This window comes from Rhodobacter sp. P1_C2, assembly GCF_056406375.1.
Map to the genome: position 1 here is coordinate 171,118 of NZ_JBFUAG010000008.1, position 55,541 is coordinate 226,658.

At 65.4% G+C, this 55,541-nt stretch carries 53 protein-coding genes, 1 tRNA gene, 1 pseudogene and 1 riboswitch (2 of these 56 only partly in view); of the genes and pseudogenes, 43 read left to right on the plus strand and 12 right to left on the minus strand.

All coding sequences use genetic code 11. The features are described 5' to 3' along the window. Window positions 1–1,634 carry the beginning of a calcium-binding protein gene (locus tag AC1DZT_RS15540; protein ID WP_478007555.1) on the minus strand. 4,603 nt of this gene lie to the left of the window's left edge, so the window shows 1,634 of its 6,237 coding nt (coding positions 1–1,634); the start codon lies at window positions 1,632–1,634; the stop codon falls past the left edge of the window. Between the two features lie 290 nt (window positions 1,635–1,924). On the opposite strand from AC1DZT_RS15540, the gene AC1DZT_RS15545 reads away from it, so the two are divergent. Next, a complete protein-coding gene (locus AC1DZT_RS15545) occupies window positions 1,925–2,377 on the plus strand; it encodes an RrF2 family transcriptional regulator (RefSeq protein WP_478007556.1) in 453 nt (150 codons plus the stop codon). Between the two features lie 45 nt (window positions 2,378–2,422). Here the strand turns inward: AC1DZT_RS15545 and AC1DZT_RS15550 are convergent, their stop codons facing one another. Both AC1DZT_RS15550 and AC1DZT_RS15555 read right to left on the minus strand, forming a co-directional pair. Then, window positions 2,423–3,799, minus strand: a complete 1,377-nt coding sequence (locus AC1DZT_RS15550) for an NAD(P)/FAD-dependent oxidoreductase (protein WP_478007557.1) — start codon at window positions 3,797–3,799, stop codon at window positions 2,423–2,425. A gap of 122 nt (window positions 3,800–3,921) precedes the next feature. Further along, entirely contained in the window at window positions 3,922–4,794 is an 873-nt protein-coding gene (locus AC1DZT_RS15555; protein WP_478007558.1) for a LysR family transcriptional regulator, read from the minus strand. Window positions 4,795–4,896: 102 nt separating this feature from the next. Here AC1DZT_RS15555 and AC1DZT_RS15560 point away from each other — a divergent pair, with 102 nt between their 5' ends. Next, window positions 4,897–6,117 (plus strand): acyl-CoA dehydrogenase, encoded by a 1,221-nt coding sequence (locus AC1DZT_RS15560; RefSeq protein ID WP_478007559.1) that lies wholly within the window; start codon window positions 4,897–4,899, stop codon window positions 6,115–6,117. A gap of 314 nt (window positions 6,118–6,431) precedes the next feature. Here the strand turns inward: AC1DZT_RS15560 and AC1DZT_RS15565 are convergent, their stop codons facing one another. From AC1DZT_RS15565 to AC1DZT_RS15585, 5 genes are all read right to left on the minus strand, one after another. Then, window positions 6,432–7,211, minus strand: coding sequence for an inositol monophosphatase family protein (locus AC1DZT_RS15565; RefSeq protein WP_478007560.1), 780 nt, complete (start codon window positions 7,209–7,211; stop codon window positions 6,432–6,434). Continuing rightward, on the minus strand, window positions 7,211–8,107 hold the full coding sequence (locus AC1DZT_RS15570) for an ROK family protein (protein ID WP_478007561.1): 897 nt from the start codon (window positions 8,105–8,107) through the stop codon (window positions 7,211–7,213). Before AC1DZT_RS15570 ends, AC1DZT_RS15565 begins: the two co-directional genes overlap by 1 nt. A 1-nt stretch (window position 8,108) precedes the next feature. Beyond that, entirely contained in the window at window positions 8,109–9,212 is a 1,104-nt protein-coding gene (locus AC1DZT_RS15575; protein WP_478007562.1) for a ligand-gated ion channel, read from the minus strand. 130 nt (window positions 9,213–9,342) lie between these two features. After that, entirely contained in the window at window positions 9,343–10,857 is a 1,515-nt protein-coding gene (locus AC1DZT_RS15580) for a caspase family protein (protein ID WP_478007563.1), read from the minus strand. 52 nt (window positions 10,858–10,909) lie between these two features. After that, complete coding sequence (locus AC1DZT_RS15585) at window positions 10,910–11,977, minus strand: OmpA family protein (protein ID WP_478007564.1); 1,068 nt, start codon at window positions 11,975–11,977, stop codon at window positions 10,910–10,912. A gap of 247 nt (window positions 11,978–12,224) precedes the next feature. On the opposite strand from AC1DZT_RS15585, the gene AC1DZT_RS15590 reads away from it, so the two are divergent. The 13 genes from AC1DZT_RS15590 (at window position 12,225) to AC1DZT_RS15650 (ending at window position 29,787) form a co-directional block, all read left to right on the plus strand. Next, on the plus strand, window positions 12,225–13,691 hold the full coding sequence (locus AC1DZT_RS15590; RefSeq protein ID WP_478007565.1) for a caspase family protein: 1,467 nt from the start codon (window positions 12,225–12,227) through the stop codon (window positions 13,689–13,691). Between the two features lie 165 nt (window positions 13,692–13,856). Beyond that, a riboswitch (guanidine-I (ykkC/yxkD leader) is annotated at window positions 13,857–13,965 on the plus strand. Between the two features lie 66 nt (window positions 13,966–14,031). Beyond that, on the plus strand, window positions 14,032–15,105 hold the full coding sequence (locus tag AC1DZT_RS15595; protein WP_478007566.1) for a putative urea ABC transporter substrate-binding protein: 1,074 nt from the start codon (window positions 14,032–14,034) through the stop codon (window positions 15,103–15,105). 9 nt (window positions 15,106–15,114) lie between these two features. Next, a complete protein-coding gene (locus tag AC1DZT_RS15600; protein ID WP_478007567.1) occupies window positions 15,115–15,933 on the plus strand; it encodes an ABC transporter permease in 819 nt (272 codons plus the stop codon). After that, window positions 15,930–16,751 carry an ABC transporter ATP-binding protein gene (locus AC1DZT_RS15605; RefSeq protein WP_478007568.1) on the plus strand — a complete coding sequence of 274 codons (822 nt, stop codon included), beginning with the start codon at window positions 15,930–15,932 and terminating at the stop codon, window positions 16,749–16,751. The genes AC1DZT_RS15600 and AC1DZT_RS15605 overlap by 4 nt, the downstream gene beginning before the upstream one ends. Before the next feature lie 9 nt (window positions 16,752–16,760). After that, window positions 16,761–17,540, plus strand: a complete 780-nt coding sequence (locus AC1DZT_RS15610) for an urea amidolyase associated protein UAAP1 (protein WP_478007569.1) — start codon at window positions 16,761–16,763, stop codon at window positions 17,538–17,540. A gap of 20 nt (window positions 17,541–17,560) precedes the next feature. Further along, window positions 17,561–18,154 carry an urea amidolyase associated protein UAAP2 gene (locus tag AC1DZT_RS15615; protein WP_478007570.1) on the plus strand — a complete coding sequence of 198 codons (594 nt, stop codon included), beginning with the start codon at window positions 17,561–17,563 and terminating at the stop codon, window positions 18,152–18,154. A 5-nt stretch (window positions 18,155–18,159) separates the two neighbouring features. Continuing rightward, a complete protein-coding gene (locus tag AC1DZT_RS15620; RefSeq protein ID WP_478007571.1) occupies window positions 18,160–21,660 on the plus strand; it encodes a 5-oxoprolinase/urea amidolyase family protein in 3,501 nt (1,166 codons plus the stop codon). Between the two features lie 117 nt (window positions 21,661–21,777). After that, window positions 21,778–21,853: transfer RNA gene (locus AC1DZT_RS15625), tRNA-Val, on the plus strand. 410 nt (window positions 21,854–22,263) lie between these two features. Beyond that, on the plus strand, window positions 22,264–23,268 hold the full coding sequence (locus AC1DZT_RS15630; protein ID WP_478007572.1) for a response regulator: 1,005 nt from the start codon (window positions 22,264–22,266) through the stop codon (window positions 23,266–23,268). 28 nt (window positions 23,269–23,296) lie between these two features. Next, window positions 23,297–23,626, plus strand: coding sequence for an Hpt domain-containing protein (locus AC1DZT_RS15635; protein ID WP_478007573.1), 330 nt, complete (start codon window positions 23,297–23,299; stop codon window positions 23,624–23,626). 268 nt (window positions 23,627–23,894) lie between these two features. Next, a complete protein-coding gene (locus tag AC1DZT_RS15640) occupies window positions 23,895–27,431 on the plus strand; it encodes a CHASE domain-containing protein (protein ID WP_478007574.1) in 3,537 nt (1,178 codons plus the stop codon). A 371-nt stretch (window positions 27,432–27,802) separates the two neighbouring features. Then, entirely contained in the window at window positions 27,803–29,266 is a 1,464-nt protein-coding gene (locus AC1DZT_RS15645) for an ATP-binding protein (RefSeq protein WP_478007575.1), read from the plus strand. A 107-nt stretch (window positions 29,267–29,373) separates the two neighbouring features. Continuing rightward, window positions 29,374–29,787, plus strand: a complete 414-nt coding sequence (locus AC1DZT_RS15650; RefSeq protein WP_478007576.1) for a response regulator — start codon at window positions 29,374–29,376, stop codon at window positions 29,785–29,787. A 55-nt stretch (window positions 29,788–29,842) separates the two neighbouring features. Here AC1DZT_RS15650 and AC1DZT_RS15655 read toward each other — a convergent pair whose 3' ends face one another. Together AC1DZT_RS15655 and AC1DZT_RS15660 are read right to left on the minus strand one after the other, a co-directional pair. Beyond that, a complete protein-coding gene (locus AC1DZT_RS15655; protein WP_478007577.1) occupies window positions 29,843–30,853 on the minus strand; it encodes a response regulator in 1,011 nt (336 codons plus the stop codon). A gap of 240 nt (window positions 30,854–31,093) precedes the next feature. Further along, a complete protein-coding gene (locus AC1DZT_RS15660) occupies window positions 31,094–32,035 on the minus strand; it encodes a response regulator (protein ID WP_478007578.1) in 942 nt (313 codons plus the stop codon). Window positions 32,036–32,794: 759 nt separating this feature from the next. Between AC1DZT_RS15660 and AC1DZT_RS15665 the strand changes: the two genes are divergently transcribed. Next, window positions 32,795–34,576 carry a sensor histidine kinase gene (locus AC1DZT_RS15665; RefSeq protein WP_478007579.1) on the plus strand — a complete coding sequence of 594 codons (1,782 nt, stop codon included), beginning with the start codon at window positions 32,795–32,797 and terminating at the stop codon, window positions 34,574–34,576. Between the two features lie 48 nt (window positions 34,577–34,624). On the opposite strand, the gene AC1DZT_RS15670 is transcribed toward AC1DZT_RS15665, so the two are convergent. Then, window positions 34,625–35,596 carry a response regulator gene (locus AC1DZT_RS15670; protein WP_478007580.1) on the minus strand — a complete coding sequence of 324 codons (972 nt, stop codon included), beginning with the start codon at window positions 35,594–35,596 and terminating at the stop codon, window positions 34,625–34,627. A 399-nt stretch (window positions 35,597–35,995) separates the two neighbouring features. Between AC1DZT_RS15670 and argC the strand changes: the two genes are divergently transcribed. From argC to AC1DZT_RS15720, 10 genes are all read left to right on the plus strand, one after another. Then, entirely contained in the window at window positions 35,996–37,024 is a 1,029-nt protein-coding gene (argC, locus tag AC1DZT_RS15675) for an N-acetyl-gamma-glutamyl-phosphate reductase (protein ID WP_478007581.1), read from the plus strand. A 20-nt stretch (window positions 37,025–37,044) separates the two neighbouring features. Further along, complete coding sequence (gene ccmE / locus AC1DZT_RS15680) at window positions 37,045–37,509, plus strand: cytochrome c maturation protein CcmE (protein WP_478007582.1); 465 nt, start codon at window positions 37,045–37,047, stop codon at window positions 37,507–37,509. Window positions 37,510–37,581: 72 nt separating this feature from the next. After that, the gene (locus tag AC1DZT_RS15685; RefSeq protein ID WP_478007583.1) at window positions 37,582–38,196 is read left to right on the plus strand and encodes a holin-associated N-acetylmuramidase; all 615 of its coding nucleotides are present in this window, start codon (window positions 37,582–37,584) and stop codon (window positions 38,194–38,196) included. 25 nt (window positions 38,197–38,221) lie between these two features. Beyond that, window positions 38,222–38,566 carry a 3TM-type holin gene (locus tag AC1DZT_RS15690; protein ID WP_478007584.1) on the plus strand — a complete coding sequence of 115 codons (345 nt, stop codon included), beginning with the start codon at window positions 38,222–38,224 and terminating at the stop codon, window positions 38,564–38,566. Between the two features lie 138 nt (window positions 38,567–38,704). Beyond that, window positions 38,705–40,450 (plus strand): arginine--tRNA ligase, encoded by a 1,746-nt coding sequence (gene argS, locus AC1DZT_RS15695; RefSeq protein WP_478007585.1) that lies wholly within the window; start codon window positions 38,705–38,707, stop codon window positions 40,448–40,450. Between the two features lie 67 nt (window positions 40,451–40,517). Then, the gene (locus AC1DZT_RS15700) at window positions 40,518–41,426 is read left to right on the plus strand and encodes an SPOR domain-containing protein (RefSeq protein WP_478007586.1); all 909 of its coding nucleotides are present in this window, start codon (window positions 40,518–40,520) and stop codon (window positions 41,424–41,426) included. Continuing rightward, window positions 41,423–42,442 (plus strand): beta-N-acetylhexosaminidase, encoded by a 1,020-nt coding sequence (gene nagZ, locus AC1DZT_RS15705; protein WP_478007587.1) that lies wholly within the window; start codon window positions 41,423–41,425, stop codon window positions 42,440–42,442. The genes AC1DZT_RS15700 and nagZ overlap by 4 nt, the downstream gene beginning before the upstream one ends. Then, window positions 42,429–43,238: a segregation and condensation protein A gene (locus AC1DZT_RS15710; protein WP_478007588.1), complete on the plus strand. Its 810-nt coding sequence runs from the start codon at window positions 42,429–42,431 to the stop codon at window positions 43,236–43,238. The genes nagZ and AC1DZT_RS15710 overlap by 14 nt, the downstream gene beginning before the upstream one ends. After that, window positions 43,235–43,900, plus strand: a complete 666-nt coding sequence (gene scpB, locus AC1DZT_RS15715; RefSeq protein ID WP_478007589.1) for an SMC-Scp complex subunit ScpB — start codon at window positions 43,235–43,237, stop codon at window positions 43,898–43,900. The genes AC1DZT_RS15710 and scpB overlap by 4 nt, the downstream gene beginning before the upstream one ends. Before the next feature lie 3 nt (window positions 43,901–43,903). Further along, window positions 43,904–44,110, plus strand: a complete 207-nt coding sequence (locus AC1DZT_RS15720; protein WP_478007590.1) for a hypothetical protein — start codon at window positions 43,904–43,906, stop codon at window positions 44,108–44,110. An 88-nt stretch (window positions 44,111–44,198) separates the two neighbouring features. On the opposite strand, the gene AC1DZT_RS15725 is transcribed toward AC1DZT_RS15720, so the two are convergent. Then, the gene (locus AC1DZT_RS15725; RefSeq protein WP_478007591.1) at window positions 44,199–44,666 is read right to left on the minus strand and encodes a CreA family protein; all 468 of its coding nucleotides are present in this window, start codon (window positions 44,664–44,666) and stop codon (window positions 44,199–44,201) included. A gap of 243 nt (window positions 44,667–44,909) precedes the next feature. On the opposite strand from AC1DZT_RS15725, the gene AC1DZT_RS15730 reads away from it, so the two are divergent. The 17 genes and pseudogenes from AC1DZT_RS15730 to nuoH all read left to right on the plus strand — a co-directional run. Then, a complete protein-coding gene (locus AC1DZT_RS15730; protein ID WP_478007592.1) occupies window positions 44,910–45,275 on the plus strand; it encodes an NADH-quinone oxidoreductase subunit A in 366 nt (121 codons plus the stop codon). Next, window positions 45,266–45,799, plus strand: a complete 534-nt coding sequence (locus AC1DZT_RS15735) for a NuoB/complex I 20 kDa subunit family protein (protein ID WP_478007593.1) — start codon at window positions 45,266–45,268, stop codon at window positions 45,797–45,799. Before AC1DZT_RS15730 ends, AC1DZT_RS15735 begins: the two co-directional genes overlap by 10 nt. A 9-nt stretch (window positions 45,800–45,808) precedes the next feature. Further along, on the plus strand, window positions 45,809–46,402 hold the full coding sequence (locus AC1DZT_RS15740; protein ID WP_478007594.1) for an NADH-quinone oxidoreductase subunit C: 594 nt from the start codon (window positions 45,809–45,811) through the stop codon (window positions 46,400–46,402). 15 nt (window positions 46,403–46,417) lie between these two features. Beyond that, the gene (locus tag AC1DZT_RS15745; protein WP_478007595.1) at window positions 46,418–46,789 is read left to right on the plus strand and encodes a nuclear transport factor 2 family protein; all 372 of its coding nucleotides are present in this window, start codon (window positions 46,418–46,420) and stop codon (window positions 46,787–46,789) included. Beyond that, window positions 46,789–48,033, plus strand: coding sequence for an NADH-quinone oxidoreductase subunit D (locus AC1DZT_RS15750; RefSeq protein ID WP_478007596.1), 1,245 nt, complete (start codon window positions 46,789–46,791; stop codon window positions 48,031–48,033). Before AC1DZT_RS15745 ends, AC1DZT_RS15750 begins: the two co-directional genes overlap by 1 nt. Further along, window positions 48,033–48,734: pseudogene (gene nuoE, locus AC1DZT_RS15755) on the plus strand (NADH-quinone oxidoreductase subunit NuoE); the annotation flags it as partial. The gene AC1DZT_RS15750 and the pseudogene nuoE, both read left to right, overlap by 1 nt. Before the next feature lie 31 nt (window positions 48,735–48,765). Next, window positions 48,766–49,023 carry a hypothetical protein gene (locus AC1DZT_RS15760; RefSeq protein ID WP_478007597.1) on the plus strand — a complete coding sequence of 86 codons (258 nt, stop codon included), beginning with the start codon at window positions 48,766–48,768 and terminating at the stop codon, window positions 49,021–49,023. Window positions 49,024–49,029: 6 nt separating this feature from the next. Continuing rightward, the gene (locus AC1DZT_RS15765) at window positions 49,030–49,242 is read left to right on the plus strand and encodes a DUF5337 domain-containing protein (protein ID WP_478007598.1); all 213 of its coding nucleotides are present in this window, start codon (window positions 49,030–49,032) and stop codon (window positions 49,240–49,242) included. Between the two features lie 34 nt (window positions 49,243–49,276). Continuing rightward, complete coding sequence (gene nuoF, locus AC1DZT_RS15770) at window positions 49,277–50,572, plus strand: NADH-quinone oxidoreductase subunit NuoF (RefSeq protein ID WP_478007599.1); 1,296 nt, start codon at window positions 49,277–49,279, stop codon at window positions 50,570–50,572. Between the two features lie 83 nt (window positions 50,573–50,655). Continuing rightward, window positions 50,656–51,033 (plus strand): hypothetical protein, encoded by a 378-nt coding sequence (locus AC1DZT_RS15775; protein WP_478007600.1) that lies wholly within the window; start codon window positions 50,656–50,658, stop codon window positions 51,031–51,033. A gap of 125 nt (window positions 51,034–51,158) precedes the next feature. Next, entirely contained in the window at window positions 51,159–51,569 is a 411-nt protein-coding gene (locus AC1DZT_RS15780) for a DUF5333 domain-containing protein (protein WP_478007601.1), read from the plus strand. Then, entirely contained in the window at window positions 51,566–52,066 is a 501-nt protein-coding gene (locus AC1DZT_RS15785; RefSeq protein WP_478007602.1) for a DUF3291 domain-containing protein, read from the plus strand. The genes AC1DZT_RS15780 and AC1DZT_RS15785 overlap by 4 nt, the downstream gene beginning before the upstream one ends. Before the next feature lie 3 nt (window positions 52,067–52,069). Further along, on the plus strand, window positions 52,070–52,204 hold the full coding sequence (locus tag AC1DZT_RS15790) for a hypothetical protein (RefSeq protein WP_478007603.1): 135 nt from the start codon (window positions 52,070–52,072) through the stop codon (window positions 52,202–52,204). Window positions 52,205–52,250: 46 nt separating this feature from the next. Continuing rightward, window positions 52,251–52,703, plus strand: a complete 453-nt coding sequence (locus tag AC1DZT_RS15795; RefSeq protein WP_478007604.1) for a DUF5333 family protein — start codon at window positions 52,251–52,253, stop codon at window positions 52,701–52,703. 71 nt (window positions 52,704–52,774) lie between these two features. Continuing rightward, window positions 52,775–54,793, plus strand: coding sequence for an NADH-quinone oxidoreductase subunit NuoG (gene nuoG, locus AC1DZT_RS15800; RefSeq protein WP_478007605.1), 2,019 nt, complete (start codon window positions 52,775–52,777; stop codon window positions 54,791–54,793). Further along, window positions 54,793–55,209, plus strand: coding sequence for a hypothetical protein (locus AC1DZT_RS15805; RefSeq protein ID WP_478007620.1), 417 nt, complete (start codon window positions 54,793–54,795; stop codon window positions 55,207–55,209). Before nuoG ends, AC1DZT_RS15805 begins: the two co-directional genes overlap by 1 nt. Window positions 55,210–55,234: 25 nt before the next feature. After that, a protein-coding gene (gene nuoH, locus AC1DZT_RS15810; RefSeq protein WP_478007606.1) for an NADH-quinone oxidoreductase subunit NuoH crosses the window boundary here: on the plus strand, window positions 55,235–55,541 show its 5' portion. 731 nt of this gene lie beyond the right edge of the window; only the first 307 of its 1,038 coding nucleotides appear in the window; its start codon is at window positions 55,235–55,237; its stop codon lies beyond the right edge, outside the window.

Sequence of the window (55,541 nt, forward strand, 5' to 3'; positions counted from 1 at the left end):
GAACCGGTCAGGCCCTCGATGTTCAAAAGCACGTCGCCCGTCGCATCGCCGCCGGTGCCAAGGCCGCCGAGCGTCACATTGACCGCCGCCGAGGAGGTCGAATAATCCGCGATGTCGGTGCCCGTGCCGCCATCCAGCGTGTCGGCCCCGACGCCGCCCGCCAAGCTGTCGTTCAGCGCGCCGCCGTAAAGGGCGTTGTTGCCGGCATCGCCGACCAGCGTGTCGTTGAAGGCCGAACCGATCAGGTTCTCGATCCCGGTCAGCGTGTCGCCCGCCGCATCGCCGCCGGTGTTGGAAGAGCCGTTGACCGTGACGTTGACGCCCGAGGCCGAGGCGGAATAATCCACCGTGTCATTGCCGGTCCCGCCGTCGAGCACGTCATTGCCCGCGCCGCCGGTCAGGCTGTCGTCGCCGGTGCCACCATAGAGGCTGTCGTTGCCCGCGGCGCCCGACAGGCTGTCATTGCCGACCCCGCCATAAAGCGCGTTGTTCGACGCATCGCCGCCCAGCGTGTCGTTGAAGCCGGTGCCGATCACCGTCTCGATATTGGTGACGACATCGCCCGCCGCCTCGCCGCCGGTGCCGGCCCCGCCGCCGACCGTCAGGTTGACGCCGACGGAAGAGGCCGAATAGTCCAGCGTGTCGGTGCCGGTGCCGCCGTCGATCGTGTCGGACCCGAGGCCGCCGATGATGCTGTCATTGCCCGCAGCGCCCGAGATCACGTTGGCATTGCCATCGCCGATCAGCGTGTCGTTGAAGGCCGAGCCGGTCAGGTTCTCGATCGCGGTCAGCGTGTCGTTGCCCGCATCGCCGCCCGAGCCGAGCCCGGTGACAAGGCTGACCGAGACCGCCGCCGTCGAGGCGGTGTAATCGGCCGTATCGGTGCCCGCGCCGCCATCCAGCAGGTCATTGCCCGCGCCGCCCTGCAGCGTGTCGTTCTCGGTCCCGCCATAAAGGCTGTCGTTGCCGGCAGCGCCGCTCAGCGTATCGGCCAGCGCGCCGCCGTACAGCGCGTTGTTGCCGGCATCGCCGATCAGCGTATCGGCGAAGGCCGAACCGATCAGGTTCTCGACCGTGGTCAGGATATCGCCCGCCGCTTCGCCGCCGGTGTTGGTCGAACCGTTGACCGTAACGTTGACCCCGGCGGTCGAGGCGGAATAATCCACCGTGTCATTGCCGGCCCCGCCGTCGATCACATCGTTGCCGGTGCCGCCGGTCAGCGTGTCGTCGCCCGCCGCACCGTAAAGGCTGTCATTGCCCACGCCGCCCTTCAGCCAGTTGGCAAAGCCGTCGCCGGTCAGCGAATCGTTCAGGCCCGAACCAATGATCGCCTCGACCGTGCCCACGGTGATCGTGTCGTTGCCCGCATCGCCCCCGGTGCCAAGCCCGGTGGTGAGGCTGACCGTCACCGCCGCGGTGGAGGCCGAGTAATCCAGCCAGTCGAACCCCGCGCCGCCGTCGATCAGGTCGCTGCCCGCGCCGCCCGAAAGCGTGTCGTCGCCGTTGCCGCCGTAGAGCGAGTCGTTGCCGGCCGCGCCATAGAGAATGTCATTGCCATCGACGCCAGTCAGGGAATCGTTTCCGGTAGAGCCGGTCAGCGTGTCGTTTCCGGAAGTCCCTGCGTAGTTCGTCATTGTGGTTCTCCAAAATCGCTCGGCCCGCAGGCTAATGGCGCATAAACTTCCCTCGTCTCTAAGCGCGGGGTGGGGCGGAAGTTGGACGCGGATTTTGCGTAAAATGGAAAAATTCCGCCAAGATTAAGGCAGATCGGCTGGCCGCGCCGCAATGCGGGGGCCAGACCGCCGGTCGGGGGCCCCGGACCGGTCCGCCGGGGGCGGGGGCAAAACGACTTTCTGCGATAAACTTTGGCGTTTTTGACCTGCCGCGCGTTGATTCTGCGCCGCCTAACGTCTAGGTCTGGACGATGATCACGCAGAAGATGAAATACGCGCTCAAGGCGCTTCTGACCCTGTCGGACGAGGCCGCCAAGCCCGCGCCCGAGGCCCTGACGATCGAAGAGATCGCCAAGCGTTCCGGCGCGCCGAAACGCTTTCTGGAACATATCCTGCTGGAAATCCGCAATGCCGGGATCATCGCCTCGACCCGGGGCCGCTCGGGCGGGTATCAGCTGATCAAGGCGCCGGAAGCGGTCTCGATCTCGGAGCTGTTGCGGATGATCGACGGGCCGATCGCCCCCTTGCCCTGTCTCTCGCGCCGCGCCTATCAGCGCTGCGAGGATTGCAGCGATGAAGAGACCTGCCGGATCCGCAAGGTCTTTGCCGAGGTCTTCTGGTCCTACCTCGTGCTGATCGAAAGCCTGACGCTGGCCGATATCCAGAAATCGGCCGATGCGCAGCTGGCGGTTCTGGGCAGCTGAGGCGAGGCGGGGCAGGGCGGCCGGTACCGCCCCCTGAAGCCGCCCTTAATGGCGCCCGGTCAGCCAGTTGCCGAAGGCCGCGAATTTCGACGGACCGATGCCCAGCTTGTCTTCCCGCGTGTCGGCGATGCGCAAAAGCGCATACATCAGATGCACGCCAAGCCAGCGGAAGGGTTCAGGCTCCCATTTGCGGACCTTGCGGTTGACCCAAGGCAGGGCGGTGATCTCGGTCTGCCGCCCCAGCGCCAGGTCGGCCAGGGTGCGCCCGGCAAGGTTCGAGGTGGAAACCCCCACCCCCACATAGCCCCCCGCCCAGCCAAGGCCGGTGTCGCGGTCCAGCCCCACCGTGGCGCACCAGTCGCGCGGCACGCCGATGACGCCGCACCAGGCGTGCTCGACGCCATAGGGCGCGGCCTCGGGGAAGTGGCGGTGCAGGGTCTCGGTCAGGCGGCGGATGGTCTCGGCGTCGGGTTCGCCGTTCTTGTCCATCTTCGAGCCGAACTTGTAGGGCACGCCGCGCGCGCCCACCGTGATGCGGCCCTCGCGGGTGCGCTGGCAATAGCAGTAGGAATTGGCGGCATCCTCGATCAGCTCGCCATTCTCCCAGCCGATCTTGGCCCAGACCTCGGGCGGAAGGATCGGCGTGGCGATCTGGGCGGAGTTGAGCGGGATCCAGTCGCGCTGATGCCCGGGAAAGCCGGGGGTGAAGCCTTCGGTGCAGCGCAGGATGATCGGGGCTTTGACGCGGCCCTTTGAGGTGACGACCTCGCCCTTGTCATAAGAGGTGACGGCGGTGTCCTCGTAGATCGTTGCCCCGGCCCGCTCGACCGCTTCGGCCAGACCGCGGACCAGCTTGGCCGGCTGGATCCGCGCCACGCCCGAAAGCGCCATGCCGCCGAGCGCGCCGGGCAGCGCGATGCGCTGCGCCACCTGTTCCGGCGTCAGGGCCCGCACCCGATGCGCCTGGCCCCAATGCTGCTGATGGGCAACCTCGGCATTGAGGCGGGAGAGTTGCGCCTTGTTCTGCGCGAACATCAGGATATCGGTGCGCAGGATATCGGCGTCGATGCCCTGATCCGCGCAGACGCGGATGATCTCTTCGACGGTGCCTTCCAGATGGCGGGCCATCTCCAGCACGGCGGGGCGGCCATGGGTCTTGGCATAGCGTTCATGATCCCAGGACAGCGTGCCCATGCACCAGCCGCCATTGCGCCCCGAGGCGCCAAAGCCGGCAAATTCGCGCTCCAGCACCGCCACGCGCAGGCCGGGCTGGGCCTGCATCAGGTACCAGGCGGTCCAGAGCCCGGTGAAGCCCGCCCCGATGATCGCCACATCCGCCGAAATGTCGCCCGCAAGCGCCGGGCGCCGGGTCGTGGGAAGGCCGATATCGGCATACCAGAACGACACATCTCCGATTTTCATGGCTTTCTCCTGCGCGATTTCGGCGGCACGATGATCCGGCGTTTGATCAAAAGCAAGGGGGCGCTGCCCCCTCGCGCGTGGCCGCGCTCACCCCCGGGATATTTGCGCCAGTGTGAAAGGGGTCAGAGCGTGTTTTTCAGCCAGTCGCGGAACGAGGTCAGGGGGGCGCGCGGCGGGCGGTCCTTTGGCCAGACGAGGTAGTAGGCGCCGAGCGCGCGGATCGGCGGGCCGAAGAGCGGGATCAGGCGGCGCTCGGCCAGGTCGCGCTCGATCAGGAAAAGGGGGAGGAGGGCTGCGCCCATGCCGTGGATCGCCGCCTGCTGCATGGTGGCGAACTGGTCGAACAGCATGGCGGGCGGGCGCAGGTTGGGTTGGCCGTGATGGGCAAGCCAGCGGCCCCAGTCGCCGGGGCGGCTTTCGAGCTGCAGGAGGGGCAGGGAGAGCACCTCGGTCGCCGCGTTCAGGGCCGGGGTGGCGGGGCTCGCGACGGCAAGGATCTCCTCCTCGGTCAGTTTCAGCGCCTCGGTGCCGGGCCAGTCCTGGCGGCCGTAGTGGATGGCGGCGTCAAAGGCGCTGTCGGTGAAGTCGAAGGGTTTGAGGCGGGTCGAGAGGTTGACCGTGACCTCGGGGTGGAGGGTGGCGAATTTGGCCAGCCTTGGTGCCAGCCAATGCATCCCGAAGGCGGGCAGGATGGCGAGGTTGAGCGAGCCGCCCATCGGATTGGCGCGCAGTGCCAACGAGGCCTGCGACAGGCGCTGCAGCGCGCGGCGCGCCTCGGCCACGAAATCCAGCGCCGCCGGGGTCAGGCGCAGCCGATGCTTCTCGCGCAGGATCAGGGTGACGCCGAGCTGCCCCTCCAGAGCCTGCAACTGGCGGCTGATGGCGCCCTGGGTCAGGTTCAGCTCTGCCGCGGCGGCCGAGGCCGAGCCGAGCCGCTCCACCGCCTCCAGTGCCAGAAGCGAGGGGATCGAGGGCAGGTAGCGGCGCGCCAGCATATGAGTTTTCCTCATGGATTGGTGAGGTCGTTTCGATGGCATTGTGACGGGTTTTGTGGCAGATGTCAGGCCAGATATCTGGAAGGCATGATGGAGGCCAGGATGACCGATCGCCCGAAACTGAAAGCCAAGGATGCCCCGGATCTGGGCCGCTTCGACTGGCAGGACCCCTTCCGGCTCGCCGACCAGCTGACCGAAGAGGAACGGATGCTGGCCGAGGCCGCGCGGTCCTATGCGCAGGAAAAGCTGCAGCCCCGGGTGATTGCCGCCTTCCGCGAGGAATCCGCCGACCCCGAGATTTTCCGCGAGATGGGAGAGATGGGGCTGCTCGGCGCCACGATCCCCGAGGAATACGGCGGCCTCGGCGCCTCTTACGTCGCCTATGGCCTGATCGCGCGTGAGGTGGAGCGGGTGGATTCCGGCTACCGCTCGATGATGTCGGTGCAGTCCTCGCTGGTCATGTACCCGATCTATGCCTATGGCACCGAGGCGCAGCGCCAGAAGTATCTGCCGAAACTGTCCTCGGGCGAATGGATCGGCTGCTTCGGCCTGACCGAGCCGGATGCGGGCTCGGACCCGGCGGGGATGAAGACCGTGGCGAAGAAGACGGCGGGCGGCTATGTGCTGAACGGGTCGAAGATGTGGATCTCGAACGCGCCCTTTGCCGATGTCTTCGTGGTCTGGGCCAAGTCCGAGGCGCATGGCGGCAAGATACGCGGCTTTGTGCTCGACAAGGGCACCAAGGGTCTGAGCGCGCCGAAGATCGGCGGCAAGCTGAGCCTCAGGGCTTCGGTCACCGGCGAGATCGTGATGGACAATGTCGAGGTCGGCGAAGAGGCGCTGCTGCCTTATGTCGAGGGCCTGAAAGGCCCCTTCGGCTGCCTGAACCGGGCGCGCTATGGCATCGCCTGGGGGGTGATGGGGGCGGCGGAGTTCTGCATGGAAGCGGCCCGGCAATATGGCCTCGACCGCCGGCAATTCGGCAAGCCTCTGGCGCAGACCCAGCTGCACCAGCTGAAACTCGCTAACATGCTGACGGAGATCTCGCTGGGCCTGCAGGCCTGCCTGCGCGTCGGGCGGCTGATGGACGAAGCCAACGCGGCGCCGGAGATGATCTCGATCATCAAGCGCAACAACTGCGGCAAGGCGCTGGAGGCAGCGCGGCTGTCGCGCGACATGCATGGGGGCAACGGGATCCAGGAAGATTACCAAATCATGCGGCACATGGTGAACCTGGAAACCGTGAACACCTATGAGGGCACCCACGACGTCCATGCCCTGATCCTCGGCCGCGCCATCACCGGCCTGCAGGCGTTCTTCTGACCGAAGTCAAAGGCGCGCCTGCGGCGCCAGTCTGATCCTCGCCTCTGGCCTGCGGCCAACCGGCTCAGGCGAAGAGCCTCCGGCGGGAGTATTTGGGCAAAGAGCAAAGGGAAAGGCGCGGCTCTTGCTCCTTTCACATTGGTCCAAATATCCTCGGGGGGTGAGCGCGCCAGCGCGAGGGGGGCAGACAGCCCCCCTTCTGCGTTCAAGACCCAACCTGTCAGGACGATCGCCCCAGCCGCCGCGATTTATCGCGGCGGCCTCCGCTGCCCGGGGCGGCCGCGCTTGCGGCCGAAACCGGGTGGCCTATGCGGTCAGAGTTGAGAGAGGCGGACCAGGTCGTCATAGACTTCCGGCACGCCGGCGATGATCTTGTTGCCCTTGGTCAGCCCGTCATCGGCGAGGAAGTCGTTCACCCGCAGTCCAGCCGCCTCGATCACCGCGATGGCGCCGAGGCAGTCCCAGGAATTGATATGGGGCTCGTAATAGCCCAGAAGCCGCCCCGCCGCGACATAGGACAGGTTCAGGGCGCCCGAGCCGTCGCGGAAGAACATGCCGCCTTCGCGCAGGAAGGCCTCGAAGGGGCGCAGGAAGTCCTCGACCTTGATCCGGGTCGAATAGCCCATGCCGGTGATGCCCTCGCGCAGGCTCTTGCCCGGGTGGCGCGGCACCGGTTTGCCGTTCAGCGTGGCGGGGATGCCCTTGCCGCCGGCGAACAGCTCGTCGCGGACCGGGGCATAGACCATGCCGAACTGCAACGCGCCTTCGCAGACGAAGGCGATCGAGATGCACCAGTTGCCCATGCCCGAGACGAAAGGCTGCGTCCCGTCGATCGGGTCCACCACCCAGATGCCCTGGCCCGGCGCGAAAGCGGTCACACCGGTTTCCTCGCCAAAGAAAGCATCCTGCGGGAAAGCCTCGGCGATGCGCTGCTTGATCAGAAGCTCGGTGTTCACATCGGCTTCCGAGGCCATGTCCTGCAAGCCCTTCGACTTGATCGTCAGGGCGGAAATGTTCTGGAAATAGCCATGCGCCAGAGCCCCGGCATCGCGGATCAGGGTCAGGCAGAAGTCGTAACGCGGTTGCAGGTCCATCAGTCTTTCCATAACCAGGCGGCGCCGCGCACCCCCGAGGCGTCGCCGTGAATGTTGCGCAGGATCGGGGTGTGAAACACGGTCGAGAAGGTGCGTTTGGCCAGTTCGCGCGGCAGGTCCTCGTAAAGCTCGTCGACATTGGACATGCCGCCGCCCATCACGAAGACGTCGGGGTCAAGGCTGTTGACCACCGTCGCAAGGCCGCGCGCGACGCGGTTGATATACCGCTCCCACAGCATCCCGGCCAGGCGGTCGCCCTTGCGCTTGAGGTCGATGATCTCGCGCGCCTTCAGGCTTTGCCCGGTATGGGCCGCGAATTGTGCCTCGAAGGCGCGGCCGGAGACCCAGGTCTCCATGCAGCCATGCCGGCCGCAATAGCAGACCGGGCCGGGGATTTCGGTGATGTCGGGGAAGGGCAGGGGGTTGTGGCCCCATTCGCCCCCCGAATTGTTCGGCCCGTGATGGGCGCGGCCGCCGACGGCAATGCCCGCGCCTGCGCCTGACCCGAGGATCACCGCGAAGACCACGTTATAGCCGGCCCCCGCGCCATCGGTCGCCTCGGAGGCGGCGAGGCAGTCGGCGTCGTTTTCCACCCGGATCGGGCGGCGGATCGCGGCTTGCAGGTCGGCCTCCACCGGCTGGCCCAGCAGCCAGGTCGAGGAGGCGCCCTTGCCCAGGCGGCTCACCGGCTCCAGCGAGCCGGGGATGCCGATGCCGATCGAGCCGGTCTGGCCGGTTTCGGCCTCAAGCCGGTCGATCATGCCTTTCACCGCGGCGATGCAGCCGTGGTAATCGTGGCGCGGCGTGTCCTGCCGCAGGCGCAGAAGCTCGCGCCCGTCCTTCTCCATCGCGACGCCTTCGATCTTGGTGCCGCCCCAGTCAATTCCGATCAGCATTTCAGCCATTTCCGCCCGAGAAGTCGAAGGTCAGCGCCAGCACGTTCAGCAGGATATAGATCGCGCCCAGCGTCCACATGGCGGTCTTGTCGAGGCGCAGGCTGTCCTCCTCGCGGTCCTGATAGCGCAGGCGCAGCGACCAGATCGAGACGAAGACCGACACGAAGATGATCCCCACCGCGATCAGGTTGATCTGTTCGGCCAGCGTCACGGCGGTGGTCGGCGGCAGCTCTCCGGTGATGACGAAAGCATTGGCCGAGGCTGCGAAGATCGAGCCGACCCCCATGCCGAAGCGCGCATCGAGGTCGTCGGCCTTGATCAGGAAGGCGAGCAGCCCCAGAAGCACCGCCAGCGCCGAGATCCAGAAGCTTTTGAAGAGCGGCCCATAGCTCGTCCGGTCGAGCGAGACCGCGAAGGTCAGGCGCGAATAGTCGCTGGCATTGGCGCCCGCGCTGCGCAGGCCGTAGTCGGTGTCGTAGACATGGGTCTCCACCGTCGTCGGCTGCAGCGCCACTTTCCAGCCCGAGACCTTGACCGCCGGGTCAAGTGCAGTGCCGGTGTCGGGCGTATAGGTCAGCTGGGCATTGTTCAGCTCGGCGTCTTCCAGTTCCAGCGTGATCACATGGTTGTCGAGCGGGAAGCGGCGCACGTCGAAATCGTGGAACATAGTCGCCTGCACCCGGACGGTGGCATAGTTCATGCCCTCGTCCACCTCCACTTGCGCGTCTGACCGGCTGGAGATTACGCCATTCACGAATTCGAAGGTCTGGTCGGGGCGCACATCGGCGCCTTTCCAGCGGAACCACAGCCACATGTCGACATCGAAGGACCCGTTCTGCGGCGAGACATTGGAGAGCCGCATCACATAGCCGCCGACCTGCACCACGGTATGGCTGGTCACCGCCTCGGTCGCGGCTGCCACGATGCCATTGTCGGGGGCGGCACTCGTGTCGGCAGAGGGGGCGGCGGTGGCGGGGGCGGTCGTGGCAGGTGCGGTCGCAGCGGGCGCGGTCGTGTCGCTGGTCTGGGCCATCGTGCTTGCGGCGGCAAGGCCGAGGGCTGCCGCGAAACAGGCGGCCAGAAGGGTCCGTATCGGGTTTTGCATGGCGTGCTTCCGGTCTGAATGCTGCGGCTGATGCGGGACCGCCTGCCTGCAGTCTTGCGGGTCCCGGCCCTTGATTTCAACCGTTAATCACGCGGAACGGATGGATTTCACGCGAGGCCGGGCCCGGAGTTCAGCCCTTCAGACCATAGGCGACCCGGACCGCCGCGATCGAGCCTGCGCCGAACTTGCCATCGGTCTTGCCGGTGAAGAACTGATGCTCCTTCAGGATCTTCTGCAGGGCGGTCAGGGTCTTGGGCTTGAAGGAATTGGCGTTGGTCGTCAACTGGTTGAGCACCTGGCCATTGCCCGAGCGCAGCGCCTGGTAGAGGTACTTGGCGGCATCCTGCGGGGTCTTGCCCGGGACCAGACCCTCGTCGATCATCCCGGCATAGTTGAACATGGCCTCGGGATGGCGCAGGTCGGCGGCCTGGCCGAAGAGCTCGACGCCCTTGGCCTGGTCGGGGGCGAGGCCCAGCCCGCCCTGGAAGTAGAGAAAGCCCAGGTCGTTGATCGCATCGGCAAAGCCCTGCGCCGCCGATTGCTGGTAGAGCGCCAGCGCCTTGGCCGGGTCGGGCGGCACGCCCAGCCCTTGTTCGTAAAGCTTGGCCAGTTCATATTGCGCATCCGGCGCCCCGGCGGCGGCGGCGCGGGCGAAGTAATCGGCGGCCTCCTTGGGGTTGAAGCGCTTGTCCTGCGGGTTCTGCCGAATATAGGCCAGACCCATCATCGAGCGGGTATCGCCGTGATCGGCCAAAGCGCGCAGCTGTTCTTCCTGATCGGGTCGGCTATAGGCTTCGGACCAGGCGACCTTGGTATCGGCCACCTCGGCCACATCGGTGGCGCCATCGCTGGCCCCGGCCAGATAGAAGGGCGTGCCGGAGAGCGAGCCATAGGTATAGGGCTCCTGCAGGTTCTGGGTCTCTTTCAGCACGTCATCGCGGACCTTGCGGAACATCAGCGAGATTTCGAGGTCGGGCTGGCCCAGATGCTGCATCAGCGCCGTGGCATAGGGGCTGTCGGCGCCGGCGCCGTCCAGCGCCACCTGGCCCTCCTTGGCGGCAAAGGCCACGAGAGTGCCGAGATCGGGGTTGACCGGCGCCAGCCCCGCCACCCCGGCCGAGCGGCTGTCGTCGCTGCCCGCCTTGGCCGGGTCGGGCTTGGCCGTGGTGTCGATCAGGTCGCCGAAGGGATTGTTGCGGCAGGCGTCGAGGATCACCACCCGCATCTTGCGCGCCGATTCCACCACCTTGAGCATCTGCGCCAAGGACACGCCGACCCGCTGCACATCCTTGTTCGATTTCACATTGGCATCGACCGGGATCAGGTAGTTCTCGCCGCTCGCCTCGACCCCGTGGCCGGCATAGTAGATCAGGGCGATATCGGCGGTCTCGGCCTCGAAGGAAAAGGTCTGCATCGTGTCGAGCAATTCGTTCTGCGTCGCGTCGATCGCATAGGTGACCTTGAAGCCGACCTTTTCGAGCGCGGCGCCCACGTTGCGCGCATCGTTGATCGTGTTCTTCAGCTGGATGACATGTTCGTAAGCCCCCATGCCGATGACCAGCGCCACCTTTTCCGCCATGGCGGGCAGGGGCGCCAGAAGCAGGATCAGCAGGGCAAAGGGGGCAAGAAAGGCGTTCCGCAACATCACATCCTCAAAGTCCAAAACGGTTCATCATCCGGTGCCGCGGCCGCTCCGCCTATTCGATGACCTTGAATTCGATCCGGCGGTTGCGGCTGCGGTTCTCGGCGCTGTCATTGGCGACAAGGGGCATGGTCTCGCCATAGCCCTTGGCCTGGAGCCTTTCGGCGGCGACGCCCTTGCCGGTCAGATAGGCGAGGACCGCGGCGGCGCGGCGCTCGGACAGGCTCAGGTTCGCGTCATCGGGGCCGACGTCATCGGTATGACCGCCGATCTCGATCTTCAGCGCGGGGCAGCGTTGCACCACGTCCAGCAGCGTATCCAGCACGGCGGAATCCGCCACATCCAGACGGGCCGAGGCCGAGCTGAAGGTGATGTTGCCGGCATGGCTGAGCGTGTCGAAGCGGTCCTTGCACATGGCGGGGTCGAAATCGCCCTGCGTCTCCTTCGCCGTGACGGCGCCCACCACCGGCGCCACCGGTGCCGAGGCCGCGCCGGAGGTGCCCTTGCGCAGGAAGACCCAGTTGAACGAGACGGAACCGACCGGCACCACCTTGACCTTGGCCGCGTCATTGAGCTTGGCCACATTGTCCAGCATGTTGAAATCGGCCGCGTTGATCGGGATGGCCCCGACGCTCGCCACCGAAACCGCGTCATCCGACATCAGCGTGACGATGACATCCGCCGTCATCGCCTGCGTCACGCCATGCAGCGTCAGGGTGAAGGGCAGGTTGATGATGATCCGCCGCTTGGTCGCCAGATCGGCCAGCGCGGCCGGGTCGATATGGGCGGTCACCACGGCCTCGGGGAATTTGAAGGTCTCGAAGAACAGGAACCGCATCCGCACATTGCGCAGGTCGATATGGGTGTCGATGGAATCGAGCGCCACGTGCACCTCGGCATCGCCGGTCTCGGAGATCGTGCCGGTGAAGGTCGCGATGCTGTTCATCTCGGCCTTGACCTCGTTCTTGACCGAAAGGAAGCCGAGGACCGAGCCTTCCGGCTCCAGCACCCAGCCCTTGGCAAAGGCGGCGTCCTGCGCGCTGGCAGGGGCGGCGAGGGCGATCAGCAGAAGGGCGATCAGCGCACCCGTCGCAGAGCCAAGACGTCGCAGAAGCATCAGCATCAGGAACACTCCATCAGGCGGGCAAATCCGCAGGCCGGACGCTGGGCCAAAGCAAGGGGCCGGCGGCCGGGTCTGGCCGAATATGCGCTGTCTTTGCCGAAGAAAGCAACAGTGTCAGGCGATTGTGATCGGTGCGGGGCTTGCAGTTTAGGGGGGGAGATGCAGAGAACAGCCACAAGGAGAACACATGGCGGCCATTGTCAGGCCGGGCGGAATGGGTAAGGGTCGCCCCAGAGCATGCAGGAGGATGGGTGTGGTGCGTCTTTGGCTTTGGGTTGCCCTGATTTGGGCCAGTTGCGCCACTTTCGCCCTGGCCGAACCGCGCATCGCCCTGGTGATCGGCAATGGCGGTTACAAATCCGTCAATGCCCTGCCCAACCCGCCGCATGATGCCGAACTGATGGCCGAGGCCCTGAAGAAGGCCGGGTTCAGCGTGACCCTGATCACCGATGGCGACATGGCCGCGATGGGGGCCGCGGTGACCGAATTCGGCAAGGCCCTGCGCCAGGCCGGGGCGGATGCGACCGGGCTCTTCTACTATGCCGGGCATGGGGTGCAGAGCTTTGGCCAGAACTACCTCGTGCCGGTCGATGCCCAGCTGACCAATGCCGCCGATCTGTCGCTGGTGGCGCTGGATGCGCAGGCCGTGCTGCGGCAGATGTTCTCGGCCCATAACCGCACCAATATCGTCATCCTCGACGCCTGCCGCAACAACCCCTTCGCGCAGGTCCGCGATCTGACCGACAATGGCCTGGCCGAGATGTCGGCGCCGACCGGGACCTTCCTGGCCTATGCCACCGCGCCGGGGAACGTGGCCCTGGACGGGGCCGATGGCAACAGCCCCTTCACCAAGGCGCTGGCGGCAAAGATCACCACGCCGGGCCTCGCCATCGAACAGGCCTTCAAGGATGTGCGGGTCGAGGTCCTGGCCAAGACCGAGGGCAAGCAGACGCCCTGGGACACGTCCAGCCTGACCGGGGATTTCGTCTTTACCGCCGATGCCACCTCGGGCGACGAGGCGGCGCTCTGGGCCAATGTCAGCCAGTCGCGCGACCCGGTGCAGATCATGCTCTTCCTGCGCGCCTATCCGAAATCGGCGCATGAGAAAGAGGCCCGCGCCCTTCTGGCCGATGTGATGCAGGCCGAGGTCACCGGCCAGGGCAAGCCCACGCCCGCCCCGGTCACCGGCAGCCCCGCCGCCGGGGCCGACCCGGCCGAGGTGGCAGCTTTCGAGGCGGTGCAGAAACAGGCGACGCGCGAGGCCTTCGCAGGTTTCCTGGCGCAATACCCGAAGTCGGGCTTTGCCGAGGCGGTGCAGGCCGAACTGAACGCTCTGGACAAGCCGATCACCGCCACCGCGGTGCCGCCGGCCTCGGCCCCGGGCGAGGTGCCCGCCGACATGGCCGCGGCCATCGCCGCCGAGGCCATCACCTTCGCCGGCCCCCTGAAGCTGGGCGATGACGCGATCAAGGGCAAGTCGATCGAGGATCTGATCGGCTCGCAACCGCTTTTCGCGCCGATCGAGGGCCTGCCGAAAGAGGCCTGGGCCGGCCAGGCCTGCACGACCTGCCACAAATGGACCAAGCCCGCGCTCTGCGATCAGGCCAAGTTCTATGTCAAGGAAGCCGCGCCCTCGGCAAAGCTCGACCAGCACCCGCTGGGCGGGGCGTTCAAGTTGTCGCTCAAGGCCTGGGCACAGGAAGGCTGCAAGTAGCAGCCGCTGATTCGGCAGGCACTTTGCGCCGCGCCGGGGCTTGGGCCGCGCAAAAGCGCAGCATCGCCGCAAAAATCTGCCGCAGTCTTGAGCATCGGCGCAACGCGCCGCAAGCGACACCCGTGCCGCTTGGAGCCCGCTTCCGCCCCCCGTTAGGCTGAAGATGAGTATAGCGGCTAGGGTTCCGGCATCTTCGATGCGTCTGGTCCGAGAGCCGCAGCTGCCGGGAGAGACAGATCCGGCAGATGCACGGCGGGAGAAAAGCCCGGGAGACCTCGTGAAGCCAAGGGATTGGCCGCGAAGTCGTGTGTCAGATCCCTTTTTGACAACAGGAAGGGACATGATGAAGACCACTCGCAGAGCCGCACTGACCAGCCTCGCCGTCCTTGGCGCGCTTGCCCTGACGCCTCCCGCCTGGGCCGAGAAGAAGACCGATTTCAAGGTGGCCTGGTCGATCTATGTCGGCTGGATGCCCTGGGGCTATGCCTCCGACACCGGGATCGTCAAGAAATGGGCCGACAAATACGGGCTGAAGATCGAGGTCACCCAGTTCAACGATTATGTGGAATCGATGAACCAGTACACCGCCGGCGCCTTTGACGCGGTGACGCTGACCAATATGGACGGGCTGTCGATCCCGGCGGCGGGCGGGGTGGATACCACCGCTGTCATCGTCGGCGACTTTTCGGCCGGCAATGACGCGGTCTTCCTGAAAGGCCCGGGCAAGCTTGAGGATATCAAGGGCCGCCCGGTCAACCTCGTGCAATTCTCGGTCTCGGACTACCTCCTCGCCCGCGCGCTGGAGACGGTGGGCATGTCCGAAAAGGACGTGACCGTGGTCAACACCGCCGACCCGGACATGGTCGGCGCCTTCCAGACGGCGGATGTGCAGGCGATGGTGACCTGGAACCCGATGGTGTCGGAAATTGCCAAGCTGCCCGATGCCACCAAGGTCTTCGACAGCGCCCAGATCCCGGGAGAGATCATCGACCTCATGGTCGCCAACACCGACACGCTGAAGGACAACCCCGATTTCGGCAAGGCGCTCGCCGGGATCTGGTACGAGACCACCGCCCTGATGACCGCCGACACGCCCGAGGGCGCCGCCGCGCGGGCCGCGATGGGCAAGGCTTCGGGCACCGATCAGGCCGGGTTCGAGGATCAGATGGCCGCGACCAAGCTTTTCGCCAAGGCGGAGGAGGCTGTGGCCTTCACGGACTCGCCCGACCTCGGCAAGACGATGGACCGCGTGCGCGGCTTCCTGTTCGAGAAGGGGCTTCTGGGCACCGGGGCGACCTCGGCCGATGCGGTGGGGATCGAACTGCCCGATGGCAGCATCCTGGGCGACAAGGCGAATGTGAAGCTGCGCTTTGGCGACACCTACATGAAGCTGGCCGCGGGCGGCGGGTTGTAAGGGCGCCAGATGCGGCTGATCAATCAACAGCTTGCCCCGGGGACGGCGGCCCTGATCCGGCTGGCGCCCTTCGGGCTTCTGATCCTCGCCTATCTTGCGGGATCGGCGCTGCGCCTGTCGGAGAACCCCGGCGACAAGCTGTTGCCCAGCCTTGCGACGATGGCCAATACGATCAACACCATGGCCTTCACGCCGGACAAAAGGACGGGGGATTACCTCCTCTGGGCCGATACGCTGGCCAGCCTCAGCCGGCTTGGCTGGGGCCTCGGGATCTCCACCCTGGTGGCGCTTCTGGCGGGGATCGCGATTGGCATGCTGTCGATGCTGCGGGCGCTGGCGGCCCCCTTCGTCGGCTTCGTGTCGATGGTGCCGCCGCTGGCGCTGCTGCCCGTCCTCTTCATCCTTCTGGGTCTGGGCGAGACGGCCAAGATCGCCCTCATCGTGATCGGCGTGGCACCCATCATGATCCGCGATCTGGCCGCCCATGTGCAGGCCCTGCCGAGGGAGCAGATCGTCAAGGCGCAGACCCTTTCGGCCGGAACCTGGCTGGTGGCGCTGCGCGTGGTCCTGCCGCAGGCCCTGCCGCGGCTGATCACCAGCCTGCGCCTGCAACTGGGGCCCGCCTTCCTGTTCCTGATCGCGGCCGAGGCGATTTCGGCCGATTCCGGCCTCGGCTTCCGGATCTTCCTCGTCCGCCGCTACCTCGCGATGGATGTGATCTTCCCCTATGTCGCCTGGATCACCCTTTTGTCGGCGCTGGCCGACCTTGGCCTGAACGCTTTGCGCCGCAAGGTCTTTCCCTGGTCGGATCTGGAGGGCGGTCCATGACAGCCCTGTCGATCGAGAAGGTCTGGAAGGAATACGGCGACCAGATCGTGCTGGAGAATATCTCGCTGGAGATTGCCGCCCGCTCTTTCGTGGCGCTGGTCGGGCCTTCGGGCTGCGGCAAGACCACGCTTCTGCGGATGCTGCTGGGGCAGGAGGTGCCGACCCGCGGCCGCATCCTTCTGGACGGCCAGCCCCTGCCGTCCGAGCCGGGGCCGGATCGCGGCGTGGTCTATCAGCGCTACTCGGTCTTCCCGCATCTGACCGTGCTGGGCAATGTGATGCTGGGGCCGGAGCTGCAGGGCTCCCGCCTTGCCGGGCGGGCCTTTGGCGCGAGCCGGCGGCGCCTGCAGGACGCGGCGCGCCAGATGATCGCCGAGGTCGGCCTTGCAGGGTCTGAGGGCAAATACCCCTCGCAACTGTCGGGCGGGATGCAGCAAAGGCTGGCGCTGGCCCAGGCCCTGATGATGAAGCCGCGGGTTCTTCTGCTCGATGAACCCTTCGGCGCGCTCGACCCCGGCATCCGGGCCGAGATCCACCTCCTGATGAAACGCCTCTGGAACGAGGTGCCGATGACCGTGGTCATGGTCACCCATGACCTGCGCGAGGCTTTCACCCTTGGCACCCGCGTCGTGGCGCTGGAACGCGCCCGCAACCGGCCGGAGGAGAAGCTGCGCTATGGCGCCAGCATCGCCAAGGACATCACGATCTGGCCGCCGCGCGTGGCCGGAACCAAGACCCCATACGACGAAGATCAAACGGCCCGTCGGGACGACCCGACCTTTGAAATGGCCCTCGCCGGGACGGCCCCGCAGAGTTGAGGATCCAGAATGCATCTCCACAGAACCGCTGACCAGATCGCAGCCGACCGCAAGAGATATGAGGAACATCAACGGCTTGGCCTTGAGTTTTCCCCCAAGGCCCTGCCGGAACCAAGCCCGCGCCCCGCACCCGAAGGTGACGGCGTCCTCGCAACCGAGGTCGTGCCGGGCTTCTGGTACACCACCCTTGCGCTGAAGGCGGGCGAGGTCTTGCGCCTCGTCACCGGGCATCGCGCCTCGACCGTCTCACTCGCCGTCTGGTCGGCAAGGGATACGTCCGAGCGGATGAACCTGCCCGACACGGTCAAGGTGCAATGGACGACCGAGCTTTCCAAGGGCAGGGTGATCTTCTCCGACATGGGTCGCGTTTTGCTGTCGATCACCGAGGACAGCTCCGGCGCCCATGATGCGCTGACCGGCGGCTCCTCGCCCGCCACGACCACGGGGCGCAACACGCGGGAGAACATGGTGCTGGCGGCGGGCAAGCTGGGCCTTGACCGGCGCGATCTGCCTGCGCTCTTCAACCTCTTCGCCCCGGTCCGGGTCGATGCCACGGGCGCTTTCGAATGGCGGGGTGCGATGTTGCAGCCCGGCGATTGGGTGGACCTGCGGGCCGAGATGGACGTGCTTCTGGCCCTGTCCAACTGCCCGCATCCGCTTGACCCCGTGCAGGAGGCGGCCCCGGTCACCCTGACCCGGCTCGCCGCCCGCCCAGTGCCCGCAGACGACCTCTGCCGCACCGCCACCGCCGAAGCCATCCGCGGCTTTGAAAACAACGCCCGCGTTTGAGGTTCCAGATGAACAATCCCATGCAAACCTTTGATATCCCCGCCGAAAAGCCCTGGTCCGGTCTGGTCAGAAAGGGCCAGACGATCCGCATTGAGGACAGCTATGGCCAGCAGGCCATCGACACGATCTTCTACGCCGCCCATGACTTCGGCGAGCGCTATTCCAGCCAGGAGACCCTGCGCGCCCAGGGCTCGGCCTATATCGGCAAGGGGTCGAAGGTCATGTCCTCGGAAGGGCGGGTGATGCTGACAGTGACCGCCGATACCTCCGGCCGGCACGACACCTCGGCGGGCTGCTGTTCCTGTGAAAGCAACACGGTGCGCTTTGGCCATGACACCCGCTATCTTCATGCCTGCCGTGAGAATTTCATCATCGAACTGTCGAAGCATGGCATGTCCAAGCGCGACATCGTGCCCAACATCAACTTCTTCATGAACGTGCCGATCAGCCCGAACGGGTCGATGACGATCGACGATGGCATCTCCGCCCCCGGCGATCATGTGGAGCTGGTGGCCGAGATGGATGTGCTTTGCGTCATCTCGAATTGCCCGCAGATCAACAACCCCTGCAACGGCTTCGACCCGACGCCGATCCGCGTCATCATCCGGGATTAAGCGCCATGTTCAGCAAAGTTCTTGTGGCGAACCGCGGCGAAATCGCGGTGCGCGTGATCCGCACACTCCGCCGCATGGGGATCGCCTCGGTCGCGGTCTATTCCGACGCCGACCGCTTTTCCCCTGCCGTGAGGCTGGCGGATGAGGCTTTCCGTCTCGGCCCGGCGCCGGCGACGCAAAGCTATCTCGATGTCGATGCCGTGGTGGCGGCCTGCAAGGCCTCGGGCGCGCAGGCGGTGCATCCGGGCTATGGGTTTCTGTCGGAAAACATCGGCTTCGCCGAAAGGCTGGCGGCGGAGGGGATCACCTTCATCGGCCCTGACCCCGACCATCTGCGCGCCTTCGGCATGAAGCACACGGCCCGCGATCTGGCACTGGCGGCGGGCGTCCCCCTGCTGCCGGGCACCGGGCTTCTGGCCGATATCGAGGCGGCTGCAACGCAGGCGGAGACTGTCGGCTACCCGGTCATGCTGAAAAGCACGGCGGGCGGCGGCGGGATCGGGATGCAGCTTTGCGCCGACGAGGCCGCCTTGCGCGCGGCCTTCGCCAGCGTCCAGCGCACCGCTTCCGCCAGTTTCGGCGATGCGCGGGTGTTTCTGGAACGCTTCGTCTCGGACGCCCGCCATGTCGAGGTGCAGGTCTTCGGCGATGGCAAGGGCAGGGTGGTCGCCCTGGGCGAGCGCGACTGCTCGCTGCAGCGCCGCAACCAGAAGGTCATCGAGGAAACCCCGGCGCCCGGCCTCTCCGATGCCGTCCGCGCCCGGCTGCACAAGGCGGCGACCGACCTTTGCGCCTCGGTCAACTATGCCTCCGCCGGGACAGTGGAGTTCATCTATGACCCCAAGCGCGAGGAATTCTACTTTCTGGAGGTCAACACCCGGCTTCAGGTCGAACATCCGGTGACGGAAGCGGTCTTCGGCATCGACCTTGTCGAATGGATGATCCGTCAGGCGGCGGGCGAAGCCGCGATCCCCGCGGTGCTGCCGCAACCGCAAGGGGCCGCCATCGAGGCCCGGCTTTACGCCGAAATGCCGCATGCCGATTTCCGCCCCTCCGCCGGCCGTCTGACCGAGGTGCGCTTTCCCGCAAGCGCCCGCGTCGATGGCTGGATCGAGACCGGGGCCGAGGTGACGCCCTTCTATGACCCGATGCTGGCCAAGATCATCGTCCATGCCGCGGACCGGCCCGCCGCGATTGCCGCCCTGCAACAGGCGCTGGCAGAGACCTCGGTCGCGGGGATCGAAACCAACCTCTCCTATCTGCGCGCGATTGCCGGGTCGGACCTCATGGCCTCGGGCCTTGTTGCCACCACCGCCCTGCGCAGCTTTGCCTACCGGCCCGAGGGGGTGGAGGTGATCGCCCCCGGTGCGCAGTCGAGCTTGCAGGAACTGCCGGGGCGGCTTGGCCTCTGGCATGTCGGCGTGCCGCCCTCCGGCCCGATGGATGCGCAAAGCTTCCGGGCGGCGAACCGGAGGCTGGGCAATCCGCCCGACACCGCGGCTTTGGAGCTGACGATGACCGGGCCGACCTTGCGTTTTCTGGCGGCGACCAAGGTGGCGCTGGCCGGGGCGCAGATGAGGCTGGTGCTGGACGGGCAGCGCGTGGCGGGGCCGGTGGTCGAGGTGCCTGCCGGGGGCGTGCTGGCGATCGGCGCGATCGAGGGTTCTGGCCAGCGGGCCTATCTCGCCGTGGCGGGGGGATTTGCCGCGCCCGAGGTTCTGGGCTCGCGCGCCTGCTTTGCGCTGGGGCAGTTCGGCGGCCATGCGACCGGGGTCCTGAAGACCGGCGACATGCTGCATCTGGCGGGGGCGGAATGTGCCGCGCCGGAGGTGGTGGCGCCTGCCGACCTGACGCAGGACTGGGAGGTTGCCGTCCTTTACGGCCCGCATGGCGCGCCGGATTTCTTTCAGGACGGCGATATCGAGGCCCTGTTTTCAACACCTTACGAGGTGCACTTCAACTCGGACCGCACCGGGGTGCGCCTTGTCGGCCCCGTGCCGAAATGGGCGCGTCCCGATGGGGGCGAGGCGGGGCTGCACCCTTCGAACCTTCACGACAATGCTTATGCGATCGGCGCCATCGACTTCACCGGCGACATGCCGATCATCCTTGGCCCGGATGGCCCGAGCCTTGGCGGCTTTGTCTGCCCCGCGGTGATCGCGGCCGGGGACCGCTGGAAGATGGGCCAGTTCCGCCCCGGCGACCGCATCCGCTTTCGCCCGGTGCTGAACGACGACCCGGTGGCGGGGCCTGCGGTCCATGGCGCCGGCTCGCCGATCCTCGGGCAGGCGGAGGGCGAGGTGCCGGTGGTCTACCGCCGCCAAGGGGATGACAACCTGCTGGTCGAATATGGCGCGATGACGTTGGACATCGAATTGCGCCTGCGGGTGCATCTTCTGATGCAGGCGGTAAAGGACGCGGGCCTGCCGCTGATCGACGTGACGCCGGGCATCCGCTCGCTCCAGATCCACTACGACAGCACGCGGACCAAACGCAGCACCCTCCTTGCCGCGCTGGCCGAGATCGAGGCGCAATTGCCCCCGGCCGAGGCGGTCACCGTGCCCTCGCGCATCGTGCATCTGCCCCTGTCGTGGAACGACCCGCAGGCGGCGCTGGCTGCGACCAAGTATCAGGATCTTGTGCGGGCGGACGCGCCCTGGTGCCCGGACAATATCGAGTTCATCCGGCGCATCAACGGCTTGGACGACGAAGCTGCGGTGAAGAAGATCGTGCATGATGCGAGCTATCTCGTCCTCGGCCTCGGCGATGTCTACCTTGGCGCGCCGGTGGCGACGCCGGTCGATCCAAGGCATCGGCTGGTCACCACCAAGTACAACCCGGCCCGGACCTGGACGCCGGAAAACGCGGTGGGCATCGGCGGCGCCTATATGTGCATCTACGGGATGGAGGGGCCGGGCGGCTATCAGCTGGTGGGCCGCACCATCCAGATGTGGAACGCCTGGCGGCGGACCGAGGCCTTCCACAGCCAGCCCTGGCTTTTGAACTTCTTCGACCAGATCCGCTTCTTCCCGGTCAGCGCCGAAGAACTGACCGAGGCCCGCGCCGCCTTTCCGCATGGCGGCTATCCGGTGCAGATCGAGGAGACCTCCTTTCGCTGGGCCGACCACAAGCGCCGCTTTGCCGAGGAAGCGGCCAGTATCGCCGCCTTCAAGACCACCCAGCAGACCGCTTTCGAGGCCGAGCGCGCGCGCTGGAAGGCGGCGGGGCTCGACCGTTTCGTGGTGGACGACGGCCCGCCTGCCGCGGCGGAGGCGGTGCCTGCCGGGCTGACCGGGGTCGAAAGCCCGATCCCCGGCAACCTGTGGAAATTCATCGTCTCTCCCGGCGAGGCGGTCACCGCGGGTCAGACCATCGCCATCATCGAATCGATGAAGATGGAAATCACCGTGCCCGCCCCGGCCAGCGGCACCCTGCGCGAATGCCGCGCCCAGCCGGGCCGCCCGGTCCGCGCTGGCGACGTGATCGCGGTGATGGAGGCGGGCTGACCCTTGCCCCCTCCGCCCCTCCGGCAGGGGGGCGGAGGGCTGTGCGCCGTGACCGCGCAGATTGGCGTGAACCCCCGGCTTGCATCCAGCAAAAGCCTCGGCTAAACGACCGCGACCGGGTGGTTAGCTCAGTTGGTAGAGCGTCTCGCTTACACCGAGAATGTCGGCGGTTCGAGACCGTCACCACCCACCATTTTTCCCCTTGGCAAAGATGACCGAAACAAGGCGCGGACCGGCCTGCGCAGGCCCCTGATCTGCTTCATGTCAGGGCAGGGGGCAGCGCGGCATCGGCAGGTCTGGACCTAGCCCAGTCCACCCAAGATTGTGCCCGGTCGCGCCCGGTTCTGGCCCGATTCCGCAGGCTTAGCACCCGCTCGAAGGCCATGGTTCAAAGCGGCTTCCCCGCGGCCCGCGCCGCCCGGCGGTTGCGCGTCCGCCCCTCTTGGCCGCCTTTCGATGCTGCACCGCAAACAACCTGAAATCGCCATATATTCGCCGCACTTAGAAACAAATAATTGGAGAGTTAATGAGCTGTTAAGTGAGTCTTTGGTCCACGGGCGGGCCGGGCCGCGGAAATACAGTCTGTATCGGGGCAAGAACGAAATGAAGATACTCGCGGTCGACGATGACGCCCTTACCCTCGAGCTTCTGGCCGAGGTTCTGCGGCTGCATGGCTATACCAACCTGTCCACGGCCAACAGCGCCGCCGAGGCCGCCGAAATGATCGCTTCGGCGACGGTGCCCTATCAGTGCTTCCTGCTCGACATCTCGATGCCCGAGGTCGACGGGATCGAGCTGTGCCGCTGGATCCGCCGCTCGCCCCGCCACCGCACGACGCCGGTCCTGATGACCACGGCGCTGTCGGACAAGCCCTTCATCGACCGCGCCTTTCTTGCCGGCGCTTCGGATTACGTCACAAAGCCCTTCGATGCCGTCGATCTGACCACCCGCCTGCGCCTCGCTGAACACCAGCTGCAAAGCGAAAGGGCCGCCCCCGAGGTCGTGCAGCCCTCCTCCTCGATCCAGGCCCATGCCGAGGCGCTTGGCCATGTGGCCCTGGCCGAACCCGGTGCGCTGAAGGATGTGGCCGGGCTGATCGAATACAGCGCGCTGGAGAATTACCTGCTGCAGCTGACCCGCGGCGCCTTCCATGGCACCAGCGTGCTTGCCCTGCGGATCGTCGACGTGGGCGACCTTTACTCGCAATGTTCCAGCACCGCCTTCCGCGACATCCTGTCGGATGTGGCCGCCTGCGCGGTCCGCTCGCTGAAAAGCTATGATTGCGTGCTGTCCTATGCCGGCAACGGGATCTTTGCCGGGGTGGTGGGCGCCATCGCCGCCGACGAGATCGAGGCGGTGGAATACAAGATCAACATGATGATCGAGAAGCTGGATCTGACCGATGACCACGGCCATCCCCTGTCGGTGCGCACCGTGGTCGGGCCGGCGCGTCCGGTCGGCATCATGAAGACCGGCCGGGTCGCCGTGGCCCTGCTGCGCCGCGCCATCGAGGATATCGTCTGGAATGCCGGCCGGCCCGCGACCACCGCCGCCGAGCCTGATCTGTCGGCCCCCCTCGTGCTGAAACCCTATAGCCGGGTCTTCTGACCCCCCAGACGGAGCCTGAAACCCCATTTTGGACGCCATCGCACAAAAGATCGAAGAGCTCCGTCCGCGCTTTCTGGCGGCGATGGCGGAGCGCCTGACGCGGTTCGAGGTCATCCGTGACGAGCTGGATGCGGTCAAGGACCCCGGCCCGCTGCTGGACGAGATCCGCTTTGGCGCGCATCGGATGGTGGGGCTGGCCGCGACCCTGGGCTTTGCCGATCTGGGCGCGCTGTCCCAGGCGGTCGAGCTTGCGATCCTCGCCCGGTCGAATGGTGGCGACAGGGCCTGGCCCAATGCCGAGCTTCTGACCGCGATCGACGTGATGATGGGGGAAATGACGCTGCTTCTGGGCGCTTAGGCAGGGGCGCGGGTCAGGGGCAGGGGCAGGGGGCAGGGGCAGGTCGAAAGGCGGCAGCCGGGGGCGGTATGCGCCTCAGGGTAGAGCGGTGATACAGCGTAAGGTAGAGTGGGGCGGGCCGCCCGGTGCATTGGCTCAAACCACCATGAAATCAGGCAGATGGCCCCGGATTTTGCCCGAGAAATCGGCCCCCGGACCTGACTGGACTGTTGTTGATCTGTTCCAACCTGTATAGCCTTCGCCCACGGCTACGGGGTAATGCGACGAAATGGCCACTGAACAGGAAACCGACCTCGAGCACGGCCCCTCCGCGCCCGTGAAGTTGGTTCATATCCTCATTCTTGCCGCGGCCTTCATGGTGCTGAGCCTGACCGGGCTCTACCTTGTGCCGGCCGGGGGGCAGGATGTCCTGATCCTGCGCGGCACCGGGTTCGGGCTGGCGGCGCTGGTGTTCTTTGGCCGCAGGCTTTGGCCGGGGATCTTCCTTGGCGCGGTGGCCAGCCGCATCCTCGTGGCGATGCTGGGCCTGCAGACCATCGCGCCCGGCCCGGCCATGGTCCAGAGCCTGCTTCTGGTGCTGGCCACCACCGCGCAATGCGTGGCGACCGCCGGGATCATCCGCCAGATCTGCGGCTTTCCCCTTCGCCTGACCGGGTTGCGCCAGCTTGCGCTGATCGGCGGGGTGATCCTGCCGGTGAGCTGCCTGTATGTCCCCACCGTCGGCATGGCGATCTTCGTCATCGCGCATCCGGCGGGTTCGGCCAACCTCGTCCACAACTGGCTGATCTGGTGGGTCGGCGATCTGATCGGCGTGGCGCTGACCCTGCCGATGGCGGTTCTGGGGCCATGGAACAAGACGCCGGCCGTCTACTGGCGCGACATTGCCTTGCCGCGGTTCAGCCCCTCGGCCGTGCTTTACATCGGCTGCTCGGTCGCGGTGACCTTCCTGTCCTGGTACGCGATCTCACGCATGGGCGACCGGTCGGATGCGGTGCAGTTCCACACCCTCGTCGAAGACAACGCCCGCGCGCTGCAGCACCGCTTCGATGCCTATGACCTGGGGCTCGAGGGCGGCGCCGGCTTTTACCGCAGCTCGGACAATGTCTCCCAGGCCGACTGGATCCGCTATACCAGCACGCTGAATCTCGAGCAGAACCTCAAGGGGTTGAGCGGGATGGGTTTCATCGAAGAGGTCGATCCCAAGGATCTGGATGCCTTCCGGCAAGAGGCCAAGGACAACGGCGTGACCGACCTGACCATCAAGCCCGAGGTCAGCACCGCGCCGATGCTTCTCGTCAAGCATTTCGCCCCGGCCGCGCTGAGCAATTCGGTCATCGGGCTGAACGTGGGCTTTGAAGAAAGCCGCGCCGAGGCGGCGATGATGGCGCGCGATACCGGCAAGGTGACGATCAGCAAGCCGCTTCTGATGCGGCCGGAGGAGTTGCACCGGATCGGCTTCCTGCTGTTTGCGCCGGTCTACAACACGCCCGCCGTGCCCCTGACGGTGGAGGCGCGCCGCGCGGCCTTCGAGGGCTGGGTCTATGCCCCGGCTCTGGCCACCAAGATGTTGACCGACCTGACGCGCAGCCAGACCAATGACCTGACCGTGTCGATCTACAGCGGCGAGACCATCGACCACGACAAGCTTTTGTACTCGGATGTTGATGTCTCCGGCGTCTCGCGCATTCCGCGCTTTCGCATCGTCGACCGGATGACGATCTTCGGGCAGACCTGGACCTTCGAATGGCAAAGCAGCACGGCTTTCGAGGCGCGCCTGTCCAATGTGCAGGCCCTGGCGATCCTGGTGGTCGGGCTGCTCTTCTCCTTCCTCTTCGGGATCTTCCTTTTGAACCTGACCCGGCGCGAGGATCTGATCCGCGACATCGTGGCCCTGCGCACCGGCGAACTGGCGGCCCAGGTCGAGGAGAACCGCTCGATCATCGAATCCGCGGTGGCCAAGATCGCCTTGCTGGATGGCCAGGGCAATGTCCTGCGCGTCAACGATGCCCTGCTGCGGGTTCTGGGGCGCGAGCGCAGCCACCTGATCGGGATGCCCTTCTCGATGCTGGTCGATGGCCAGCTCGACAGCTACTTCGACCGGCCCCCCGAAAATGCCGACCATCCAAGCTATCGCGGCGTCCTGCGCACCACCTCGGCCTTCGGTCAGGCGATCACGCTGGATGTGCAGATCATTCCCTGGGTCACCGGCGCGGGCGAGTGGCGTTATACCGCCGTCATGCGCAACATCACCGAACAGCGCCGGATCCAGGATCAGCTGCGCTCCACCCAGCACCGGCTTGACCTCGCCCTGACCGGCGCCAAGATCGGCGTCTTCGACATCGACCTGCGCACCGGCAAGTCCATCGTCTCGCGCACCTGGCGCGACCTTCTGGGCTACCGCGACGATGAAGAGGTCGACAGCCAGCAAAGCTGGCTGAAGCGCATCCACCCCGACGATCTGCCCAAGGTCAATGCCGCCGATGCCGCCTGCATCGAGGGCAAGGTCCTGCGCTCGGTCACCGAATACCGGGTGCGGATGCAGGATGGCAGCTGGCGCTGGATGCGTTCGGATGCCGTGGGCGAGGACCGCGACGCCGATGGCCGCGCCTGGCGGCTGATTGGCCTGCAAACCGACGTGACCGACCAGCGCCAGGTCGAAGAGCTGAAGACGCAGTTCGTCTCCACCGTCAGCCACGAATTGCGCACGCCGCTGACCTCGATCAACGGTTCGGTCTCGCTTCTGCTCAACGCGATGTCGGAGGGCCTGCCCGAGGCGGCCAAGCGGATGCTGTCGATCGCCCAGAAGAACTGCGACCGGCTGATCCTGCTGGTCAATGACATCCTCGACCTTGAAAAGCTGGAGGCGGGGCCGCCGAAGCCCCTGCTTGCGGCGGCGGATCTGTCGGTGCAGGTGCTGCGGGCGATCCAGGTGAACCAGCCCTTCGCCTCGCGCTTCAACGTGACCTACGAGACCGACACCACGGCGCCCGGCCTGACCGTGATGATCGAGGAGAATCGCTTCCAGCAGATCATGACCAACCTTCTGTCGAACGCGGCCAAGTTCTCGCCGCGCGGCGGGGTGGTGACGGTCACGGTCGAATCCCAGGGCACCCATGCCAAGGTCTCGGTCACCGACAATGGCCGCGGCATCCCGGCCGAGTTCCACGACCGGATCTTCAAGGCCTTCTCGCAGGTCGACGGCTCGTCCAACCGGCAAAGCGAGGGGACGGGGCTGGGCCTGCACATCGCCAAGAAGACGATCGAACAGATGGATGGCGAGATCGGCTTCGTCTCCGAACCCGGGGTGGCCACCACCTTCTGGGTGACCGTGATGACCGCCACCGGCGTCCACACCCCGCCAGAGGAAGCGACGCAGGCCCCCGTACCCGCCCCCCCGGTCGCCGCGGTGCCGCGCATCCTGCATATCGAAGAGGACAAGGACTTTGCCGCCGTCCTCGCCGCCGCCTTCCGCGGCAAGGCCGAGATCGTCAACGCCTATGACGAGATGGCTGCTTATGCGATCCTGAAAAGCGCCGCCTTCGACCTCGTCATCCTCGACTGGGAGATGGGCGATCTGAGCGGGGCAGAGCTTCTGGCAGAGATTCGCCTGCGCCAGCCCGGCGTTCCGGTGATCGCCCTGACCGGGTTCGAACATCACGCCCATGCGGCCGAGGTCGAAATGACGCTGATCAAATCGCGCATCCATCTGGAGGATGTCGCCACGCGCAGCCTGACGCTGATCAAGACCACAAAGCACCGCGACACAGCCCCCGGCGCCGCCCGCGCGGCCCCCGCCGAGGTCTGACGAGGGGATTTTGCCCCAGCTTTCGGACCTTGACTCAAGAGGTTTGAAAGGGGGGCGCGGGTGCCGAAATTTCCCCCCGCGCGGCGTTAAAAAATATGGCATGGCCTCAGGCCAGTTATCTGGAAGTTAACTCAAAAAGGTCACAGTCTTGCGGATACTCGCGGCTCATAGGTCTCGTGCCCGACGCTACAGCGGTCTGGTTTTGTACAAGTAACATCGCCGTTTCGTTTGGCGCAAATGGGGTAAAGGGTATCGGAATGGCGGACGCCAGAGCATCTTTAATCGCTCAGCTTAGCACCGTCACCAAGGGAATCGGCGACCGGGCCTTTCTGCTCGCAGTCGTCGTTGTGCTTTTGTTGGTGATCTTTGTCATGTTCCGCGCGTTGCAGCGCCGGAACGAGAAGTTGCGGCTCAAGGACGAGGAGCTGGAGCTTTACCGTGGCGCGATGGAGGCGCATGCCATGGTCAGCATCGTGGATGGCGACGGCGTCATCAGCTATGTCAACGGCACGCTGGCCCGGGCGACCGGTTATCTGGGCGACGAGTTGATCGGGCGCGCCTTCAACGAGGTGCTTCTGGACGACAAGGTCGGCTCTTTCGGCGCGCTCTGGTCCAAGGTGCAGACCGGGCAGATGTGGGCCGACGAAACCCGGCTGCGCTGCAAGGATGGCAGCACGCTCTGGACCAAGGCCACCATCGTGCCCTTGATGGACCCTTCGGGCAAACTGGCCCGGGCGATCTGGCTGCGCACCGACATCCGCGAATCCCGGCTTTCGCAGGCGGATATGCAGAACCGCGCGATGATCGACCTCTTGCAGGACGAGGTCTATGTCCTGACCACCGACACGCTGGAGCTGATCTACCTCAACAAGCGGTCGCTGGCCGCGATGGGCTGGACCGCGCAGGAGATGGACGGCAGGGGCCTCGCCGATATCGGCAGCCGCTTCGACGTGTCGATGTTCCGCGACCGCGCCTCGGACCTTCTGTCGGGCGAGATCGACTCGGTCCTTTACGAGGATATGATCAGCACCGGCCCGATCGAGGTCAGCGTCCAGCTTGACCACAGCATCGAGGGCGTGCCGCGCTTCGTGGCCATGGTGCGCGACATTTCAGAACGCAAGAAGGCCGAGCGCGACAAGAAGGAGTTCGTCTCGACCGTCAGCCACGAGCTGCGCTCGCCCCTGACTTCGATCAAGGGCTCGCTGAACCTGATTTCCTCGGGCGCGCTCGGGGCCATTCCCGAAAGATCGGCCCGGCTGATCCAGGTCGCGCTGAGCAATGTCGATCGGCTGGTCCGGCTGATCAACGATCTCTTGGATCTGGAAAAGCTCGACGCCAACATGATGGATTTCACCTTCGAGACCATCGACCTCGTGGCCTTTGCCGATGAGGCGGTGGCGGCCAATGCGGGCTATGGCCATGAATACGGCGTCAGCCTGCGCCGGGTCGGCGCCAGCGGCCCGGTCTATGCCAAGGTCAGCCGCGATGGCATGATGCAGGTCCTGACCAATCTTCTGTCCAACGCGGTGAAATTCTCGCCCCAGGGGCAGGCGGTGGATCTGGGGGTGGAGGAGACTGCCGAGGGCGCCCGCCTGACCGTGACCGACCGCGGCGACGGCATCCCGCCCGAAGCGCAGGGCACGCTCTTCACCCGCTTTGTCCAGGCCCATACCCAGGTCGATGCGCGCCGGGGGGGCACGGGATTGGGATTGAGCATTGCGAAATCCATCATGGACAAGCATGAGGGAAAGATTACCTTCACGAGTGAGATGGGTGCCGGAACGACCTTCATCATCGACCTGCCAAAAGCCGGAAACATGCGTGCGGTGGCCTGACAGGGACGAAGGGCAAGGTTTGTCTTGATCCATCTTCGCGTATTTGGTGAAGTGGTTATTCAAAACACAACTCTGGCAAGAATTGCCCGGACTCCCAAGGAAAAACGATGCCCAAGCTGCCCCGTATAGTGCATGTCGAAGACGATCCGGATATCCGCGAGATTGCGCTGATCGCGCTGGAAATGGTCGGTGGGCTGCAGGTGGTGCAATTCGCATCCGGACGTGACGCGCTGGAGGGGGTCGTGGCGGCGCAACCGGACCTGTTCCTGCTCGACGTGATGATGCCCGGCATGAACGGCGAGGAAACCCTGAGCGCCCTGCGCCAGATGCCGGAATTTGCCCAGACCCCGGCGATTTTCATGACCGCCAAGGCGCAGGCCTCGGATGTGCGCAAGTTCATGGATGCCGGCGCGCTGGAGGTGATCGTCAAGCCCTTCGACCCGATGCAACTGGCGGCCCAGATCCTGGCGATCTGGAACAAATGGCATCAGGCCCGCGTCTCTCCCGATCTGGCGGGCTGAGGCGGGGCGAGGGCGGCCGGGACCTTTCCGGCTGCCGGTCCTTCAGGGGCGTGGTTCAGACCCAGAGTTTCTGCAGCAAACCGGCGAGGCCGGTCACTTGCGGCTCGGGGCGATCGGGGCGGGGGTCATGGCGGGCCGCGATGTCCTGATCCAGCTGCGCCATCGTCATGTACAGAAGCTGCACCGCCGCGGCCCCGCTGCGCAACATCCCGACGCGGACGGGCGCGCCGCATTCAAAGCTGAGCTCGGTCTCCACGTCGAAGCCTTCGGTGGCCGCCAGGCGCTGCAAGGCGTCCTCTGCGGCAATCTCCAGCTCGTCGATCTCGCCAGGGCCGGTGCCATGGGCGACGACGGCGAAGGTGCCGCTGCCGGCATAGGCCACGAAGAAATCGCGCCCGCGCAGGGCCTGCGACAGGGCCTCTGCGACGTCGGCCAGCAGGAAGTGGTAATCGGTCGCCGAAAGCTCGCGGTGATAGTCCGACAGCCCGCGCACCTTGACGCCCAGAAGCGTCGTCGTGCCCAGATCGCCGCGCGACATCTGCAAAAGATAATTCTCGAGATTGACCAGACCGATCACCCCCGGCACATCGGCCACCGTGACGGGCTCGCCAAAGGTCACACGGGCCTCACGCTCCATCTCGTCGCGCAAGAGCCTGACTTCCATCGCCTTTTCGCGGGTCCGCGAGCCTTCCTCGACCAGGCGCTGCGCCATGGCGACACGGGTGCCCAGTTCCAGCGCGTCGAAGGGTTTGGTGACATAATCGGTCGCCCCGGCGGCAAAGGCGCGCTGGATGAAGGCGCGGTCCGACATGGCGGTGACCATGATGACCGGCGTCGCCCCATAGCCGCGCTTGCGCTTGAGCCAGGTGCAGAAGGTGATGCCGTCGATCTCAGGCATCTGGATATCCAGCATCAGGCAATCATAGGGCTGGACCGCGGCCTCTACCTTGGCCATGGCCATCCGGGCCGAGGTCGCAGTCTCGACGTCGTGAAACCCCGATTGCCCCAGCGCAATCTTGAGGATTTCCAGGATCATCTCGTCGTCGTCTACGGCCAGTATCTTCATGCTCTTCTCGATCCGCTGAATGCCGGCGATGGTGAAATCGCTGCCCTGTCGTCGTCGGTATCAGCTCTTCCGGGCGTTGAATGGGTGGGGAGTCGTTCCCGTCTGCCACAGGATGGCCGCACTTTGGGGCCGAATTATGATTAATAAAAGGTAATCCCGGACAAGGTCTTGACCGGGCGCCAATTGCTCATCTGTATTTTAACCGGGGCGCGGATTTGATCGCGGCGCGCCCGCGCGGGGTTATTTGCCGACGTCGAGCGAGTTCAACTCGCTGCGGTCAAAGAGCTTGCGGCGATTGACCGCCAGCACGGCGCGTTTGAATGCCATTTCCGCTCGCTGCACCTTTTTGCCATTGGGCTGCACCGGCTCGCCGGCCGAAATGGTCAGGGGCTGATGGGTCTCGGGCATGTTGCTCTGGCCTTGCGCCAGCTTCTGGTTGATTTCGGCCTCGATGTCGCGGTCGGCAATTGCGCGGGTCTGCACGGCAAGCAGGAAGATCCCGTGGCCGCCATAGGCGATCTGGCAATTCTCCAGGCCGATCACCGCGCAGATCGCGGTGGCCACATCGCGCAGCGCCACGATCCGCGACCGGGTGGAGACGCCGGGACCGATCATGTCGACCTGGTCCAGCTGCACCGCCATGACGACGATATTGCCGATCTCGGTGCGGTTCAGCTGGCCAAGGTAATTGGCCAGGGCGCGCTGTTCGATCAGGCTGGGCGTGCCGACGATCTGCAATTCCAGCGAGCGCTGGCGACCCGCGCCGCCCGGACCGGTTTCATCCTCGGGGCCAAGTTCGGCCTGGGCTTCGATGCGGTCCTGCGCCAGATGCAGCCGCGCGCCAAATTCGATGACATCGAAGGGTTTGGTCGTGTAATCGGTGGCCCCGGCGCGAAAAGCGCTGTCCATGTGCCGCATGTCGCGCATCGCAGTCAGCATGATGACCGGCACATCGCGGTAGGGCGGCATGTCGCGCAGGCGGCGGCAAAGCTCGATTCCGTCCATGCCGGGCATGTCGATGTCGAGAAGAAGGCAGTCGAAAAGCTTTTCCCCGGTGCCGAGCAGGGTCAGCGCATCCCAGCCCGAAGCCGCCGTGGTGACCCGGCGAAAACCCGCCTCGGCCGAGATCATCGGCACCAGTTCGCGGATGAAAGGGTCGTCGTCCACCGCCAGAATCCGCATCGCCGGAACCAGCGATTTGCGCGTCCCGGAGGGTTTTTGGCCACTGGCCGGATCGGGATTAAGCGTGTCGCCGACTTCCGCGCCAGAGGGGGCCTGCGCCGGCAATTCTGCGGGCAATTCCGGGGGTAAGTTGCCAATCGGCTTGATCAAATTGCGAACCGGGTTGCGGGACGCCTGCATTTCTGCCAAAGCTCGACGTGCTGACGACACCGCGAGCATACTTGCCAGAAATGCCAGGCAGAACGTCAGAATGACGACCTCATACGAGGCCCCGGCCAAGAGCGCAGCCGCCGAGGCGACCAATCCTCCCGCGCAACCGATGAGTATCAGAAGCAGCATTTCAGACCCTCCGTATTTGCCCGGACGCGCGCCCTTGTCACGACTGAATTTGGCCAGCTTTCCCGAGGGTTGCTGTGCACGACGGCGGAGGTGGGAAGCTTACGGAACATGGAAGGCTTTCTGAACAGTCGCTTAGACCCTTGTTTGTGTATTTAGTTCTTATGTTTTAAATGTGGCATTTCCGGCCTTTGGTCGGTGAGACTGGACTGGATGCGATGGTTTTTCTTGTGTGTGCCAATGAATTTGACGGCGACACCCGCCAGTCGGGGGTGTGATGCGCCCGAAATTGGCTTGCCCGCGCGCCTTTTCCGGATCGTCTGGCCCGGTCCATCCTCAGACCCCGGCGGCCCTGTTCCCGGAGGCCGCGACACGATGAACGACCTTCTTCTGGTGGAGGCATTCAGAAATTCTGGAGTCGCTGTGATCATCTTGGATTCTGCGGGAAAGATCCTGTTTTCCAGCCAGATGGCCGATCAGCTGCTGGGCCATCCGCCGCCCGGGCTGCAGGGGCGGCATGTCGAGGAGATCCTGTGTTTCAGCGCGCTGGCCGATCTGGGCCGGGATGACGATCTGCCGGCGGGGCAGGCGCGGCTGCATGGGGTCAGGGCGCGGGATGGGGCGGGCAACGGGCTTGAGCTTCAGCTGGAGGTGACGGCCTGGCAGGACCCGGCGGGCCAGACCTGCCACACGCTGATCCTGCGCAACGAGGCCACCGAACGCGCGCTGGTCCTGCAGCTGGAACAGGAATTGTCGATCTCGAAGAACGCGCTGCGCGGGGCGCGGATCGGCGTCTTCGAATACCGCCCTTCGTCGGATGAGGTGATCGTCTCGGACATGTGGCGCGAGCTTCTGGAGCTGACACCGCAGGACACGATCGACGTGCAGGTCGAATGGCGCTCGCGCGTTCATCCCGACGACCTTGCCATAGCACTGGAGCCGGTGCGGCTGTGCCAGGAAGGCCTGGCCGACCGGGCGGGCTGCGAATACCGGCTGCTGCGGCGCGACGGGTCGCATTGGCAATGGATCAAGACCGATATCTCGGTGGCCCACCGCGATGCGGCGGGGGTGCCCACCAGGATCAGCGGCGCCATGATCGACATCACCGAACAGAAGCTGACCGAACAGGCCCTGCTGCGCAGCGTCGAACAGTTCCGCTCGGCCTTTGAAAGCGCCACGATCGGCAAGGCCATCGTCGGGCTGGACGGCGCCTTCCTGCGGGTGAACTCGGCGCTCTGCGATCTTCTGGGCTTCACCCCGGAGGAGATGCTGAAGACCGATCTGCAGACCCTGACCCATCCCGACGATCTGGCCGATGACATCAACCTCTTGCGCCAGCTGGTCGAGGGCAAGGTCTCGTCCTACCAGATGGAAAAGCGCTTCCTGCGGTCCAATGGCGCGATCGTCTGGGGCAACCTCAGCGTGGCCTTGGTGCGTGATGCCGAGGGTCGGCCCGAGCAGTTCATCGCCCAGATCGTCGATGCGACCGAACAGCGCCGCCTGAACGAGATCAAGAGCGAATTCGTCGCCACCGTCAGCCACGAGCTGCGCACGCCCCTGACCAGCGTACTGGGGGCGCTGTCGCTGCTGACCTCGATGGACACCGAGGCCCTGTCCGACCCGGCGCAGCGCCTGCTTTACATCGCTCAGCAGAACGGCAACCGCCTGTTGACGCTGGTCAATGACATCCTTGATTTCGAACGCTTTTCGTCAAAGCAGGTTCGCTTTGCCCTGACGCGCCAGAATATAATGCCGCTGATCGAGGAGGCGGTGATGGCCAGCCTCGCCTTCGCCGACAAATACGAGGTGCGGATGGAGATCCTCTATCCCGGGCAGCCGATCCAGGGCTTCGTCGATGCGCAGCGGCTGGGGCAGGTGATGGCGAACCTTCTGTCCAATGCGGCGAAATTCGCCGATCGCGGCACCCTGGTGCAGATCATCGGCGAGGATCTGGGCGATGTGCTGCGCATCTCGGTGCGCAACGAGGGCCGCGGCGTCCCCGAGGCCTTCCGCGCCCAGATCTTCGAGCCCTTCTCGCAGGCCGACCTCTCCTCGACCCGGACGCATGGCGGTACCGGGCTGGGGTTGAGCATCACCAAGCAGATCGTCGAACAGACCGGCGGCAAGATCGGCTTTGAAAGCGAGGCGCCGGGCGTCACCACCTTCTGGTTCACCATCCCGAAGACCGACCCCAAGGCCGTGTGACCGGCGGCTGCGGCCCCACGGTCGCAGCCCCGGCCGTCCCGCAACAGGTCAGCGCATCATGTGGATATTCGGCGGCCGGCGGCGGTTGACCTTGTTGCGCAGCCGGGTTTCGGCGCGTTCGATCGCCCTTTCGCAGGCCTTGCGGGCGCGCTGGCCGGGATTGGCGCTTGGCCGGATCGGATTGCCGATCGAGATGGTGATGTCCATCGGGCGGCCATTCTCGAATTCCAGGTCCTTGTCGTCCAGAAGGCCCTGCACCTCGGCCTCCAGCCCGGTCGAAGCCTCCAGCGTGGCCTTGCTCGAGACGACGACGAAGGCGCCGTTGCCGGCATAGGCCAGGATGCAGCCATGCTTGGCCAGCGCCCGGTTCACCGATTCCGCCACCTCGCCCAGCATGTCGACATATTCCTTGGTGGTCGTCGTGTCATAAAGTGCCGCGATCTGGTCGACCTTCACCGCCATGACCTGCACGCTGTCCAGACCCGAGCGCGACAGCTGCAGCAGGTAGTTGCGCAGCGCGCCGTAATCGACGCAATCCGCCCCGGCGGTGATCTTGATATCCTCGGCCAGGGTGAAGCCATGCCGCACGGCATTGGCATCCTCGGCCGGGCCAACCTCGAGACCGGCAAACCCGCTCTTGCGGGCGAGAACCAGCGCCTCGATCACCCGCAGACGCGCCCCGACCTCGGCCACTTCGAAGGGCTTGGTCAGGTAATCGGTCGCACCGGCCTTGAAGGCGTCCTCGATGTATTTCTTCTCGGTCATCGCGGTCAGCATGATGATCGGCGTGGTCCGGTAGGCGGCCAGGCGGCGGATATGGCCGCAAAGCTCGATCCCGTCCATGCCGGGCATGTTGATGTCCAGAAGCAGGCAATCAAAGCTGCGATCGCTTTGGCCCAGCATTTCCAGAGCCTCCGCGCCGGAGGCTGCCGTGAATACATCCGGATAACCGGCCTTGGTCAGAATCAAGGGCAGCAGTTCCCGGATGAAATAGTCGTCGTCAACAGCAAGTATCTTCATGCGGGCCTCGATAAAGCAGTTCCTCTGGAGATTCGGATATGACTGTCTTCAACACTGCGCCTCACCCAAAGACGCCTTAAGCCTAGCGCAACAGGATAAAAGGGCAAGCGCATCACGGGAAATTTAGTTGTTCCAATGCAGGGTGAGTTAAGCCAAGCATGTTCTGCGGTCAATCCGCCGCAGTCTGTTTTCCTTCTGCTTCCTTCATTAGCCTCGGCCGACAGGCGGAAATCCACCTTTCAATCCGGCCTCCGGCCGCTGTGGCCACCCCTTGCCTTGCGGATTTCGGCCCTGCGGGGGCGGGCTTGCGCGCTTGGCGCGGCCTGCGGCATGATTTCACTTGCATCCCCGGGCCGAGACGCCAGATAGAGGGCCGAACCTCCAGCGGAATCTCATGCCATGACCTATCAGATCGCTATTCTTGGTGCCTCGGGCTACACGGGGGCGGAGCTTGTCCGCCTGATCGCGACCCATCCGCAGATGGAGGTCGCAGCCCTGGCCGCCGACCGCAAGGCCGGGATGGAGATGGCCGAGGTCTTCCCCTTCCTGCGCCACCTGGACCTGCCCAAGCTGACCAAGATCGAGGAGATCGACTTTTCCAAGATCGACCTCTGCTTCTGCGCCCTGCCGCATGGCACCAGCCAGGAGGTGATCGACAAGCTGCCGCGCTCCCTCAAGATCGTCGACCTCTCGGCGGGCTTCCGCCTGCGCGATGCGGCGGCCTATGAGAAATGGTACGGCGCGCCGCATGTCCACCCCGAATTGCAGGCCGAGGCGGTCTATGGCCTGACCGAGTTCTACCGCGACGAGATCGCCAAGGCGCGGCTCGTCGCCGGTACCGGCTGCAATGCGGCCACCGGCCAGTTCGCGCTGCGGCCTTTGATCGCCGCCGGGGTGATCGACCTTGACCAGATCGTGATCGACCTCAAGGCCGGGGTCTCCGGGGCAGGGCGCTCGGCCAAGGAGAACCTGCTGCATGCCGAACTGTCGGGCGGCACCCATACCTATTCCGCCGGCGGCAAGCACCGGCACCTGGGCGAGTTCGACCAGGAGTTTTCCAAGATCGCCGGCCGTCCGGTCATGGTCCAGTTCACCCCGCATCTTCTGCCGATGAACCGGGGCATCCTCGCCACCGTCTATGTCAAGGGCGACCCCGCCGTGGTCCATGAAACCCTGCGCGCGGCTTACGCGGCGGAGCCCTTCCTGCGGGTGCTGCCTTTCGGCCAGCTGCCCTCGACCCGCGACATTGCCGGGTCGAACTTCTGCCATGTCGGCGTGATCGGCGACCGGATGCCGGGGCGTGCCGTGGTGGTGGCGGTCCTGGACAACCTCAACAAGGGGTCCTCGGGTCAGGCCTTGCAGAACGCCAACCTGATGCTGGGCCTGCCGGAAACCATGGGGCTGATGCTGGCCCCGATCTTCCCGTGATCTGAAGGGGCGAGGTTGCGATGGCCGGGCTCAAGGGGCTGAAGAAGAAGCGGCGCATCCAGATCATTCTGGTGGCCTTCGTGGCGTTGGCCCTGTCCACGGCCCTCATCGGCTATGCGATGAAGGACGGGATCAACTACTACCGCTCGCCCAGCCAGATCGCCGCCAAGCCGCCGGGGGCGGACGAGGTCTTCAAGCTGGGCGGCATGGTGGTCGAAGGCTCGCTGAGCCACGGCACCGACGGCGCCCTGCATTTCGAGGTGACCGATACCAAGGCCACGACCCCGGTGGTATTCAAGGGCGTGCCGCCCGACCTGTTCGCCGAAGGGGCGGGCATGGTCGGCACCGGCAAGATGGAGGGGGGGACCTTCGTCGCCTCGGATATCCTGGCCAAGCATGACGAGAAGTATAACCCCAAGGAAGTCGTCGACATCATGAAGGCGCAGGGCGTCGATATCACGATGCCGGAGAAGCCCACCAACTGAGGGCGCGCGCTGTGGTTAAGCGAAATTAACCGCTGAGGCGGAGTCTGGCCCGGTCACCAATGGGGGCCGCTCATGCCGGATGTTCACCAGATCGCCTTGGAAATCGTCGCCCGCGAGGGCGGTTTCGTCAACGACCCTGCCGATCCGGGGGGCGCCACGAACCACGGCGTCACCATCGGCACGCTGCGCGCGCTTGGCCGCGACCTGACCCATGATGGCCGCGTCGATGTCGCCGATGTCCGCGAACTGACCCGCGCGGACGCGGTGGAGATCTTCCTCAGCCAGTATTTCGACCGTCCCGGCCTGTCGCGCCTGCCCGAGGCGCTGCAACCGGTGGTCTTCGACATGTATGTCAATGCGGGCGCCATGGCGGTCAAGCTGCTGCAGCGCGTGCTCAAGGCCTGCGGCCATCCTCTGCGCGATGACGGCGTGATCGGGCCTGCCACCCTCTCCGCCGCCAAGGCCGAGGCCGCCAAGGGCGCGCAGGCGCTCATCGACCGCTACAGCATCGCGCGGCGCGACTTTTACTACGGCCTCGCCGATGCCCGCCCGGCCAGCCGCAAATATGCCTGCCGCAAGGATGGCGGCAAGGGCGGCTGGATCACGCGGGCCGAAAGCTTCCTCTCTCCCGCCCTCCGCCTGAGCGAGGCGCAGCATCAGGCGCGCGTCGCCGCCTGGGCCAAATGACCCTCCCACCGCAAGGATAAAGAACATGGACATGACCAGGATCACCAATGAAGTCGAAGCGGCTGCCGAGGCGCTGACCGCCGGCGCGGCAGGGCCGATGCCGCCCGTGCAGATGCAGACCAAGACCGGCAAGGCCGGCTACGACCACCTGATCGATGCGCTGAACCGCCTGCCGCGCCCCTTGCTGGCACTTGGCACGCTGGTGGTCTTCGTGGTGGCGGGCATCAATCCCGCCTGGTTCGAGGCGCAGATGCAGGCCCTGAACGCGATGCCCGAACCGCTCTGGTGGCTGCTCGGCGCGGTGCTGACCATGTTCTTCGGCTCGCGCGAAGCCTATTACATCCGCCAGAAGACCCCGCCGAAACCCTGAGGCACCGGCCCGCCTGCCCGGAAAGCGCATAAAAACAGGGGGGCGGCGCCCAGCTTGCGGCGGCTGGCCCCCTGGGTGTCCTTGACCTGAGCGATCCTCTCTGGCATCCCGCAAGGCGATGAGACAGGATTTGATCAGATGAACCTCTTTGCCGATATCCGCGCCCTTGTCGTGGCTGAACTGACCGCCATGGCCGCCGAAGGCGCCCTGCCGCAGGGGCTCGACCTTGCCAATGTCGCCGTGGAGCCGCCGCGCGATCCGGCGCATGGCGATATGGCGACCAATGCCGCGATGGTGCTGGCCAAGCCTGCGGGCCAGTCGCCGCGCGCGATTGCCGAGGCTTTGGCCGCGCGTCTGGGGCAGGACCCGCGCATCTCGGCGGCGGAGGTGGCGGGGCCGGGCTTCCTGAACCTGCGCCTGTCCAACCTGGTCTGGCAGGGGGTGATCCGGGCCGCGCTGACCGATGGCAAGGACTTCGGTCGTTCGTCGGCGGGCAAGGGCCGCAAGGTCAATGTCGAATTCGTCTCGGCCAACCCGACCGGGCCGATGCATGTGGGCCATGTCCGTGGCGCCGTGGTGGGCGATGCCCTGTCGAACCTTCTGGCCTTTGCCGGCTGGACCGTGACGCGCGAATATTACATCAACGACGGCGGCGCGCAGGTCGATGTGCTGGCCCGCTCTGCCTTTGAACGCTACCGCGAGGCCAATGGGCTGGAACCGGAAATCCGCGAGGGTCTTTACCCCGGCGATTACCTGATCCCGGTGGGCGAGGCCTTGAAGGCCAAATACGGCGACAGCCTGCTCGGCCAGCCCGAATCCGTCTGGCTGCTCGATATCCGCGAATTTGCCACCCAGATGATGATGCAGATGATCCGCGACGATCTCGCGGCGCTTGGCGTGCGGATGGATGTCTATTCCTCGGAAAAGGCGCTTTACGGCACCGGCAAGATCGAGGCCGCGATCCAGACCCTGCGCGATCAGGGCCTGATCTACGAAGGCACGCTGGAGCCGCCGAAAGGCAAGGTGCCCGAGGATTACGAGCCGCGCATCCAGACCCTGTTCCGCTCCACCGCGCATGGCGATGACGTGGACCGCCCGGTGATGAAATCCGACGGCTCCTGGACCTATTTCGCCCCCGATATCGCCTATCACTTCGACAAGGTGCAGCGCGGCTTCGACGAGCTGATCGACATTCTGGGCGCCGACCACGGCGGCTATGTCAAGCGGATGAAGGCGGCGGTGGCGGCCCTGTCAAATGGCAAGGTGCCGCTCGACATCAAGCTGATCCAGCTGGTCAAGCTTTTCAAGAACGGCGAGCCCTTCAAGATGTCCAAGCGGGCAGGGACCTTTGTCACCCTGCGCGACGTGGTCGAACAGGCCGGCGCCGATGTCACCCGCTTCATGATGCTGACGCGCAAGAACGACGTGGCCTTAGACTTCGACTTCGCCAAGGTGCTGGAACAGTCCAAGGACAACCCGGTCTTCTACGTCCAATATGCCAATGCGCGGATCAACTCGGTCCTGCGCAAGGCGCGCGATGCGGGAATCGATGTCTCGGACGCCGCACTGGCCGGGGCCGATCTGAGCCTGCTGTCGCATCCGGCCGAGATCGACATGGCGCAACAGATCGCCGAATGGCCGCGCGAGATCGAGATTGCCGCCAAGGGCAACGAGCCGCACCGGATTGCGTTTTTCCTTTACGAACTGGCCTCGGAATTCCATGGGCTGTGGAACAAGGGCAACGACGACACCTCCCTGCGCTTCGTGCAAGAGGGCAACGCTGCCACAACTTCGGCGAAAATCGCCTTGGCGCGTGCGACGGGCGTTGTGATTTCGGCGGGATTGGCTATCTTGGGCGTCACTCCGGTCGAGGAAATGCGTTAAAAACGTCCCGGCCGGTCGAGCAGGTAAAGCGCAGGCGGCGATGTATCGCAGGCGCATGTGGGGCGACATGGCAGATTTCAATTACGACGAGTACTCCTCGGCTTTCGATTCCACGTCTGGTCTGCCGCCCGGGCTGGCCGACAAGGCGCGGCGTTGGATCAATATTTCCGGCGCGGTCTGTTCGGTCTCGCTGGTTCTGGCGCTGGCGATCTGGGGCTACCGGCTTGCGGTGCGCGATGTGACGGGGATTCCCGTGATGCGCGCCGTGGCGGGGGCGATGCGGATCGCCCCGGCCGATCCGGGTGGCGAACAGGCGCTGAATCAGGGCCTGACCGTCAATGCCATCGCCGCGATGGGCACTTCGGCGGCGCCGGCGGATCAGATCACGCTGGCCCCGCAGGCGGTGACGCTGCAGGATGGCGATGCGGCCCCGGCCGCGATGGCCGCCGCCAATGCTGAATCTTCCGACGAGGCCGATGCCGAGGCGCAGGGCTCGCCCCTGCTCGGCGGTCAACCGGTGGCCGAGGATCTGGCCGGCGTGATTCCCGCCGACCCCGAGGAAGCCCCCGCCGGCTCCGGCCCCGCCATCGTGCCGAGCGATCCGAACGCGATCCGCGTCTCGCTGCGCCCGCAGCCGCGCCCGAACGCCGCGCCGATCAAGGTCCAGTCCGTCTCGGCCAAGTCCCTGCCCGCCGCCCGCGAGATCGACCCGGCCAATATCGCCAAGGGCACCCGTCTGGCCCAGCTTGGCGCCTTCGAGACCCCCGATCTGGCCCGCCAGAAATTCGCCGAACTGCAGGGCAGCTTTGCCGAGCTGATGGCCGGCAAGGATATCGTCATCCAGTCGGCGCAAAGCGGTGGTCACACCTTCTACCGCCTGCGCGCGCATGGCTTTGGCAACGACGACGACGCCCGCCGCTTCTGCGCAGCCCTGCAGGCCGAAGAGACCGACTGCATCCCGGTCGCCCAAAGATGAGCGCTTTCGGTCGCGGTGCCGCGATCTTCGGGTGTGAGGGATTGGAACTGGGCCGCGAGGAAGCGGCCTTTTTCCGTGACTTCGACCCCTGCGGCTTCATCCTCTTCGCCCGCAACGTCGACAACCCCGATCAGGTCCTGCGCCTGACCTCCGCCCTGCGCGAAACGGTGGGCCGCGATGCGCCGATCCTCGTGGATCAGGAAGGCGGCCGCGTCCAGCGCCTGCGCGCCCCGCATTGGCGCGAATGGACCCCGCCCTTGGATTTCGTCCAGGCCGCAGGCCCCCATGCCGCCCGGGCGATGGCGATCCGCTACACGCTGATCGCGCAGGAGCTTCGCGCCGTGGGGATCGACGCCGACTGCGCCCCGGTCGGCGATCTGGTCACAGCCGAGACGCATCCGTTTCTGAAGAACCGCTGCTATGGCTCTGATCCCGCAGAGGTTTCCACCCTAGCCCGCGCCGTGGCCGATGGAATTCTGGCCGGCGGTTGCCTGCCGGTGATGAAGCATATGCCCGGCCATGGCCGCTCGCATCTCGACACCCATCTGGCGCTGCCGCGGGTGACGGCCAGCCGCGCGGAACTCGCAGCACAGGACTTCGCCCCCTTCCGCGCCCTGAACGACCTGCCGATGGCGATGACCGGGCATCTGGTCTTTGCCGCCTATGACGAACGTCCCGCCACCCAGTCGCAGGTGATGATCGAGGTGATCCGGCAGGAGATCGGATTTGCCGGGCTTCTGATGACCGACGATCTGAACATGGAGGCGTTGCAGGGCACCCTCGCCAGCCGCACCGCCGCCTCGATCGCCGCGGGCTGCGACATTGCCCTGCATTGCAAAGGCGATCTGGCCGAGATGCGCGCCGTGGCCGATGTCGCGGGCGAGATGTCGGAGGCGACCCTCGGGCGGGTGGCCGAGGCGCTGGCCCGGCGCCCGGCGCCCTCGGAGGTTGACACGGCGGCATTGGAGGCTGAACTTGGCCGCCTGATGCCGGATGTTGCCCATGGCCCAAGCTGACGACTGGTCCAGCGACCAGCTCGCATTCTCTGACCGCCTCACCCCCTCCGACCGCCTCGCGGCCGAGGCGCTGATCGTCGATGTCGAGGGGTTCGAGGGGCCCTTGGACCTGCTTTTGTCGCTGTCGCGGACCCAGAAGGTCGATCTGCGCAAGATTTCGGTCCTGCAGCTGGCCGAGCAATATCTCGGCTTCGTCGCCCGCGTCTCGGCGCTCAGGATCGAGCTTGCGGCGGATTACCTGGTGATGGCGGCCTGGCTCGCTTACCTCAAATCCCGCCTGCTTCTTCCGCCCGAACCGGGTGAGCCGGGGCCGAGCGCCGAAGACCTCGCCGCACATCTGGCCTTTCAGCTGGAGCGTCTGGCAGCGATGCGCGAGGCGGCGGCGCGGCTGATGGCGCGCGACCAGAAGGGCCGCGATTTCTTTGCCCGCGGCGTGCCGGAACTGGTCGACCGGCTGCGCACCGTGCGCTACGAGGCCTCGCTTCTGGACCTGATGCGCGCCTATGCCCGCATCCGCACCCGCGACGAGTTTCGCCCCTATGCCTTTGATCGCCATAACGTCTACACGATGGAACAGGCGCTGGACCGGATGCGCGGGCTTCTGGGCTATATGGGCGCCTGGGCCGACCTGACCTCTTTCCTGCCCGAGGGCTGGGGCGCCTCGCCCGAGCGGCGCAAATCTGCCACCGCCGCCCATTTCGCCGCCATGCTGGAAATGGCCAAGCGCGGCCAGATCGAGATTCGCCAGGGCGAGATCTTTGCCCCCCTCCTCCTGCGCCGAAAGGGCGAGGCATGAGCCCCCTGCATCCCGAAGCCCGCCCCGAGCCGATCGAGCGCAGCCTTTTCGAGGCGCCGCCGATGGGCGAGCAGGAGCGGATGGTCGAAGCCGTCCTTTTCGCCGCGACCGAGCCGGTGACCCTGGCCGAACTGGTCAAGCGCCTGCCCGAGGGCTGCGATCCGGCCGAGGCCCTGGCCCATCTGCGCCGCCGCTACGAGGGCAGGGGGGTGAACCTCGTCAAGGTCGGCGATGCCTATGCCTTCCGCACCGCGCCCGACCTTGGGCACCTGATGCGCAAGGAAAGCGTTGAAAGCCGCAAGCTTTCCCGCGCCGCGATCGAGACGCTGGCCATCGTGGCCTATCACCAGCCCGTCACCCGGGCCGAGATCGAAGAGATCCGCGGCGTGGCTGTCAGCCGCGGCACGGTGGATCAGCTGATCGAGCTGGACTGGATCCGCTTTGGCCGCAGGCGGATGACCCCGGGCCGCCCGGTGACCTTCGTGGTGACCGAGGCCTTCCTCGACCACTTCGGCCTCGAATCCGCCCGCGACCTGCCGGGGCTGAAAGAGCTGCGCGCCGCAGGACTTCTGGACAGCCGCCCCTTGCCAATGCCAGGTTCCTCCCCAGATGAAGAGGATGAGGGCCCCGAGACCGGCCAGAGCGAACTTTTCGAGGATTGAGCGATGGACCGCCTTATCATGATGATCGTCAACCGCCTGATCGGGCAGCTGGTCAACCGCGGCATCAATGCCGGGATCAACCATGTGGCCAACAAGGGCCGCAGGCCCGAGGACATGACAGCCGAGGAACGCGCCCAGGCGCAGGAGGCCAAGGCGACGGCCAAAAAGGCGCGCCAGGCGGCCAATCTGGCGCGGCGGATGATGCGGTAGGCGGGCGCTCGGCGGACCCGGCTGGGGGGTTTCACACCCCCCAGACCCCCCGTGGGATATTTATGGACCAATGAAAGGGGGGAGGGGGCTAGTTCTTTGTCGCGCCGTAGAGCGGGACGGTGGAGATCGACATCTTGGCGCTGCCCTGGCTCAGGTCATTGGCATGGGTCAGGTAGATCAGGACCTGGTTCTTCTGGTCGAAGATCCGCGTCACGTTCAGCGATTTGAAGATGAGCGAGGTCGAGCGGCTGAAGACCTCCTCGCCCTTGGGTGAGGTGTTGATCTGGCCCAGCGTGATCGGGCCGGTCTGGCGGCAGGCGATGGAGGAATTGGACGGGTCCTCGAACCAGTTGCCGTTCGACAACCGGTCCAGCACCGAGCGGTCGAAATAGGCGACATGGCAGGTGACGCCCTGAACCTTGGGGTCGGGGATCGCCTCGATCACGATATCGTTGCCGGTCCAGTCGACGCCGACGCGGCCCACTTCCTCGGCCCGGGCGGCGGTGAGGCCCAGGGCCAGCGGGAGGGCGAGGAGCAGGGGGGCAAGCTTGCGCATGGGGCGTCCTTTCGAAGGGGCTGGGCCTGATATCGGGATGCTGCGGGGCCAAGACAAGGGACCAAGCCCCGGGAGGCCGGATTGGTTCCGCGCGCGGCGCGCCCGAAATGGGGCAAATCCCTTGCAACGGGCCGAAATTAACCCGGCTTTGGTTGACCCCGCCAAGGGCTGGCGCTAAACGAAGCCTCAGACAGGGGTCGCTGCATCAGGCAAAACCCCGGACATCGGTTGAAGGAGCCCTTCGTGGACACTCTTCTGCGTGAATATCTGCCCATTCTCGTGCTTTTGGCGGTGGCGATCGGGCTTGGAATCGTTTTGATCGTGGCCGCCGCCGTACTGGCCGTGCGCAACCCGGACCCCGAGAAGCTTTCGGCCTACGAATGCGGCTTCAACGCGTTCGACGATGCGCGGATGAAGTTCGACGTGCGCTTCTACCTCGTCTCGATCCTGTTCATCATCTTCGACCTCGAGGTCGCCTTCCTCTTCCCCTGGGCCGTGGCCTTTGGGCAGATCTCGATGATGGCCTTCTGGTCGATGATGATTTTCCTTGGCGTGCTGACCGTGGGCTTTGCCTATGAATGGAAGAAGGGGGCCTTGGAATGGGCGTGATGACCGGACCGAACACTGCGGGCGCTGACCGTGAGGTGGCGACCCAGGCCCTGAATGCCGAACTGCAGGACAAGGGCTTTCTTCTGACCTCGACCGAGGATGTGATCAATTGGGCGCGCAACGGCAGCCTGATGTGGATGACCTTTGGTCTGGCCTGCTGTGCGGTCGAGATGATCCATGTCTCGATGCCGCGCTATGACCTCGAACGCTTCGGCACGGCGCCGCGCGCCTCGCCACGCCAGTCCGACCTGATGATCGTGGCCGGCACGCTGACCAACAAGATGGCCCCGGCGCTGCGCAAGGTCTATGACCAGATGCCCGAGCCGCGCTATGTGATCTCGATGGGCAGCTGCGCCAATGGCGGCGGCTATTACCACTACAGCTATTCCGTGGTGCGCGGCTGTGACCGGATCGTGCCGGTCGACATCTATATCCCGGGCTGCCCGCCCACCGCCGAGGCTTTGCTTTACGGCATCCTGCAGCTGCAGCGCAAAATCCGCCGCACCGGCACTCTGGTCCGTTAAGGGGGCATCATGGCATTGAACCTGACCGAACTGAGCGCCACGCTGGCCACCCGTCCGGGCGTCGTCTCGGCTGTGGAGAGCTTTGGCGAGCTGACGCTGACCGTGGCGCTCGACTCGCTGCTGGACGTGATGCAGGCCTTGAAGACCGATCCGGCGACGCGGATGACCTCGCTGGTCGATATCACCGCCGTCGACCACCCCGAGCGGGTGAACCGCTTTGACGTGGTCTATCACCTGCTGTCGATGTACACCAACGGCCGCATCCGGGTGAAGGTCGAAGTGTCCGAGACCGGCATGGTCCCCTCGCTGATCCCGGTCTATCCGGCGGCCAACTGGTTTGAGCGCGAGGTCTTCGACCTCTTCGGCATCCTCTTCTCGGGCCACCCGGACCTGCGCCGCATCCTGACCGACTATGGCTTCCGCGGCCATCCCTTGCGCAAGGATTTCCCGACCACCGGCTATACCGAGGTCCGCTATGACGAGGTGCAAAAGCGCGTCGTCTACGAACCGGTCAAGCTGGTGCAGGAATACCGCCAGTTCGATTTCATGTCCCCCTGGGAGGGTGCGCAATACATCCTTCCCGGCGACGAGAAGAAGGCCTGAGCCGGGATGCGCGACATGCAGATCCAGGACCAGGGGTTGCAGGAGGCGGTCGCCGCCTATTGCGCCGCCCTGCACTTCGCTCGCGGCGCGGTGCTGGAGGACCTCTGCCACCCGAATTTCCTGATGCAGTGGGCGGGGACGGGCATCCAGTCCATCGACAAGGCGGCTTTCGTCGCCCGTGTCGGCGGCCGTGCCGCCCAGCCGGGCGATGTGGCCTATGAGATTCTTGCCGTCGATGTCGATCATGACATGGCGCAGGTGAAACTGAATGTGACCGTGGGGCCGCGGGTCTATACCGACCAGCTGGGCTTTCTGCGGTCGGGGGCGAAGTGGTCCTTGGTCACCAAGCTTTTCCGCGTGGCCTCTGGCCCGGCCTTGGAGGTTTAATGATGGACGGCGATATCCGGCAGAACGCTTACGACGACGGCTCGGTCGACCTCGAGACGGGCGAACAGCGCATCCGCAACTTCAACATCAACTTCGGCCCGCAACACCCTGCGGCGCATGGCGTTTTGCGCCTGGTGCTGGAGCTTGACGGCGAGATCGTCGAACGCTGCGACCCCCATATCGGCCTTCTGCATCGCGGCACCGAAAAGCTGATGGAAAGCCGCACCTATCTGCAGAACCTGCCCTATCTGGACCGGCTGGATTACGTCGCCCCGATGAACCAGGAACATGCCTGGTGCCTGGCCATCGAAAAGCTGACCGGCACGGTCATTCCGCGCCGCGCCAGCCTGATCCGCGTGATGTTCGCGGAAATCGGCCGGGTGCTGAACCATATCCTGAACACGACGACCCAGGCCATGGACGTGGGCGCGCTGACGCCGCCGCTCTGGGCCTTCGAAGAGCGTGAAAAGCTGATGGGGTTCTACGAGCAAGCCTCGGGCGCCCGCTTCCACGCCGCCTATTTCCGCCCGGGTGGGGTGCACCAGGACCTGACGCCGCAGACGCTGGACGGCATCGACGACTGGTGCGACGGCTTCCCGCGCGTGCTGGACGATCTGCACGGGCTTCTGACCGAAAACCGCATCTTCAAGCAGCGCAACGCCGATATCGGGATCATCACCGAGAAGGACGTGCAGGACTGGGGCTTCTCGGGCGTCATGGCGCGGGGTTCGGGCCTGGCCTGGGACCTCCGCCGCAGCCAGCCCTACGAATGCTATGACGAATTCGACTTCAAGGTCGCCGTCGGCAAGAACGGCGACTGTTTCGACCGCTATCTGGTGCGGATGGCCGAAATGGCCGAGTCGACCAAGATCATCAAGCAATGCGTCGCCAAACTGCGCGAGCCTGCCGCCCAGACCGATATCCTGGCGCGCGGCAAGCTGACGCCGCCGAAGCGGGCCGAGATGAAGACCTCGATGGAGGCGCTCATCCACCACTTCAAGCTGTACACCGAGGGCTTCCACGTTCCCGCGGGCGAGGTCTATGCCGCGGTCGAGGCGCCGAAGGGCGAATTCGGCGTCTACATGGTCGCCGACGGCACCAACAAACCCTACCGCGCCAAACTGCGCGCCCCGGGCTTCCTGCACCTGCAAGCGCTTGATTTCATGTGCAAAGGCCACCAGCTGGCCGACGTCGCCGCCATCATCGGCACCATGGACATCGTTTTCGGAGAGGTTGACCGCTGATGCTGCGCCGCCTTCATAAAGACCAGCCTGCCTCCTTCGCCTTCACCGAGAAGAACCTCGAATGGGCGCAGGGGCAGATTTCGAAATACCCCGAGGGGCGTCAGGCCTCGGCGATCATCCCGCTGCTCTGGCGCGCGCAGGAGCAGGAGGGGTGGCTCACCCGTCCGGCGATTGAACATGTCGCCACCATGCTGGGCATGGCCTATATCCGCGCCTTGGAAGTCGCGACCTTCTACTTCATGTTCCAGCTGCAACCGGTTGGTTCGATTGCCCATATCCAGATCTGCGGCACCACCTCCTGCATGATCTGCGGGGCAGAGGATCTGGTGGCGGTCTGCAAGGAGCTGATCGCGCCCTCGGCCCACACGGTTTCTGCCGATGGCAAGTTCTCCTGGGAAGAGGTCGAGTGCCTCGGCGCCTGCGCCAATGCGCCGATGGCGCAGATCGGCAAGGATTATTACGAGGATCTGACCGCCGACAAGCTGCGCGACCTGATCGCCCGCTTCTCGAACGGCGAGGTTCCGGTGCCGGGGCCGCAGAACGGGCGCTATGCGGCCGAACCGCTGAGCGGCCTGACCAGCCTGAAGGATTTCGAATCCGGCAAGAAGCAGTACAACGCTTCGGCCCAGGCGGCGGTGGATATCGGCGATACGGTCAAGCGGATCGACGGGACCGAGGTTCCGATCCTGACGCCCTGGCTCAAGGGCCGGGCAACGGTGTGAGGGGGCAGTCATGAGCGATCATCACGCGATGGAATCCGAAGGGCCGATGGCCTCCAACTGGGTCTGGTCCCTGGCCGCCGCCGTGGTCACCGCCATCCTGGCGCGCTGGCTCGGTTCTGTGCCGATGTCGGCAGCCATCCTCGGCGGGATTGCGGTTTTCGTGGTCTATGGCGCGCTCCTCGCCCAGTTCTGGGAAGAGCCGCCGCATGGGCCGGAGGATCACGGCCATGATGACCACGGCCACGGCCACGCGCATCACGGGCACTGAGGCACCATGGCGGGCAGCGATCACAGCGATGCGGCGCAGGCAAAGTTGATTGCCGTGGTGCTGGTGCTTGCGATGGCGCTCTGGCTTCTGGTTCTGTCGGTGGGCGACCAATATGGCTGGCCGCCGAAATTCATCTTGCTGGCGGACCTGTCCGCCGGGGCCGCGTTCCTCTGGACGATGGTTGCAACTTACAGGCTTTGGCGCAAGCGTCAGGCGTAACGGGCCCTCGGGCCGGGAATGAAGGAACGGGCAGATGCTCAAGGATCAGGACCGCATCTTTACCAACCTCTACGGCATGCATGACCGCAGCCTGACCGGCGCGCGCAAGCGCGGGCATTGGGATGGCACGGCCGGTCTTCTGGCGCTTGGCCGCGACAAGATCATCGAGATCGTCAAGGCCTCGGGCCTGCGCGGTCGCGGCGGTGCGGGCTTCCCGACCGGGTTGAAGTGGTCCTTCATGCCCAAGCAAAGCGATGGCCGCCCCTGCTATCTGGTCATCAATGCCGACGAATCCGAGCCCGGGACCTGCAAGGACCGCGAGATCATGCGGCACGACCCCCATACGCTGATCGAAGGCGCGCTGATCGCCTCCTTCGCGATGGGCGCCAACAACTGCTACATCTACATCCGTGGCGAATATATCCGCGAGCGCGAGGCGCTGCAGACCGCCATCGACGAGGCCTATGACGCGGGCCTTCTGGGCAAGAATGCCGCGGGTTCGGGCTACCAGTTCGACCTTTACCTGCACCACGGGGCAGGGGCTTACATCTGCGGCGAGGAAACCGCCCTTCTGGAAAGCCTTGAAGGCAAGAAGGGCATGCCCCGGATGAAGCCGCCGTTCCCGGCCGGTGCCGGCCTTTACGGTTGCCCGACCACGGTGAACAACGTCGAATCCATCGCCGTTGTGCCCACCATCCTGCGTCGCGGCGCGGAATGGTTCGCGGGCTTCGGCCGTCCGAACAATGCCGGCACCAAGCTTTTCGGCATCTCCGGCCATGTGAACAACCCTTGCGTGGTCGAAGAGGCCATGTCGATCTCGCTGCGCGAGCTCTTGGACGAGCATTGCGGCGGCGTGCGCGGCGGCTGGGGCAATATCAAGGCGGTGATCCCGGGCGGCTCCTCGGTGCCGCTGCTGACCGCGGCCCAGTGCGAAAACGCCATCATGGATTTCGACTGGCTGCGCGAGCAGCGTTCGGGCCTCGGGACCGCGGCGGTGATCGTGATGGATCAAAGCACGGATGTCATCAAGGCGATCTGGCGCCTGTCCAAGTTCTACAAGCACGAGTCCTGCGGCCAATGCACGCCCTGCCGCGAAGGCACCGGCTGGATGATGCGGGTCATGGACCGTCTGGTGCGCGGCGATGCCGAGGTCGAGGAGATCGACATGCTCCTTTCGGTCACCAAGCAGGTCGAGGGTCACACGATCTGCGCCTTGGGCGATGCCGCCGCCTGGCCGATCCAGGGTCTGGTCCGTGCCTTCCGCGGCGAGATCGAGGACCGCATCAAGTACAAGAAAACCGGCCGGGTCAGCGCCATCGCGGCGGAGTGACCATGAAGGCCCGGCTTCCCGTATCTGCGGCAGAAGGGGCGGCGCATGGCGCGCGGCCTCTGGCTGCCAGATAGGGGGCCGGGATGCGCCTTTCCCCATTCCAGGCAGGGCAAGTCCTCCGCGCTTACGGTCTGAACGGGGCGCTGGCCTTGGGACTTTCGGCCTGCGCTGCGGCGCCGATGGCGCCCTTGACCATGCCCTTGCCGGATGGCCGTGACGAGGTGGTGGCGCTGGCGCCCTCGACCTATGTCGTCAACCGGCGCGCCAAGAGCATTTCGACCTCGGGCATCACGATCCGGATCACCCGCAAGGATGGCCGCGACTTCGACTATTCCGAAGGCGCCCGCGCCAAGGCCGTCGCCCAGGCCTATTGCGCCACCTACAACCGCCAGCTGGACCCGCGCGCGATGGGCCGGTTCTCGCTGCCCAATGCCTGGGTTTTTGACGGAGATTGCGTGTGAATCCGCCGCTCTATCCGATGACGCCCGCCTGTTATGGCATGTCAGCCCCGCTTGGCGCAGAGAGAGGGCTGTCGCGCTTTTCCGACGCCCGCCGCGCGACCTCGGGGCTTATGGGATACCTGACAATGACACTTCGCAACCTCGCCCTTGCCGGCCTGATCGCCCTTTCCGGAATGAGTGCCACCGCGGCGACCGTGCCGATGGCGCAGGACAAGCATATCAACGACGAACTCCGCGCCGGTTTTGCGGGCGATCTGCTGCGCAAGACCTGCCCCTCGATCTCGGCCCGGATGCTGGTCGTGGTGGGGCGGCTTTATGACCTGAAATCCTATGCGCAAAGCCATGGCTACACAGCCGAGGATTACGACAAATTCCGCAAGGACCCGGTGCAGAAGGCCCGCCTGAAGGCCGAGGCGGCCGACTACCTCGCCAAGGCTGGCGCGAAGCCCGGCGATGTCGAAAGCTATTGCCAGGTCGGTCGCGACGAGATCGCCAAGAACACGGCCCTTGGCCAGCTGATCCGGTCGTCCAAATGATCCCACCCGGCTTCCACCTGGCCGAGTTGAACGTGGGGCGCCTCCTGGCCCCCACCGACGATCCGCGCGTGGCCGAGTTCATGGCCGCCCTGGACCGCGTCAACGGTCTGGGCACGAGGATGCCGGGTTTCGTCTGGATGATGGAAGGCTCGGGCGAACCCGGAACCGGCAATACCGAGGCCAAGATCGGCGGCGACCCTCAATATGTTTCCAACCTCACCGTCTGGGAAACAGTCGAGACGCTGGAGGCCTTCGTCTGGAACACCGTCCACCGCCAGTTCTATGAACGCCGGGCCGAGTGGTTCGAGGTTCTGGGCCAGATGCATTTCGTCATGTGGTTCGTCCCCGCGGGCCACCGCCCGACCCTGGACGAGGCGCTGGCCCGGCTCGACCACCTGCGCGCCCATGGGCCAAGTGCCGAGGCCTTCGGCTGGGCCTGGCTGGAACAGGCCAAACTCTGGCAGAGCCGCGCCTGCGCGCGCCCGGCGGCGGAGTAGAAGATGGGCAAGACCGCGCGGGATGCAAAATTTATCGCGGCAGGCGCCGTGGCTTGCGGAAAAACCGTTGCCTTCGGACGGCTAAAAGCGGATGAACCGCGCAAGAATGCCTCTGAACGGGGCAATTCGGTTGAGTGAGACGTGAAGACCGTTCAGGCCGGATCGGCCCCGGAAAGGAAACCGTATGACGGGTTTAGGACTTCGAAGCGCAGTCGCGATCTGTTTGTGCCTGTTCGCGTCAGCTTGCGATGATTCCATTCAGGTCACAGTGCCTGTCGCGGCGGGTGGACCGAAGGGACCTCTTACCTTCACGCCTGATCAAAAGCGGCGGCTGATGGATGCGGGCCTGGCCGAAGAAATCACCCGGCAATGCCCGCAGCGTTACGCGATCAATCCAACGGAAAAAGCCGCCTTCGAGCATGAGTTGCAAACGGTCGCGGCTGCGCAGGGCTATCGCTCGGTGACGCATGATGCGCTTATCACGGCAATCGGCGGCCAGAGGGTTTTGCAAGACACGATCTTCGGCTACATCGCGAAACGCAACATCCTCATTACCGACAGTGGCTCTTTCTGTGCCGCGGGCGATGCAGAGGTTGCCGGTCACACTTCCATCGGGAAATATCTGGTTGCCCGTTGAAAGGGCCGCCATAAGACGTTTACAGGGCGTGCGAAGCGTCGGACGGTCGCACCAAAGAAGTAGGGGACACCATGTCTAACCTGAAAAAGCTGATCATCGACGGAATCGAGGTCGAGGTTGATCCGGCGATGACCATCATTCAGGCCGCGGAAGTGGCCGGGGTGGAAATTCCGCGCTTTTGTTACCACGAGCGCCTGACCATCGCCGGCAACTGTCGGATGTGCCTGGTCGAGGTGGTGGGCGGCCCGCCCAAGCCGGCGGCCTCTTGCGCGATGCAGGTCCGCGACCTGCGCGGCGGCCCCAATGGCGAGCCTGCCGTGGTCAAGACCAACACGCCGATGGTCAAGAAGGCCCGCGAGGGCGTCATGGAATTCCTGCTGATCAACCACCCGCTGGATTGCCCGATCTGCGACCAAGGTGGGGAGTGCGACCTGCAGGATCAAGCCATGGCTTATGGCGTCGACTTCTCACGTTACCGCGAGCCCAAGCGCGCCTCCGAGGATCTCGACCTCGGCCCGCTGGTCGAAACCAAGATGACGCGCTGCATCTCCTGCACACGCTGCGTCCGCTTCACCACCGAAGTGGCCGGCATCACCCAGATGGGCCAGACCGGCCGGGGCGAGGATGCCGAGATCACCTCTTACCTGAACATGACGCTCGATTCGAACCTGCAGGGCAATATCATCGACCTCTGCCCGGTGGGGGCGCTGACCTCCAAGCCCTATGCCTTCACCGCCCGGCCCTGGGAACTGACCAAGACCGAGAGCATCGACGTGATGGACGCGCTCGGCTCGAACATCCGGATCGACACCAAGGGCCGCGAAGTGATGCGGATTCTGCCGCGCAACCATGACGGCGTGAACGAAGAGTGGATTTCCGACAAGTCGCGCTTCATCTGGGACGGTCTGCGCCGCCAACGGCTGGACACGCCCTACATCCGCGAGAACGGCAAGCTGCGCAAAGCCGGCTGGGGCGAGGCTCTGGTCAAGGTGGCATCCGCGATGGCCGGCAAGAAGGTCGTGGGCCTCGTCGGTGATCTCGCCCCGGTCGAGGCGGCCTATAGCCTCAAGACCCTGATCGAATCGCTGGGTGGTCATGTCGAATCGCGCACCGATGGCGCGCGACTGCCGATCGGCAACCGCTCGGCCTATGTCGGCACCGCGAAGATCGAGGATATCGACAGCGCCAAGGGCATCCTGCTGATCGGGACCAACCCGCGGCTTGAGGCTCCGGTCCTGAACGCCCGCATCCGCAAGGCCTGGCTCAAGGGCGCGCAGGTCGGGCTGGTGGGGCAGGCGGCGGATCTGACCTACGACTACCACCATTTCGGCACCGACCGTCAGGCGCTGGCCGATCATCTGGCCTTTGCGCAGGCCAACAAGGGTCCGGGCCCGGGCATCGTGATCGTCGGCCAAGGGGCGATCTCCGAGGCTGATGGCGAGGCCGTTCTGGCCCATGCCATGGCGATTGCCGCTTCGCAGGACGCCAAGCTTCTGGTCCTGCACACCGCCGCCTCGCGCGTCGGCGCGATGGATGTGGGTGCGGTGACCGAGGGCGGGCTTCTGGCCGCCATCGAGGGCGCCGAGGTCATCTACAACATGGGCGCCGACGAGGTCGAAATCGCGGCGGGTCCCTTCGTGATCTATCAGGGCAGCCATGGCGACCGCGGGGCCAACCGCGCCGACGTGATCCTGCCGGGGGCGGCCTATACCGAAGAAAACGGCCTGTTCGTGAACACCGAAGGCCGCCCGCAGCTGGCGCTGCGCGCCGGTTTCGCGCCGGGCGAGGCCAAGGAAAACTGGGCGATCCAGCGTGCACTGTCGGCCGAACTCGGCAAGACCCTGCCCTGGGACAGCCTCGCGCAACTGCGCGCCGCCATCGTGGCCCAGCACCCGCACCTGGGTGCCATCGACAGCGTGGCCGACAATGGCTGGACCCCGGTCGCCCTGCGCGACATGGGGGCCGCGAGTTTCCGCAACGCCTTCAAGAGCTTCTATCTGACCAACCCGATCGCCCGCGCCTCCACCACGATGGGCGAGCTGGCCGCGCTGGAAGCCGAACGCGCCGCACCGAAGCTGGCGGCGGAATGATGGTTCTGTCGCGTCCCCTTGCCGGGCTGACCTGCACCGCTTTTGCGGTGCTGGCGGCTTGCGCCGAGGGGACGGGGCAGGCGGAAGAGACGACGAAGGCCGATTTCAAACCGGCCTATCTGGGAATCGAGACCGTCCTCATGGAGGGCGATCTGGTCGATTTCCGGGTGGCCATGAAGGGCGCCCGCAACCGCGACGACGTATCGAATTACGCGCGTTGTGCTGCGGCGCAGTATGCACTGATCCGGGGCTACGGTTTTGCGCGCCATCTGCGCACGAATATCGCGGAAACCGGTGGAACTTGGCGCGGAGATGCGATTTACACCATCTCGGCATCACTGCCTTTGGGGCTGCGCACGATTGACGCCGAAGTAACGGTGCGGGACTGCGGCGACCAGGGAATACCAACGGTTTGAGGCCGTGAGTAAAGGGACGGAAAGTATGACTGCTTTTTTCCAGACGGGGCTTGGCACGGCAGTGCTGCTGATCGCCCAAAGCGTGCTCATCATCGCTTTCGTGATGATCAGCCTTCTGTTCCTCGTCTATGGCGACCGCAAGATCTGGGCCGCCGTTCAGATGCGGCGCGGGCCGAACGTGGTGGGGCCCTTCGGCGCCCTGCAATCGGTCGCGGATGCGCTGAAGTTCATCCTGAAGGAAATCATCGTCCCCGCCGGGGCGGACCGCGCGGTCTTCTTCCTCGCGCCCATGGTCAGCTTCGTGCTGGCGGTGCTGGCCTGGGCCGTGGTTC

What these genes read in the sequence shown, in the direction of transcription:
- AC1DZT_RS15690 (WP_478007584.1), top strand. Translation starts at nt 38,222, where the DNA reads ATGGACATGACCAGGATCACCAATGAAGTCGAAGCGGCTGCCGAGGCG.
- AC1DZT_RS15545 (WP_478007556.1), top strand. Translation starts at nt 1,925, where the DNA reads ATGATCACGCAGAAGATGAAATACGCGCTCAAGGCGCTTCTGACCCTG.
- AC1DZT_RS15640 (WP_478007574.1), top strand. Translation starts at nt 23,895, where the DNA reads ATGGCCACTGAACAGGAAACCGACCTCGAGCACGGCCCCTCCGCGCCC.
- AC1DZT_RS15765 (WP_478007598.1), top strand. Translation starts at nt 49,030, where the DNA reads ATGGCGGGCAGCGATCACAGCGATGCGGCGCAGGCAAAGTTGATTGCC.
- AC1DZT_RS15590 (WP_478007565.1), top strand. Translation starts at nt 12,225, where the DNA reads ATGGGTGTGGTGCGTCTTTGGCTTTGGGTTGCCCTGATTTGGGCCAGT.
- nuoF (WP_478007599.1), top strand. Translation starts at nt 49,277, where the DNA reads ATGCTCAAGGATCAGGACCGCATCTTTACCAACCTCTACGGCATGCAT.
- AC1DZT_RS15685 (WP_478007583.1), top strand. Translation starts at nt 37,582, where the DNA reads ATGCCGGATGTTCACCAGATCGCCTTGGAAATCGTCGCCCGCGAGGGC.
- AC1DZT_RS15780 (WP_478007601.1), top strand. Translation starts at nt 51,159, where the DNA reads ATGACACTTCGCAACCTCGCCCTTGCCGGCCTGATCGCCCTTTCCGGA.
- AC1DZT_RS15570 (WP_478007561.1), bottom strand. Translation starts at nt 8,107, where the DNA reads ATGCTGATCGGAATTGACTGGGGCGGCACCAAGATCGAAGGCGTCGCG.
- AC1DZT_RS15595 (WP_478007566.1), top strand. Translation starts at nt 14,032, where the DNA reads ATGATGAAGACCACTCGCAGAGCCGCACTGACCAGCCTCGCCGTCCTT.
- AC1DZT_RS15650 (WP_478007576.1), top strand. Translation starts at nt 29,374, where the DNA reads ATGCCCAAGCTGCCCCGTATAGTGCATGTCGAAGACGATCCGGATATC.
- AC1DZT_RS15785 (WP_478007602.1), top strand. Translation starts at nt 51,566, where the DNA reads ATGATCCCACCCGGCTTCCACCTGGCCGAGTTGAACGTGGGGCGCCTC.
- nagZ (WP_478007587.1), top strand. Translation starts at nt 41,423, where the DNA reads ATGAGCGCTTTCGGTCGCGGTGCCGCGATCTTCGGGTGTGAGGGATTG.
- AC1DZT_RS15760 (WP_478007597.1), top strand. Translation starts at nt 48,766, where the DNA reads ATGAGCGATCATCACGCGATGGAATCCGAAGGGCCGATGGCCTCCAAC.
- AC1DZT_RS15735 (WP_478007593.1), top strand. Translation starts at nt 45,266, where the DNA reads ATGGGCGTGATGACCGGACCGAACACTGCGGGCGCTGACCGTGAGGTG.
- AC1DZT_RS15790 (WP_478007603.1), top strand. Translation starts at nt 52,070, where the DNA reads ATGGGCAAGACCGCGCGGGATGCAAAATTTATCGCGGCAGGCGCCGTG.
- AC1DZT_RS15630 (WP_478007572.1), top strand. Translation starts at nt 22,264, where the DNA reads ATGAAGATACTCGCGGTCGACGATGACGCCCTTACCCTCGAGCTTCTG.
- nuoG (WP_478007605.1), top strand. Translation starts at nt 52,775, where the DNA reads ATGTCTAACCTGAAAAAGCTGATCATCGACGGAATCGAGGTCGAGGTT.
- AC1DZT_RS15600 (WP_478007567.1), top strand. Translation starts at nt 15,115, where the DNA reads ATGCGGCTGATCAATCAACAGCTTGCCCCGGGGACGGCGGCCCTGATC.
- AC1DZT_RS15610 (WP_478007569.1), top strand. Translation starts at nt 16,761, where the DNA reads ATGCATCTCCACAGAACCGCTGACCAGATCGCAGCCGACCGCAAGAGA.
- AC1DZT_RS15560 (WP_478007559.1), top strand. Translation starts at nt 4,897, where the DNA reads ATGACCGATCGCCCGAAACTGAAAGCCAAGGATGCCCCGGATCTGGGC.
- AC1DZT_RS15700 (WP_478007586.1), top strand. Translation starts at nt 40,518, where the DNA reads ATGGCAGATTTCAATTACGACGAGTACTCCTCGGCTTTCGATTCCACG.
- AC1DZT_RS15750 (WP_478007596.1), top strand. Translation starts at nt 46,789, where the DNA reads ATGATGGACGGCGATATCCGGCAGAACGCTTACGACGACGGCTCGGTC.
- AC1DZT_RS15720 (WP_478007590.1), top strand. Translation starts at nt 43,904, where the DNA reads ATGGACCGCCTTATCATGATGATCGTCAACCGCCTGATCGGGCAGCTG.
- AC1DZT_RS15795 (WP_478007604.1), top strand. Translation starts at nt 52,251, where the DNA reads ATGACGGGTTTAGGACTTCGAAGCGCAGTCGCGATCTGTTTGTGCCTG.
- AC1DZT_RS15575 (WP_478007562.1), bottom strand. Translation starts at nt 9,212, where the DNA reads ATGCAAAACCCGATACGGACCCTTCTGGCCGCCTGTTTCGCGGCAGCC.
- AC1DZT_RS15775 (WP_478007600.1), top strand. Translation starts at nt 50,656, where the DNA reads ATGCGCCTTTCCCCATTCCAGGCAGGGCAAGTCCTCCGCGCTTACGGT.
- AC1DZT_RS15550 (WP_478007557.1), bottom strand. Translation starts at nt 3,799, where the DNA reads ATGAAAATCGGAGATGTGTCGTTCTGGTATGCCGATATCGGCCTTCCC.
- AC1DZT_RS15670 (WP_478007580.1), bottom strand. Translation starts at nt 35,596, where the DNA reads ATGAAGATACTTGCTGTTGACGACGACTATTTCATCCGGGAACTGCTG.
- AC1DZT_RS15620 (WP_478007571.1), top strand. Translation starts at nt 18,160, where the DNA reads ATGTTCAGCAAAGTTCTTGTGGCGAACCGCGGCGAAATCGCGGTGCGC.
- AC1DZT_RS15660 (WP_478007578.1), bottom strand. Translation starts at nt 32,035, where the DNA reads ATGCGGATTCTGGCGGTGGACGACGACCCTTTCATCCGCGAACTGGTG.
- AC1DZT_RS15555 (WP_478007558.1), bottom strand. Translation starts at nt 4,794, where the DNA reads ATGCTGGCGCGCCGCTACCTGCCCTCGATCCCCTCGCTTCTGGCACTG.
- scpB (WP_478007589.1), top strand. Translation starts at nt 43,235, where the DNA reads ATGAGCCCCCTGCATCCCGAAGCCCGCCCCGAGCCGATCGAGCGCAGC.
- argS (WP_478007585.1), top strand. Translation starts at nt 38,705, where the DNA reads ATGAACCTCTTTGCCGATATCCGCGCCCTTGTCGTGGCTGAACTGACC.
- AC1DZT_RS15605 (WP_478007568.1), top strand. Translation starts at nt 15,930, where the DNA reads ATGACAGCCCTGTCGATCGAGAAGGTCTGGAAGGAATACGGCGACCAG.
- AC1DZT_RS15580 (WP_478007563.1), bottom strand. Translation starts at nt 10,857, where the DNA reads ATGTTGCGGAACGCCTTTCTTGCCCCCTTTGCCCTGCTGATCCTGCTT.
- AC1DZT_RS15565 (WP_478007560.1), bottom strand. Translation starts at nt 7,211, where the DNA reads ATGGACCTGCAACCGCGTTACGACTTCTGCCTGACCCTGATCCGCGAT.
- AC1DZT_RS15710 (WP_478007588.1), top strand. Translation starts at nt 42,429, where the DNA reads ATGGCCCAAGCTGACGACTGGTCCAGCGACCAGCTCGCATTCTCTGAC.
- AC1DZT_RS15645 (WP_478007575.1), top strand. Translation starts at nt 27,803, where the DNA reads ATGTTCCGCGCGTTGCAGCGCCGGAACGAGAAGTTGCGGCTCAAGGAC.
- AC1DZT_RS15655 (WP_478007577.1), bottom strand. Translation starts at nt 30,853, where the DNA reads ATGAAGATACTGGCCGTAGACGACGACGAGATGATCCTGGAAATCCTC.
- AC1DZT_RS15615 (WP_478007570.1), top strand. Translation starts at nt 17,561, where the DNA reads ATGCAAACCTTTGATATCCCCGCCGAAAAGCCCTGGTCCGGTCTGGTC.
- argC (WP_478007581.1), top strand. Translation starts at nt 35,996, where the DNA reads ATGACCTATCAGATCGCTATTCTTGGTGCCTCGGGCTACACGGGGGCG.
- AC1DZT_RS15805 (WP_478007620.1), top strand. Translation starts at nt 54,793, where the DNA reads ATGGTTCTGTCGCGTCCCCTTGCCGGGCTGACCTGCACCGCTTTTGCG.
- AC1DZT_RS15745 (WP_478007595.1), top strand. Translation starts at nt 46,418, where the DNA reads ATGCAGATCCAGGACCAGGGGTTGCAGGAGGCGGTCGCCGCCTATTGC.
- AC1DZT_RS15585 (WP_478007564.1), bottom strand. Translation starts at nt 11,977, where the DNA reads ATGCTGATGCTTCTGCGACGTCTTGGCTCTGCGACGGGTGCGCTGATC.
- AC1DZT_RS15740 (WP_478007594.1), top strand. Translation starts at nt 45,809, where the DNA reads ATGGCATTGAACCTGACCGAACTGAGCGCCACGCTGGCCACCCGTCCG.
- AC1DZT_RS15725 (WP_478007591.1), bottom strand. Translation starts at nt 44,666, where the DNA reads ATGCGCAAGCTTGCCCCCCTGCTCCTCGCCCTCCCGCTGGCCCTGGGC.
- ccmE (WP_478007582.1), top strand. Translation starts at nt 37,045, where the DNA reads ATGGCCGGGCTCAAGGGGCTGAAGAAGAAGCGGCGCATCCAGATCATT.